This is a genomic window from Streptomyces sp. NPDC005393, assembly GCF_040606675.1.
GTDB lineage: Bacteria > Actinomycetota > Actinomycetes > Streptomycetales > Streptomycetaceae > Streptomyces.
The window spans coordinates 227410-283425 of sequence record NZ_JBEXFG010000003.1; the positions used below are offsets into that span (position 1 = coordinate 227410).

Genomic DNA, 56016 nt, shown 5'->3' on the forward strand with positions numbered 1-56016 from the left:
CGACCACAGGGTGTCCACCGCATAGCGATGCCCTGCGGGCCATACCGCGTCGGAGGCGTCGTACATTGCCTCGAAGGACGTCGGCTCGTCCTCCTTCCGGGCCAGGGCGCGTTCGGCGAAGGGGCAGGCCCGGAGCGGGGCGAGCGAGCGGACCGCCTCCTGCCGTGAGTCAGCGAAGGCGGTGGCGGTCACGGACACCACCGTGGGCCTCGGCGATGCCGTGGAGGTGGCCGGACCGGCGGTGGCCAGGGTCAGACCCGGCTCGACACTCGCGGGCAACTCGCCCTCGATATCGGCGATCCAGCGCGCCACCGGCTCGACGTCCGCCCGGGGAAAGGTGTACGCGGTCGTCGTGATCGCCGACGGAAGCGGGTACAGCCGCAGCCGGAACCGGGTGACGACCGCGAAGAAGCCGGGGCCCGCGCCGCGCGCCGCCCAGAACAGATCCGGGTTCTCCTCGGCGTCGCAGCTGACCACTTCGCCGTCCGCGGTCACGGCCTCGATCCCGAGAACGCCGGCGCACGCCGGCCCCAGGGCGCGGGGGTTCCAGCCCAGACCGCCGCCGAGCAGATATCCGCCGAGGGCGACGGACGGGCAGTGCCCCAAGGGAAAGGCGAGGCCGTACCGGGCGAGTTCCGAGACGAGTGCACGCCCCGTGACACCGGGCTGCACCTCCGCGGTGCGGGCGTCCGGATCGACCGTGCGGCCGCGGAGCCGGGACAGGTCGATGAGCATGGCACCCTCGCGCAGGGGCGAGCCGCACCAACTGTGCCCGCCCGCCCGTACGCTGACGCGCAAGGACCGGGACCGGGCCAGCCGGACGGCTTCCGGGACGTCCCGCTCCGACGCGGCCAGCACGATCACATCGGGAAACCGCGCCGGTTTGAGCCCGTTCCACAGCATGCTCGCCCAGAGGCTCTCGTACCCGGCGTCGCCCCGCTCGACGAGCGTTCCCTCGATGTGTGAGGCCTGCGCGTGTCCGCTCATCATGACCTCCCTGCCTGCCGGTTTGCGGTGGCGACCGCCCGGGATGACGCTGGAGATCCGGTACGCGGCGATCGCGCGATGACGGGAGGAGACGTCTCCAGAGTACCGGCCGGGCGTCGCGGGCTGCGGAGCCCGCGGTGTACGGTCCGGGGTGCGCGAAGGAAGGCAAGGGGTGGCGTTTCGACGGCTCCTCGCCGGGTTCACCAGCGGACGGCGGTGAAGTCGACCGGACGGGGCCGCAACTCCGCCACGCGCGGTCAGTTCCCTCATGCGGTGGGCCATCTCGGCGGCGGCCAGGCGGCGTCGGTCACCGTGGCCCGGCAGCAGCCACTCGCACAGCAGCACGGTGTCGTCCAGCTCCAGCGGGAACGGGTCAAGGGCGGGGTCGAGGCGCCCTCCGGGGTGGCGGATCGACCGGGTGGGGCAGGCGAACGCGGCGGAGTGCAGCCGCCCGGTCTCCGCCGCGTCACGCGGCTGGCGCAGCATCCGCGAGCGGCCGTCGATCTCGCCGATGAGCTCCGGGGCGAGCTGCCGGGCCACATCGCAGTTCGTGCAGCGGTCGTCCACGAACCAGCCGTCCCGCCCCTCGGCCTTCTCCGCCGTGTCGCTCATGGTGTGAGGTCCGCCTGCCGTCGTCGTGCGGCGGCTCCCCGGCCGCTTTCTCATGGATATCCCGCCGGGTGCGGCGAAAAGAAGAGGGTGCCCTTCTTGTACTTTTCGGGGCAGACGTCTCTCTCGATGGGGTCGGTGGGCGGCCCGAAAATCCCGGATCGAGCGGATATGGGGTGACGACGCCACCCTGCGTACTGCCTCGCCCGTCCCCCTGTGCCGGGGGCCGGATCGCGATGGGTACACCCGCTCCCGGTCCCGTCCGAGGCCTTGCGGTGCCGGGTGCGTTCGATAGTGTTGAATGTCCCGGTTTGGGAAGATGGGGAGTGGGTTGGCGCGGGAGGAGGCCGTGATGGGGCGGCGTGAGAGATATGAGCTGGTCTTCGTGGACGAGGGTGCCCTGGCCCCGGCAGCCGAGGACGTGGTGGTGGTGCACCGTACGGACAGCAGCGGTCCGGGCGGGCACCCTGTGTACGCGGATGACACCGGCATCGTGCGGGCGGAGATCAGCGACCGTGCCGAGGTGCGGATGATCGCCAGCGGTGGGCACCAGGAGCACGCCCCGACGGTCACCGCCCGCCCGGTCGCCTGAGAAGGCCCCGGCGCCGGGCCCGGACACCGTCCTGTCCCGCGATGTGGCGCGTTTCCGCACGTCGAGCGGATTGTCGGACCCGCCCGCTACTTTGCCCTCATGGGAAACCGGAGAACGATGGTAGGTGTGGCGATCGGGTGCGTCGCCGCGCGGCAGGGAGCCTTCCATGAGTGATGTCGCGGCAGTGGACGGCAAGGCCGGTGTCGAGCTGCAGCTGGAGCCGTACCGGGTGCAGCTGACCGGTTACTGCTATCGGATGCTGGGATCCGCCTTCGAGGCCGAGGACGCCGTCCAGGAGACGATGGTGCGCGCCTGGCGGGGCCTCGACCGCTTCGAGGGCCGGTCGGCGCTGCGGTCATGGCTGTACCGCATCGCCACGAACGTCTGTCTGGACATGCTGAGCGGCACCAAGCGCCGGGCCCGCCCCATGGACCTGACCTCCGCGGCCACCCCCTTCCCGGCCTCGCTCACCGCGCAGCCGGAGGCCACCTGGGTCGGACCGGTGCCCGACGGCCAGGTGCTGGCGGACGGGGGAGACCCCGCCGAGGTGGCCGCCCAGCGGGATTCGGTGCGGCTCGCGTTCATCGCCGCCCTGCAGCACCTGGCGCCCCGTCAGCGGGCGGTGCTGATCCTGCGCGAGGTGCTGGGCTGGAAGGCGAGTGAGGTCGCCGAGCTGCTGGGCAGCACGGTCGCGTCGGTCAACAGCGCCCTTCAGCGCGCCCGCGCCACCCTCGCCGCGAGCGAGGTCAGCGACGCCGACCCGGTCAAGCCGCTGGACGAGGAGCAGCGCGAGCTGCTGGCCCGCTATGTGGATGCCTTCGAGCGCTATGACCTGGACTCGCTCACCGCCCTGCTCCACGAGGACGCCACGCTGTCCATGCCGCCGTACGAGCTGTGGCTGCGCGGCCACGAGGACATCCGCCAGTGGCTGCTGGGCCACGGCATAGGCTGCCGCGGCTCGCGGCTGGTCCCGACCGTGGCGAACGGCATGCCCGCCTTCGGCCAGTACCGGCCGAGCGGCTCCGGCGGCGGTCATGAACCGTGGGCACTCCAGGTCATCGAGACATCAGCGGGCCGGATCACCGGGCTCAACTCCTTCCTGGACACCGAGCGGCTGTTCCCGCTGTTCGGCCTTCCCACCGTGCTCGAGCACTGATCGGGCGGGATCCGCCGGTGCCGCCAGGGCGTCTGCCGCCAGGGCGTCGTCGAGCCCGGCCCGGACGAGGAGCTCCCCCAGCGCGCCGCTCACGTTCCGCAGCCGCATCCCGCGCCCGTGCCGCCGGGCGGTGAGCCGCAGCCGGGCCGGGCTCGGCTCGGGGCTCGGCAGCGCCGCCCGGGAGGATCGGCAGCGCGCTCGGCGTCGCCGTCATGGGCACCGTGCTGACGGGCCGGTTCGCCGACCGCTTGCCCGCGCCCTCGCCCGGGCGGGCCCATTCGGCGGGCGAGGCGCTGTCGGCCGCGCGGGGCCTGGGACCCGCCGAGCACGCGCGAGTCGTCACGGCCTTCACGGACGCGATGCCGGTGGGCTTCCGGGTCATCGCGGCGGTCGTGGCCGTCATCGCCGTCATGGTCGTCGTCTGGTTCCGGGAGGAGAGGCGATGAGTCTCACCGCCCCGCCACCTGGTGTTCATTTGTGCACGTAGACTGCCCGTTCCGAACAGCTTCCGCCAACATGTCAGGACGCGGTGGCCCGTACCAGCTTCAGCAGACGGGCCACCTCCCGCGCCACCGCGTCGCGCGCGGCCGCGACATAGCGACGCGGGTCGACGACCTCGGGGTGGCTGGCGAGATGGTCGCGGATCGCCCGGGTGTAGGCCACATTCAGGTGGGTGGCGATGTTCACCTTCGTCAGCCCCGCCTCCACCACCCGGGTCAGATCCGCCTCGGGCACCCCGGAGGAGCCGTGCAGCACCAGCGGTACGGGCACGGCCGCGCGCAGGGCCGCGATCAGCCGCAGATCCACTACCGCCTCCTTGACGACCATGGCGTGCGAGGTGCCCACCGCCACCGCGAGCGCGTCCACGCCCGTGGCCGCCACATAGGCGGCGGCCTCGGCGGGGTCGGTTCTGGCGCCGGGCGCGTGGACGCCGTCCTTGCCGCCCACCTCGCCCAACTCCGCCTCGACCCACACCCCGTGGGCATGGCAGTCGGCCACCACCGCGGCGGTCGCCGCCACATTGCCGTCGTACGGCAGCCCCGAGGCGTCGAACATCACCGAGCCGAAGCCGAGGCCGACCGCCTCCCGCACCAGCGCGGGCTCGGTCGCGTGGTCCAGATGCACGGCGACCGGCACCCGCGCCGCGCGTGCGACCTCGACCACCGCCCGGCCGATCGCGGCCAGGGCGCCGTGATACCGCACCGCGTTCTCGCTGAGCTGCAAAATCACCGGCGCGTCGGCCGTCTGTGCCCCGGCCACGATCGCCTGGGCGTGCTCGATCTGGATCACATTGAACGCGCCCGCGCCGAGCCCCGCCCGCGCGGCCGGTCCGACGATCTCATCCGTGGCCACCAGCGGCACGGCCCGGCTCCCTTCGTCCGCCCGCCCATGAACGTCCCGGGTATCCGGCGTATCCGGCGCTCATGTGAGGATCACCGAGCGGGTGAGATTGCGGGGACGGTCGGGGTCGAGGCCACGCGCCACCGCGATGGCGACCGCGAGCCGCTGCACCACCACCAGCTCGGCCAGCGGATCGCGGCCGTATCCGGCGAGCCGGCCGCCGGGCCCGGTGACCTCCTCGTCCGCCAGCCCCGACGCGCCCTCGCCGAGCCACCACACCACGCTCCGCGGGCCGGTGACGCTGATCGGCCCGTGCCGGTACTCCATCACCGGATACGCCTCGGTCCACGCCCCCGCGGCCTCCCGCATCTTCAACGCGGCCTCCTGGGCGACCCCGTAGGTCCAGCCGCGCCCCAGGAAGGTGAACTGCCCCGCGCCGACAAGGCCGTCGGGCAGCGGCTCGGCGAGCGCCGCCTTGCCGTCCGCTTCGAGACCGTCCAGCGGATCCCCCACGTGGGCGCGGAGCAGGGCGAGTTCGCTGGTGGCCCAGCGCGTCTGCACCACCGACCGCTCGTCCGCGAAGTCGAGCACGACCGCGGCGTCCGCGGCGCTGACGACGGGGGAGTCGGGGACCGCGGTGATGACGCTGGTGGGGATACGGCCGCGCACGGCGCCGAGCAGCTCCAGCACCTCGGTCGTGGTGCCGGACCGGGACAGCGCGAGCATCCGGTCGTAGCGGCGGCCGGAGGGCATCTCGGACGCCGGGAACGCGTCCGTCTCACCCTGGCCCGCGGCCTCGCGCAGCGCCGCGTAGGACTGGGCGATGAACCACGAGGTGCCGCATCCGACGACGGCGACCCGCTCACCGGCCCGGGGCAGTGCCTTCCGTACGGGCCCCTCCGGGTCCCTGGCCAGGGCGATGGCACGGCGCCAGCAGTCCGGCTGGCTTGCGATCTCGTCCTCGGTGCAGCTCATGGGACTCCCCTCGTCACAAGGAAACGCGACACTGAAGGTGCGCGGAGTTGCATCTTTGAGCTTGATAATGCGCAGGATCTTGCAGAGAAGTCCAGTGTCCCTGCGCGCGGGGTAGGGTGAGCCGCGAGATGCGCGGGGCACCGTGGAAACGGGAACGACGGGCGATGACAGGGTCTGAGGAGACGGCGTGAAACGGCCCGAGCGCTGGAACGCCCTGCTGGAGCTGTTGGCCAGGGACGGCACGGTCGATGTCGAAGAGGCGGCCGTCGAACTGGCGGTGTCCGCCGCGACGATCCGCCGGGATCTCGACGAACTCGAGCAGCAGCAGATGCTCACCCGCACCCGGGGCGGCGCGGTCGCGCGGAATCTGTCGTACGACCTTCCGCTGCGCTACAAGACCGCCCGGCACGCGTCGGAGAAGCAGCGGATCGCCGCCGCCGTCGCCCGGATGGTCGATCCGGGCGCGATCGTCGGCCTCAACGGCGGGACCACCACGACCGAGGTGGCCCGGGCCATCTCCACCCGCGCCGAGCTGTCCGGCTCCGGCGGCGGTCCGGCCGTCACCATCGTGACGAACGCCCTCAACATCGCCCATGAGCTGGCCGTGCGCCCTCAGGTCAAGATCGTGCTCACCGGCGGGGTCGCCCGCCCCCAGTCCTTCGAGCTGATGGGCCCGCTGGCCACCGGAGTGCTGGCCGAGGTCTCCCTGGATCTGGCGATCCTCGGCGTGGACGCGCTGGACGCCGCCCAGGGCGCCACCGCCCACCATGAGGGCGAGGCCAGCATCAACCACCTGATGGCCGGTCGCGCCGCCCGGGTGGTGGTCGCGGCCGACAGCTCCAAGCTGGGCCGCCGGGCGTTCGCCCGGATCTGCCCGCTCGACGCGGTCGATGTACTGGTCACGGACACCGGCGCCGCCGATGAGCTGGTCGCCCCGTACACCGAGGCCGGTGTCCGCGTCATCAGGGCCTGAGGCCTACGCCGTGGCGTCGTCCTGTGCCTTGGCGGCCGCGAGCAGCGCCACCGCCCGCTCGACGGCGAAGGCGTACCCCTGAATGCCACATCCGGCGATCACACCGCTGGCGAGCGCGGAGACATAGGAGTGGTGCCGGAACGCCTCCCGCTGGTGGATGTTGGAGATGTGCACCTCCAGAATCGGCATGCCGTCGCAGGTCGCCAGGGCGTCGCGCAGGGCCACGGAGGTGTGTGAGTAGCCCGCGGGATTGATGATGACGGCCGCATGCCGCTCGCGGGCCTCGTGGATCCAGTCGATCAGCTGGCCCTCGTGGTTGCTCTGCCGGCAGTCGGTCGTCAGCCCGTGCGGGGCGGCGGTCTCGGCGACGAGCTTCTCGATGTCGGCCAGGGTGTCGGTGCCATAGATCTCGGGCTGACGGCGGCCGAGGAGGTTCAGATTCGGTCCATTCAGGACCATGATCGTGGAGCGGTCGCGCACGGGGATGATGGCCATGGCGTAAAAGTCCTTCCTGGGGCGGTCAGCTCTCAGGAATCGTAGATCGCCGCGACGGGATCCAGCGCCTTGCCCAGGCCGAGGCCGCGGGGGAGACGGGGGACGAGCGGTGACGCGATCACGGCGGCGAACCGGCGCACCTTACTCATACGGATCACCTCGGCGCAGCCATTCATCACACTGTGAGTGGTGGTGAGAACGGAGTAAACGCGCCCCCGTACGACGTGGTGGCCCCGCGCGGGGCGTACAGAAACGGCACGAGCGCTTCTCACTCGCTTCCCGCGCATCCCCGACTGGAGGTCAGTGAGTTGAGCCACCGACGTGTGAACAAGCGGACCCTCGCCATCGCCGGAGCTGCCGTCGCCGCGCTCGGGGCAGCGGCTGTTCTGCTGCCCAACGCCAATGCGAGCCCGGACAAGACGTCGGCCTCCAAGACCTTCTCGTCCCCGGCGGCCGTGAAGCTCGCGAGGTCGCTCGCCGCGGACCTCGGTGACAACGGCGCGGGCTGGTACTACAAGAACGACACGCGCCAGTTGGTCATGAATGTGATGGACGAGGACGCGGCGAAGAGCGTCGAGGCCAAGGGCGCCGTAGCCAAGATCGTCAAGAACAGCATGGCGGATCTGAAGGCCGCCACCAAGACTCTGGGCAGCGATGCCTCGGTGCCCGGCACCGCCTGGTCGATCGACCCGGTGACCAACCAGGTCCGGGTGACGGCGGACCGTACGGTGACCGGCACCAAGTGGGCCACCCTGACCAAGGCCACCGACCAGATGAGCGGCCTGGTCAGCGTCAAGCGGTCCCAGGGTGAGTTCAAGAGGTTCGACGGCGGCGAGGCGGCCCAGCCCGGCGACAACGGCGGTACGGGCGCCGGTGACGCCGCGGGCGACGCGGGCAACGCCGCCGGAGACGCCGGGGCCGGAGACGCCGGAGCGGGCGATGCCGGAAACGCGGGTGCCGGTGACGCGGGTGCTGGAAACGCGGGTGCCGGTGACGCTGGGGCCGGAGACGCCGGAGCGGGCGATGCCGGAAACGCGGGTGCTGGAAACGCGGGTGCCGGTGACGCGGGTGCCGGTGGTGCCGGTGACGCGGGTGCGGGCGGCGCGGGTGCGGGCGGCGCGGGTGACGCCGGAGGCGGTGACGCGGCCGCCGGAGGTCTCGACGGCGGCGATGCCATCTTCGGCGGTGGCGCCCGTTGCTCCCTCGGCTTCAACGTCACCGTCGACGGAGCGCCGGGCTTCCTGACCGCGGGCCACTGTGGCAACGAGTCGCAGACCTGGACCGCGGACGAGGCCGGTGCCCAGCAGGTGGGCACCGTGCAGGACTCCAAGTTCCCCGAGAACGACTTCGCGCTGGTCATGTACGACGACGCCACCACCCAGGCGTCCAGCACGGTCGACCTCCAGGACGGCAGTACGCAGGCGATCGGCCGTGCCGTCGAGGCGAGCGTGGGCCTGAAGGTGCAGCGCTCCGGATCCACGACCGGGGTCACCGACGGAACGGTCACCGGCCTCAACGCCACGGTGAACTACGGCAACGGCGACATCGTCAACGGCCTCATCCAGACCGATGTGTGCGCCGAGCCCGGCGACAGCGGCGGTTCGATGTTCGCCGAGGACGCGGCGGTCGGGCTGACGTCCGGGGGCAGCGGTGACTGCACCCAGGGCGGCGAGACGTTCTTCCAGCCGGTGACTGCCGCGCTGGAGGCCACCGGTGCGGTCATCGGCGCGGGCGATGCCGGTGCCGCCGGTGACGCGGGTGCCGGTAATGCCGGTGCGGGTGACGCCGGTAACGCGGGTGCCGGCGACGCGGGCGCGGGTGACGCGGGCGCGGGTGACGCGGGTGCCGGTAATGCCGGTGCGGGTGACGCCGGTAACGCGGGCGCGGGTAACGCGGGTGCGGGTGACGCCGGAAGCGTCGGCGCCGGTGACACCGGTGCCGCCGCCGGAGCCGGTGACACCGGCACCGGCACCGGCTCTGGCACCGGCCTCAACTGATGCGGCCCACCCCCTGAACGAGGCCCCGGGCGCCCTCCTGCCCCAGTGCCCGGGGCCTCCCTCCCCCGCGGCCTCACACCACCGCGATCAGGAGTGACCGGAAGCCGGAAGCCCGGCCGTCTCCGCCGCCGCGACGAGCACCTCCCGCAGCATGTCCGGGGTGAGCCGTCCGGTGAAGGTGTTCTGCTGGCTCACGTGATAGCAGCCGAAGAGCGTGAGCGGTGCCCCGCCGTCGGCCGCCCGCAGCGTGGTCCGCGCCCCGTGCGCGAAGGCGGGCCGTGGCCGGGGCACGGTCCATCCGGCATCGGCCAGCGCGGGCAGGACGGCCTGCCAGCCGTATCCGCCGAGTACGACGACCGAGCGCAACGTCGGCCGCAGCAGCCGCAGTTCCTGGGTGAGCCACGGCCGGCAGGTGTCCCGTTCCCGGGGCGTGGGCCGGTTGGCGGGCGGGGCGCAGCGCACCGGTGCGGTGATCCTGACCCCGTACAGCTCAAGGCCGTCGCCGATGTGCGTGGAGGTGGGCTGGCTGGCCAGCCCGACGGCGTACAGCGCCGCGTACAGGAAGTCGCCGGCCCGGTCGCCGGTGAACATCCGGCCCGTGCGGTTGGCCCCGTGGGCGGCCGGTGCCAGACCCACGATCGCGAGCCGCGCGTCGGGCGGCCCGAACCCCGGCACCGGACGCGCCCAGTAGTCCCAGTCGGCGTAGGCGCGGCGCTTGGTCCGGGCGGCCTCTTCCCGCCACCGGACCAGCCGTGGACAGGCGCGGCAGCGGCACACCCGCTCGTCCAGCTCGGCGAGGGTACGGGCGCCGGGCGCCTGGCGGGCGGGTTCGGGCGTGGTCATATTCAGGGCGAGTGCCCCGCGTCCTTGCGCAGAAAACGCCGCAGCCGGGTGAGCGGCCAGGTGTTGATGACATCGTCCGTGGTGAGCCAGCCCCGTTGTGCCATGCCCACCCCGTACCGCATATTGGCCAGATCGCGGGTCGAGTGCGCATCGCTGTTCAGGGCGAACACCACCCCGTACGACTTCGCCCGCAGGATGTTCTCGTCCGACAGATCCAGCCGCTCCGGATGCGCGTTGACCTCCAAGGCGGTGCCGGTACGGGCGCACGCGGCGAATACCTCGTCCAAGTCGGCGTCGATGCCCGGCCGTTTGCCGATGAGCCGGGTCGTCGGATGGCCGATGATGTTCACATGGGGGTTCTCGCAGGCCCGTACGAGCCGCCGGGTCATGGCGTCCCGGGCCTGGCCGAACTGCGAGTGCACCGAGGCCACGCACAGATCGAAGCCCTCGAGGAAGTCGCCCGGCCAGTCCACCTCCCCGTCGGTGTCGATGTTCAGCTCCACACCGTGCAGCAGCCGGGTGTCCCGGCGTCCGCGCCCGTGGTCGAGCTCGCGCAGCCGTTCGCGCTGGGCCAGCATCTTCTCCTCGGTCATTTGCTGCATGTACAGCTTCGGCGCATGGTCGGTGACGGCGTAGTACGCGTACCGGCGCCGCTCCGCTGTGGCGATCATGGCCTCCAGCGGTTCGAGCCCGTCGGTCAGATCGGTGTGCGTGTGCAGATCGCCGCGGAGGTCGGACTCCTCGATGAGCCGGGGCAGTTGGCCCTCGAGGGCGGCCTTGATCTCACCCCGGTCCTCGCGCAGTGTCGGCGGGATCCAGTCCATTCCGAGCCGGGCGTAGACGTCCTCCTCGCTCCGCGAGGCGATCTTCTTTCCGCTCTTGGTCTCGAAGAGGCCGTACTCGGAGAGCTTGAGGCCATGGCGCACCGCGATCGCGCGGACGCGGATGTTGTGCGCCTTCGAGCCGGTGAAGTACAGCAGCCCCGCACCCCACGAGTCCGGCGGCAGGACCCGCAGATCCACCTGGAGCCCCTTCTTCGTGCGGATCGAGGTCTTCTTCTGGCCGTGCGCGATGACCTCGGCGGTGTACGGAAGGCCTACGAACGCGTCCATGAACGGGCCGGATTCGTCCGCCGCGACCAGGATGTCCACATCGCCGACGGTCTCCTTCATCCGGCGCAGCGACCCGGCGTACGCGCACCGCTCGCAGCCGGGCACCTGGGACAGCGCGGACACGATGTCGTCGGCGACGTCCATGGCCTCGTCGAGCCGGATCCGGTCACCGACGGCCCGCATGAGCGCGATGCCGTGCAGGATGTTCTCCTCGGACTTCGGACCGAAGCCCTTGAGATCGCGCAGCTTGTGCTCCTCGATCGCCTGGGCCAGCTGGTCGATCGAGGCGATGTGCAGCTCCTCGTACAGCGTCATGGCCTTCTTCGGCCCGAGGGCGGGGATGGCGGTCAGCTCCCGCACCCCCGCCGGGATCGCGGCACGCGCCTCTTCGACGGCGGGCATGGTCCCGGTGCGCAGGAATTCGACGACCTTGTCGGCGATCGACCGGCCGACGTTGGGGATCTCCCGCAGCCCCTTCGCGTCGAGCTGGGAGATATCGGCGGGGTGGCCGCCAATGGCCCGGGCGGCCTTCTCATAGGCACGCGACTTGAACGCGTCTCCGCCCGTGATCAGGAGGAGATCGGCGTACTCGCGCAGAAGGGCTTCGACTTCCTCGTTGGAGCGAGCCATGGGAGCGATTCTAGTCGGCTGTGGCGCTCCCGGTGCGGTGGAGGGATCCTGGGGGGAGGAGCGGGACAACGATCCGGAAGGTTCCGGGTCGACCGGTTCCGGCCGTGTTTCCCCGGGTTGGGGGAGGTCATGGACGTTGGATTCCTGAAGCCGTTGTTCGACCGGCCCGGTCCGTGGGCGTGTGCGTACATCGACACCTCGCGGGCGACGGAGGACGCGCCCACGCGGCGCAGATTGCGGGAGCGGTTCGTGGCCGACCAGCTGACCGGCCAGGGCGCCGACCCCGCCACCCGCGACGCCCTGGTCGGCAGGCTGGCCGGCGAGCCGGCGGCCCGGCCGTCCGCGGGGCGGGCGCTGTTCGCGGCGGGCGGAGAGGTGGTGCTCGATGTGCCGCTGGCCGTCTCGCCGGGCGATGTGGAGACGTCCTGGTCGGCACTGCCCCGGGTGGCCCCGCTGGCCTCGCTGCGGGGCGAGTGGCCGTCGTGTCTGCTGGTCCACATCGACCGGGCGGGCGCCGATCTGGAGCTGCGGGACGCCGGCGGTGTGCGTCTGGCGGGCCGCGCCGCGGGCGGCGCGCGGCGGGGCCGGGGACACCGGTCCGTCCCCGCCGACCGCCATGAGTGGCACTACCGCAACCGGGTCGAGAACGCCTGGGACCAGACCGCGGAGCGGGTCGCCGACGAGCTCGTACGGCAGTGGTCGGACAGCGACGCGCAGCTGCTGGTCCTGACCGGCGATCCGCGCGAGCGCCGGGCGGTGCTCGACCGGCTGCCCGAGCCGCTGCGGGCGCGGGCGGTGGAGGCGCAGCACGGCACCAGGACCGCCGGCTGCGCGCGGGAGCTGTTGGAGGCGGAGATCGATAACGTCTGCGCGGAGCACGTCCGCGCCCATCTGGAGTCCGTCCTCGACGCCTTCCGTGCCGGGCGCGGCCGCCCCGGCGGGCAGGGCGGGAAAGAGCACAAGGGCGTCTCGCCCAGCGGGACGGCGGAGGGGGTGCCGGCGGTCGTGGAGGCGATGCGCAGCCATCAGGCGGCCACGCTGCTGCTGGGGCAGGCGGGGGGCGATATGCGCCATGAGGTGTGGATCGGCCCCGACGCCGACCAGCTGGCCGTGCAGCGGGCCCAGGCGCGGGCGCTGGGTGTGCGCGCGCCCGAACCGGCCCGCGCGGACGATGCGCTGATGCGCTCGGCCGCGGTGGCCGACACCGAGGTGCTGCTGGTGCCCGAGGGAGTTCCGGGCCCGGCCGGGGGGCTGGGCGCGCTGCTGCGCTGGTACGGCTGAACGGGCGGAGTCTCCGCGCGGTGGGTTGACATGGCGTGATCACATCTTTACCGTCCAGAGATTGTTAGGAAAGGTACTTAACGAACGATCGCGCCCATCCGCAGGCCCGCCTCCAGGGCAGCCCGCCCCTCAGGGAGACATCCGTGGTCCTCTGTCCGGCACCACTGGCACCACTCCGGCGGCGGGCGCGAGCCCGCGTACGACGCGCCCTGACCGCCGCGCTCACCGTCGGCGGCCTGCTTCTCACCGTCTCCCTCACCACGGGCGCCGGCGCGTCCCCGCACACCGGGGCCGCGGGCGCCACGGACCCGGCCGCGGTGACCCGGGTCGGCGCCGCCCCCGGCACCTCCGTCCCGCTGGCGGGCTTCGCCATCCAGTCCTCGGCGAAGGTGTCCGACACCCCCGCGGCCATCTCCACCCCCGGCTACCCCGCGACCGGCTGGCATCCGGTGGGCCCCCGCTCGACGGTGCTCGCCGGGCTGCTCGCGGCCGGCACCTACCCGGACCCGTTCTACTCGACGAACCTCAAGAAGATCCCGGCGGCCGACTTCCATGTGCCATGGTGGTACCGGGGCGACTTCACCGTGGCGGACACCTCCCGGCGCACTTTCCTGGACTTCAGCGGCGTCGTCTCCGCGGCCGATGTGTACGTCAACGGCCACCAGGTCGCCACCAAGGACCGGATCGCCGGCGCGTACACCCACCATGAGCCGGACATCACCGACCTGGTCAAGGCGGGCACCAACACGGTGGCCTTCCGTATCCAGCCCAACGACCCGCGCAAGAACCTCACCATGGGCTGGATCGACTGGCTGCAGCCCCCGCCCGACGAGAACATGGGGATCGTCCGCGATGTGCTGATCCGCCGCGGCGGCCCGGTCGCGCTGCGCGGCGCGCATGTGACCACCCGACTGGCCGTGCCGTCGCTCGCCTCCGCCGACCTCACCGTCAAGGCCGAGGCCCGCAACGACTCGGCCGCCCCGGTGACCGCCACCGTCTCCGGCACGGTCGGCTCCGCCGCCGTGAGCCGTACGGTGTCGCTGGCCGCGCACGAGACCAAGACCGTCACCTTCACCCCCGCCGACTTCCCGCGGCTGCACCTCGACCGGCCCAAGGTGTGGTGGCCCGCCGGAATGGGCGGCCGGCCGCTGTACGACCTCGACCTCACCGCCACCGTCTCGGGCACCGTCTCCGACACCGCTCACGAGCGCTTCGGCATCCGCGACGTCAAGGCGCCGCTGAACCGCGACGGCGCGCGCCAGTACGTCATCAACGGGCGCCCGCTGCTCATCAAGGCGGGCGGCTGGTCCCCCGATGTCTTTCTGCGCTGGGACGCCCGCTCCGTCGAGGACCGGCTGAAGTACGCGCTCGACCTGGGGCTGAACACCATCCGCCTCGAAGGCCATATCGAGCCCGACGAGTTCTTCGACCTCACCGACCGCTACGGCATTCTGACCCTCCCCGGTTGGGAGTGCTGCGACAAGTGGGAGGGCCAGGTCAACGGCGACGAGACCGGCGACACCTGGAACCCCGCCGACTACCCGGTCGCCAAGGACTCGATGGCCGCCGAGGCCGCGCGGCTGCGCGACCACCCCAGCGTCGTCTCGTTCCTCATCGGCAGCGACTTCGCGCCCGACGCGACCATCGAGAAGACCTACCTGGACGCTCTGAAGGCCGCCGACTGGCCGAACCCGGTGGTGCCCGCCGCGTCCGGCAAGTCCTCCCCGCAGCTCGGAAAGTCCGGCATGAAGATGTCCGGCCCGTACGACTGGGTGCCGCCGGACTACTGGTACGCCAAGCGGGAGGGCGGCGCGACCGGCTTCAACTCCGAGACCAGCGCCGGCCCCGACGTCCCCACCCTCGACACGCTGCGGCGCATGATGTCCCCGAGTGAGCTGGACACGCTGTGGAAGGACCCGTCCGCCCGGCAGTACCACCGCTCCCCGTCGTCCACTTTCGGCGATCTGAAGCTCTTCGGCAACGCGCTCAGCGGCCGCTACGGACCGCCGACCGGGCTGACCGACTACGTACGCAAGGCGCAGCTCGCGCAGTACGAGGCGGTGCGCGCCCAGTACGAGGCGTACGGCCGGAACTTCTCCGATGCCGACAAGCCGGCCACCGGTGTCGTCTACTGGATGCTGAACAGCGGCTGGACCTCGCTCCACTGGCAGCTCTTCGACCGCTATCTCGACCAGGGCGGAGCGTATTTCGGCGCCAAGAAGGCCAATGAGCCACTGCACATCCAGTACTCGTACGACGCGCGCTCCGTGGTCGTGGTCAACAACCGCCACGACGCCGCCACCGGACTCACCGCCCGGGTGAGCCTGTACACCCCCGACGGTGCGAAGAAGTTCGACCGGAGCGCCACCGGATGGGACGTACCGGGCGACGGCGGCAAGGCCACCGCGCTGACCGTCCCGGCGGACGTGAGCGGCCTGTCCGGCACGTATCTCGCCAAGCTCCAGCTCACCGACGGCGCGGGCAGGGAGGTCAGCCGCAATGTGTACTGGCTGTCCACCAAGAAGGACGTGCTCGACTGGGACAACACCGACTGGTACTACACCCCGACCACGTCCTACGCCGACCTCACCGGCCTCAGCGGCATGGCCCGGGTGCCCGTGTCCGCCACCGCCACCACGGCCACGGGCCCTGACGGCACCGCGACCACGACCGTCACCTTGCGCAACACCGGCAGCGGCACGACCCCGGCGCTGCTCGTCGACGCCCATCTGGTGAACGGCTCGGGCACGCCCGTCACTCCGGTCCGCTGGTCGGACAACGAGGTCAGCCTGTGGCCGGGGGAGTCGGTGACGCTCACCGCCACCTACCGCGCGGCGGACCTGGGCGGCTCGGCACCCTCGGTCCGGGTCTCGGGCTGGAACACCGGCACCCGGACCGTCCCGGCCGCGGCCATGTCCCGCTGACCGCCCGGTACTGAAATTCCGTCGGAATCAGAAATTCCCGGCGAGTCCGACACATTTCACAAGTTCACACTTTTGTATCCTTTCGTTAGCGCGTCGTTCCCCCGCGTGGAACACCCACTGTTCGCACGCTGACGAAAGGGGCTCCCTATGCACACGATGGAGGTTCGCCCACCAGTACCCAACCGCTCCAGCAGTAGATGGCGCCGATACGGCCGGCTCGCCGCCGCGAATTTCGTGCGCGGCGCCTCCTATGCGAGTGGCACCGCGGCCATCGGCCTGATGACCTGGTGGGTGCAGACCCACTGAGCCCTGCGCACCGCGTCAGCCGCCGCGGCGGCCCGACGCCAGGACGCTGACGGCGTTGCAGCCGACGACGGCGACGATCGCGGCCCAGGCGCTCCAGCTCAGGGACTCGCCCAGGACGACCAGCCCTACCACCGCGGCCAGCACGGGATTGACGCTCATGAAGATCCCGAAGAACTGGGCCGGAACGCGGCGCAGGGCCAGCATGTCGGAGAGAAAGGGGACGGCGGAGGACAGGATGCCCGCCGCGGCCGCGCAGAGCAGCGCCTGCGCGGTCGGCGGGTGCTGGCGGAGGCCGACGATCTGATCCGGGAAGCCGCGACCGGCCACAGCCGGCTGCGCATCGGCCACGCCTGGTCGGCCATGGGCCGCCACACCCTGGAGTTCCAGCGGCGCTGGCCCCAGGTGCGCCCGGATGTCGAGCTGCACCTGATCCGCACCAACTCCGCGACCGGAGGACTTGCCGAGGGCGCCTGCGACATCGCCGTCGTCCGCACCCAGCCCGAGGACCGGCGCATCGAGAGCGCCGTCGTCGGGCTCGAACGGCGCTACTGCACCATGGCGTCCGACGACCCATGGGCCCGGCGCCGCTCCATCCGGCTCGCCGAGACCGGCGACCGCACCCTGGTGATCGACCGGCGCACCGGCACCACCACCGCCGATCTCTGGCCCCCGGACAGCCGGCCCGCCATGGAGTACACCCAGGACGTGGACGACTGGCTCTCCGTCATCGCGACGGGCCGCTGCATCGGGATCACCGCCGAGAGCACCGTCACCCAGTACCGGCGCGCCGGCATCGTCTTCCGTCCGCTGCGCGACGCGGCCCCCATCCCCGTCCGGCTCATCTGGTGGCGCGACGACCCCCATCCGGCCGCCCCCGCCGCCGTCGCGCTGCTGACCGGCCTCTACCGCGCCTCCTGACGGGTACGCGAGGCGCCGCGGTTACGGAGCGTCCGGCCCGAGAAGGACACCGCGCCCCGCGAAGAAGCGGTCGAGCTCGGCCCAGGGGACACGGGCGAACCGCTGGGAGTGGTGCGGAAATCCGGAGGGGTTGTGGATGATGAGATGGCCGGGCGTGGCACCGACGGCGAGCACCAGATGGCCGCCGCGCCGAGGCGGCCGGGGCCCCAGATCGCGGATGGAGGGGTGGACGGACAGCATCGCCAGCCGGTCGGCGGCGAGCTGCCGCGGAAGCTCCTCGGCCGGCAGCGTCGGGCGGGACTCGGCGAACAGATTCCAGCGCCGCCGCGCGTAGTCGGCGAAGGGCGCGTAGATCAGCCCGTCCACCCGGTCCGCATGGCGCACATAGGCGCCGGCGTCGACACACTCCTCGGCGAGCGACACCGCGGGCGGCGCCGTGCCGCGCCAGTGGTCCAGCGCCATGCGCAGACAGGCCATGCCGCACAGCCGCCAGGACCAGAAGGCGTATTCGGCGGGACTCGCGGCCCCCGACTTCTGCCACAGCGGATCGTCGGCCGCGGACACCGTGCCCGCGATGATGTCGGGTACCAGGGCGGGCGACTCCCACTGTGCGTAGTAGGGAACCGGATGCGTGATCGTGACGGCGTCGGACATGCCCACCACTGTCGCCCGGCCCGGGGCCGTACCCCGGCTCCGTCAGCCGCCTGTAGCGAAACCGGGAAAGAGCGTCATGCCGCCGTCCACATAGAAGGTGGTGCCCACGACGTAGTCGCACAGATCGGACGCCAGGACGACCACGGCATTGGCGATGTCCTGCGGGTCACCGATCCGGCCGTAGGGGATGAGTTCCAGCAGCTTCTCCCGGGCCTCCGGGGTTTCCCACGCGCTGCGGTTGATGGGGGTCTTGATGGCACCTGGCGCGATCGCGTTCACCCTGATTCTCCGGGGCGCGAATTCCTGGGCGAGGGTCTCCATCAACATCGCCACGCCGCCCTTTGACGCCGCGTAATTCACATGGCCGGCCCACGGGATCATCTGATGGACCGAACTCATGCAGATGATTTTCCCGGCCGCCCGCGAGACCTCCGGGACGACCCCGCGCCGCAGGAACTCCTTGACCGCTTCCCTGGCGCAGAGGAACTCTCCGGTGAGATTGACGTCGATGACCTTGTTCCAGTCCTTCAGCGACATGTCCACGGTCGGGGCATCGCGCTGCAGACCCGCGTTGGCGACCATGATGTCGATCGTGCCGAGCCGGTCGATCATGGTCGCGACCATGTCGATCACCTGCTCCTCCTGCGACACATCCGCCTGGTGGGCGTAGGTCCGTACGCCGAAGCCCTCGATCTCCTTGACGACGGCCTCGGCGGCCGGCCGGTCGGAGAGGTAGTTGACGACGACATCCGCGCCGGAGCGGCCCAGGGCGATCGCCGTGGCCTTTCCGATTCCCGAGTTGCCCCCGGTCACCAGCGCTTTCTGGCCTTTGAGGAGCTCTGGCGCGTAAACGGGAGGGGGACGATCGGGAATGGTGTTCACTGGGTTTCTCCTTCGCTCGGACATCCAGGCCCGCGCAATGACCCTCGCAGCCCGTGCGGACATCGTCACCCGCCACCGTGCCCGCATCACCCACAAAGGCGAGGCACATCGTTCCAGCGGCGCAACGCGCGATGCGCAAAAAGACCGGGGCGGGTCAGGACCGCCACCGGTCCCGACCCGCCCGGCCCACCGACTGGTTATTCAGCCGGTCTCCGCCATCGCCTGGGCGCGCAGCGTCGAGCAGGTGCGGTTGATGAGACGGGAGACATGCATCTGGGAGATGCCCAGCTGCTCGGCGATGCGGCTCTGCGTCATATCGCAGAAGAAGCGCATATAGAGGATCTGCCGCTCCCGGTCGGCGAGCCGGGTGAGCGCGGGCCGTACGGCCTCGCGGTCCACCACCCGGTCGTACGCGGGCTCCTGGCCGCCGAGCGTGTCCACCAGCGAGTAGCCGTCGTCCGCGCCGGGCAGCTGGGCGTCCAGGGACAGGGGGGTGAAGCTGCCCATGGCCTCCATACCGGTGCGCACCTCCTTCTCGGTGAGGCCGGTGCGCTCGGCGATCTCCTCGGTGCGGGGCGGGCGGTCGTCGAGGGAATGGGACAGCTCGCGGTGGGCGGCCCGTACGCGGTTGCGCAGGTCCTGGACCCGGCGCGGGACGTGCAGCACCCACAGATGGTCCCGGAAGTGGCGCTTGATCTCACCGACGATCGTGGGCACCGCGAACGCCGCGAAGGCGGTGCCCTGCTCCGGGTCGTACCGCTTGACGGCCTTGACCAGGCCGAGCGCGGCCACCTGTTCCAGGTCCTCCAGGGCCTCGCCGCGGTTGCGGTACTGACGGGCCAGCCGCTCGGCCATCGGCATCCACGCCTCCACGACCCGTTGCCGCAGCGCGTCCTTCTCCGGCCCGTCGGGGAGCCGGGCTATCTCCCGGAACTCAGGGCCGGTGTCCGGTGCGTCGTCATGCGGATGCTTCGTGGTGCTGGTCTGGGGCCGTGCCATCTCCTGCGCCGCGGTCGTCACGGAAACCACCTCCTGCGATGGGTTGACGGGGTCGCCTGGGACCGTGGAGTCGCATCGCGGGAGCGTGAGCAGACCGGACCCGGGGCCGCGCCGCCCTGGGAACAGTCAGACTGCTCCCGCGGTGCGTGCCTCTGGTCCGAAGCACGAAATACCGCCTGCCCTGGGCCTCCAGGGGTAAACCCACGTTCTGCCGGGCACCGGGCCTCGGCGGGGAAGAACACTGGCCCCACCGCCCCCTCGCTGCCATGATCGCCCGGTGTTCCGCGCCCGGCCGGACGGCGGTCCGCGCCACCCGCGACCGATCGAGAGGACCCAAGGCCATGACGGCCCGGCACCCCGACACCAACGGCGGCGCGGAAGGCGGCGTCACCAAGGGCTGGGAGGAGCGGATGGCAGCCCAGGGAACCCCGGCGCCCGAGCACATGGCCGGTGCGCCGCGCCCACGGCCGGACGTCCGCCCAGCTGCCCACCGCGGTCTAGGTGATGGTCAGGGTGCGCTCGGCCTTCGCCAGGGAGCTGTTCCCCGCGTAGAACTGGATCTCGCCCTTCTGGACGAGGAGTTCACCGTCCGGGTCATGGGTCCAAAAGCCCAGGTCCTCGGCGCCCAGCCGGAAGCGGACGGTGGTGCTCTTCCCGGTGCCGAGGCCGACCCGGCGGAAGCCGCAGAGCCTGCGGACCGGTTGCACGATGCTCGCCACCGGATCGCGCAGATACAGCTGGACCACTTCATCGCCCGCGCGTCTGCCCGTGTTGCGCACCGAGACCGCCACCTCGATGGTGTCGCCCTTGCGCAGCGCCTCGGCCCGTATCCGGCTGACGCTCAGCCTCGGTGCGCCGATGTCGAAGGTGGTGTAACTGAGTCCGTGGCCGAAGGGGAACTGCGGGCCGTTGGCGAGGTCGAGATATTTTGAGGTGTAGTGGTTGGCCGGGTCGTAAGGGCGCCCGGTGTTCTCGTGGTTGTAGTAGATGGGGATCTGCCCGACCGCGCGCGGGAAGGTCACGGGGAGCTTGCCACCGGGGTTCACGGTGCCGAAGAGCACATCCGCGATGGCATTGCCGCCCTCGATGCCCGGATGCCACGCCTCCAGAACGGCGGCTGCCGAGTGCAGCCAGCCGCCCATCGTCAACGGGCGTCCGCTGAGCAGGACGACGACGAAGGGCGTACCGCTGTCCGCGATCGCGGCGATCAGCTTCTCCTGCTGTCCGGGCAGGCTGATGTCGCTGCGCACGGACGCCTCCCCGCTGAGCGTGGACCCCTCGCCGACCACGACGATCGCCACATCGGCCGCCCTGGCCACCGCGACCGCCTTCCTGATGCCGCCGGTGTCCTTGCCGGCGGCGTCCACGCCCTTGGCATGGGTGACATGTGCCCTCGGCGCCGCGTGCTTGACCCCGTCGAGGACCGTGACCGGGCGGAACGCCTTCACCCAGGGGCCGGCCCAGGAGCCGCGGAGGTCGGTGGAGTCACCGAAGGGGCCGACGACGGCGATGGCGCCGGTCGAGGTGTCGAGGGGGAGCGTCGACTTCTCGTTCGTGAGCAGCACCATCGTCCGCGCGGCTGCCTCGCGCGCCGTGGCCCGCGTCGCCTTCGTGGGCCCGGTGACCGCCGCATCCTCGTCCGCATAGGGGTGTGCGAAGAGCCCGAGCCGGAACTTCAGCCGCAGGATGCGGGCCACCGCGTCGTCCAGCCGGGCGGTGGTGATCTGTCCGTTGCGCAGCAGCCGCTTGCCGTACTCGGCGATGGTGGTGCTGGCCATCTCCATGTCGACCCCGGCGTTGAGCGCCAGCCGGCCCGCGTCGGCGCGGTCGGCGGCGTAGCCGTGGACCGTCATCTCCTGAACGCCGTTGTAGTCGCTGACGACGAAGCCGTCGTAGGACCACTCCTCCTTGAGGATGGAGGTCAGCACATGCCGGTTGCCGTGGGCGGGGACCCCGCTGACGGTGTTGAAGCTCGCCATGACGGTGGCCACCCCGGCGTCCACGGCCGCCCTGAACGGCCCGAGGTAGAGATTGCGCAGCCGGGCCTCGGAGACGTCCACCGTGTTGTAGTCGCGACCGCCCTCTGCGCCGCCGTACGCGACGAGATGCTTGGCGCACGCCGCGACCCGGTCCTTCGCCCGGAGGTCGTCGCCCTGGTAGCCGCGGGTCTTGGCCGCCGCGAACACCGCCGTCAGATACGGGTCCTCGCCGTTGCCCTCGGCGATCCGCCCCCAGCGCGGCTCATGGGTGACGTCCATCATCGGGGAGAAGGCCCAGTGCACCCCGTTGGAGCGCGCCTCCTTGGCCGAGACCTCGGCATCCCGCTCGGCCACGGCAGGGTCGAAGGAGGCCGCCTGGGCCAGCGGGATCGGGAAGGTGGTCCACAGACCATGGATGACATCGAGCCCGAAGATCAGCGGGATGCCCAGACGGGACTTCTCGACGGCCATCCGCTGCAGCGTGTTGGTGGTCTTGGCCCCGTAGATGTTGAGGACGGAGCCGAGTCTGCCGGCGCGGGCCGCCTTCTCCGCCTGGGCGGTCTGCCCGCCGCCGGGCCCGGTGTCGCCGGTCCAGGCCAGCTGCTGCAGCTGGCCCAGCTTCTCCTCGACCGTCATCCGTCCCAGCAGCGCCTGGACCCTGGCCTCGTGCGGGCCGGGGGGTGGCGGTGGCGGTGGCTTCCCCGTGCCGTCCGCGGGGCCGGGCGGGCCCTGGGCGCGGGCGATGGTCGCGGCCTTGCCCGCGATGGCCGTGCCACCGGCCGCGGCGAGCACCGTACGTCTGCGCACATCAGTCATGATCTTCGTCCCTCGACGAGCGTTGAGTGGGGTCGACGCTGGATCTTTCAAAAGTTGAAACCGAAGTGACGAAGCCATTCATGACTTTCCGCTCTATGGCGGGCGCCCTGGCCTCGTTCGCCACCTTCGCCGTGGGTCTTCTGCCAACGTACGACACAACGGCATCCGGGTCCCCGCGCTCCTCGTCGCCCGCCGGCCACCGCTTACCGGGGGTGTGACCGAGATACGCGCCAAAGGGGCAACGAGATGATCTTGAAGCACTGATCCGCTCGGATTTACCTGCGGCGACGTGCAGCGGGGTCGCGTTCGGCGACGTGCCGGGCGACCGAGTCGACGCCGGGGCGGGCGTAGCGCTCCAGGGAGCGGACGGAGGCGTGGCGGGAGCGGGCCAGCAGCATCGGGGTGGAGGTGCCGTCCTCCGCGTCGTGCGTCAGGGCACTGTGACGTAGCCGGTGAAGCGTCCAGCCGTCCAGGTCCTCGATGTCGTCGGGCGAGGCGAGGGGGTTTGCCAGCAGCCGGGTGTTCTCCTCGAAGATCTCCTCAGCGCGGCGGTAGGAGAGCCGGGCCCGGCCGGTCTCCAGGCACACGTCGAGCGTGGGTGTTCCGGCCGGGGCCTTGCGGTCGGTGAGGAACAGCGGGCCGCGGGTACGGCGGGCGATGAGGCGGGGCAGGAGCTGGGCGGTGCCGGACTGCCAGTGGATCCACTCGGTCGCCCCGCCCTTGGCGGTGATCCTGCCGCGCTTGTCCTGCGGGTAGAGGTCTTCCACGTTGAGGCACAGCACCTCGTCGGCCCGTGCGGCGGACTCGTAGAGCATCTTCCACTGCGTCTTCTCCCGCAGCGCGACGTCGAGGCGCCACAGGGCGGCGATCTGGTTCTCCGCGAGAGCCTTGGTGCGGTCCGGCGGCGCCGGCCGCCGCTCGATGCCGATCGTCGGATCGCACTCGATCCAGCCTTGGCGCTGCCACCAGCCGATCGCCTTGCGCGCGACGGACAGCTCCCGGTTGACGGTGTCGGCGTCCATCTCGTCCGCCCGCGCCGCCGCCAGCTCGGCCAAGACCTCCGGCAGCGCCGGGTCGTCGATCGCGGCGACGGGGAAGACGGGCGGTTTCGCGCCTCGGCGGGCGGGTCCGGTCGGCGGCGGTTCGCCGGCGAGCATCCATCCCCACGTCGTGAGGGAGATCCGGTAGATCCGCGCGGAGGACTTCGCGATGCCCGCGCCGGTGAGGTACCGCTCAACCGCCTTGGTGTACGACGACGGCGGGGCGGATAGAGGTACGACCCGAGCGCGCGGCAACCGAAGTGCGCCCCCGCTCCCGAGTTCGGTCACCGGTTCGATCGTCACGCCGTCCCACCCTTCCGGTACTGCCGCAGTAAATGCGTACACCTCGCCCCGGCGGCTGGATTGGTCCGCCGCAGGTCGCGGTGATCACGGTAGGGGCTCTGCCGCAGTAAATCCGGTATTTACTGCGGTAGTTGTGAATACGTCTCCGCGATCGAGTAACCGCCCGAATGCGTTTCTGCCCTGGAGCTGGAAGATCCCGGCTTCCACCACAGCGTGCTGTCCGACTTCCGCGACCGGCTCGCCGAGGGCGACCGCGCCGACCGGCTGCTGGGCCTGGCACTGACCCGGACCCGGCGGGCCGGCCTGCCCAAGGGGCGCGCCGCCCGCGCCAGTCACCATTTCCATAAACTATGAATATAAAGATGCTATGCTTCGAGCATGAGTCGTCAAGACACCGCTCCTGGCGCGTCCGCCGCCATCGGGGCAGCCCTCTACGGCCTGGCCACCAGGGCCGCGAGACGCCTGCCCCGGGACATGAGCCTGACGTCCGCCGCCACCCTGGCCACCCTGGACCGGACCGGCCCGCGGCGCATCACCGATCTGGCCGCGGTCGAGGGCGTCACCCAGCCCGCGATGACCACCCTGGTCCGGGTGATGGAGGAGTCCGGCCTGGTCGAGCGGCAGGGCGACGCGTCCGACAAGCGGGTCACGCTGGTGTGCCTGACCGAGGCCGGCGCCTCCTATGTCCGGACGCGGCGCCAGGCGGGCGTCCACGCGTTCGAGCGGTTGATCGGCGAGCTCACCGGCGACGAGGCCGAGGCGCTGGTGGCGGCCCTTCCGGCGCTGAAGCATCTGGCAGAGCTCGAAAGCCAGGACCGCGAAGGGCCGAAGCAGTGACCGGCCGGCCGGTCGGCGGGGGCGCGGTTAAGGCGTTCCCGGTGGCGCGTTCCGAGGCGCGGCTGCTGGTCCCCGCCCTGATGTACATCGCTCTGGTCGTGGCGGCGGTCGCCAGCCTCGGGACGCCGCTCATCACCAGCGTGGCGACCTCGTTCCACGTCTCGCTCGGCAGCGCGCAGTGGACGCTGACCGTCGCGCTGCTCAGCGGCGCCGTCGCCACGCCGGTCCTGGGCCGGCTCGGAGCCGGCCCGCACCGGCGGGCCACGATCCTCGCCACGCTGGCGGTCGTCGTCGCCGGCAGCGCGCTCACCGTGCTGCCGCTGCCGTTCGCGTGGCTGCTGGCCGGCAGGGCGGCCCAGGGCGTCGGGCTCGGGCTGACGGCGCTGATGATGGGCGTGGCCCGGGACCACCTCCCCGAGGAGCGCAGCGCGGCCGTGATTGCCCTGATCTCGGTGGTCTCGATCATCGGGGCCGGCGTCGGCTACCCGCTGGCCGCACTGCTCGCCGAGTTCGGCGGGGTGCGGGCCGCCTACGGCCTCGGCCTGGTCGTCACCGCCGCCGCCCTCCTGACCGCGTGGCGCTCCATTCCCGAAGCCCCCGAAGGCCGCTCCGCCCACGTGGACGTGGCAGGCGCGGTCGTCCTGGCCGCCGCGCTGCTCCTGGTGCTGTTCCTCGCCGGCGAACGGAATCTGTGGAGCCGGCACCTCGCCGTGGCGGCGGGCCTCGCCGTCGTCGCGGTGGTGCTGCTCTGCGTCTGGGCCGTCATCGAGCTGCGCAGCACGACGCCCCTGGTCGATGTGCGGGCGGTGCGGCACCCGGCGGTCGCCGGGGCGAACCTCGCCATGTTCGTCGGCGGGATCGGCATGTACCTCCTGCTCACGCTCATCACCCGGTACGCGCAGACGCCGCACGGCGCCGGCTACGGCTTCGGGCTGACGACCTTCGTCGCCGGGCTGGTCCTCATCCCGTTCTCGGTGCTGGGGTTCGTCGCCGGCAAGCTCACGCCGCGGGTCCGGACGCGGATCGCCGACCCCCTGCTCCTGGCCGGCAGCGCCGTCGTGGTCGGCGGCGGGTTCGCCCTGTTCGCGGCGGCCCGGTGGGACCTGGCCGAACTGTTCGCGGCGATGGGCGTGCTCGGCTTCGGCGTCGGCGGCTTCTCGGCCGCGATGCCCGGCGTCATCCTGGCCGTCACCCCCAAGAGCGAGACGTCGAGCGCCATGAGCTTCAACTACGTCGTCCGCAGCGTCGGGTACTCCCTGGGCAGCGCCATCGGCGGCCTGATCCTCGCCGCGGGCACCGGCCCCGGCCACCTCTTCCCCGACGACAGCGCCTACACCACCGCGGCGCTGGTCGGCATCGGCGCCATGGCGATCACGACGCTGACAAGCCTCGCTCTCGCCCGCCGACGCTCGTCCGAGACCACCCCGTAAGAGCTCGCGCACATAGGCGGTGTGGGGAGCCTCGGCAGCAAGGCGGGCACCGGTCCCGATGAACATGGAGTCGCGACACTCTGTGACCACTGGAGAGACTGAGCCCGTCCTGCCGTCACGGCCGTCAGTCCGCCGCCTTGGGCCGCCAACCGGAGGCCCAAGCATCGAGCGGGGCGAGAGATTCTTGAAGGGTCCTGCCCTGTTCAGTGAGCAGGTACCCCTCGCCGGCGTGCTCGACGAGGTCGGCCTGTCCGAGCTCGCGAAGCCTGTCTGCCAGGACGCTTGATGAGACGCCGCCACATCGTTGCTGGAGCTGGCGGAAGGTCGGAGATGAGCCGTCCCGTAGCTCCCACAGGACTCGCAGCGCCCAGCGTCGGCCCAAGAGGTCCAGGAGCGCCATGATCGGGCGCCCCGTGTGCGAGCCGCGGACCCGGCGGCCTGGGAGTGGTGTTGGTCGTGCCATCTGCTTCCCTTTCCAAAGCGTCAATGTTAACGTCCCGCTATGCCTCTGAAATCGAAGCAGCCTCGCATCGAGCCGCTCTCGCCGCCCTATGGCGAGGGAGCCAGCGAGGCCCTTGAGCTCCTCGGGCATTCCCCCATCCAGCTGTTCCGGGTGTGGGCCCGCCGGCCCGAGCTCGCCCGCTCCATCGCGGGCTGGGGAAGCTACTACTTCTCTCGGCGCTCCGCTCTCACTCTGCGCCAGCGCGAGCTGGCCATCGACCGGACCACCGCGCTGTGTGGCGCCGACTACGAGTGGGCTGTGCACGTCGCGGGCTTCGCCGAGAAGGTGGGACTCGACGCGGCGCAGCTCGCGTCCCTCGCGAAGGGAAGGCCGACGGACGACTGCTGGCACACCACCGATCGTGCCGTGCTCGAAGCGGTCGACGAGCTCCATGCGACCTTTGACCTCTCCGACGACACCTGGGCGAACCTGGTCGCTGTCGCCGATGAAGATGCCGCACTCGATCTGGCCTTGATCTGCGGTTGGTACCACGCCATCTCGTTCGCCGTCAGGGCGCTCCGCCTGCCCCTTGAACCCGGCACCGAGCCGATCTCCGCACACTGATCTACGTCACATGCACTCATCCCAACACTGGAGGTTCCATGCCCAAGGGCTACTGGGTCAGCGCCTACCGCACCATTTCCGACCCCGAGAAGCTGGCTGCCTACAACAAACTGGCCGCTGCGGCCGTCAAGGCCGGGGGCGGCCGGACCTTCGCCCGTGGCGGCCGGGTCGTGGCGCACGACGCCGGAATCGCCGAGCGCACCGTCCTGATCGAGTTCGACAGCTTCGAGCAGGCCGTCGCGGCGTACGAGAGCCCGGCCTACCAGGAGGCGCTGGTCGCCCTCTCCGACGGCGTCGAGCGCGACTTCCGCATCGTCGAAGGCATCGACTGACCGAGGTCCAGTCGGATCTTCACTGAAGCGGCAGGATTCGGGGGTATACCGGCCCGCTCCCGTGAAGGGTGTCACCAGCTAGTTTCCTCACGGCTCAGGCAGCCTGGCCGAGACCGGTGGCGGTCAGGTCCTGCTCGCGCAGCGGGGTGAAGTCGACGTCGAGTTTCGGGTCGTACGCCTCGGGCTGGATGCCGAGTTCGTGGGTGCTGTACTCGCCGAACCGGTTGATGTGTTCGGTCAGGTACGGCGAGATGTGCGACAGGTCTTCCGGGTCGATCTCCCATCCCTCTTCCAGCAGCTGGCGGACGATCTCGGCGATGTCCAGGGCGTTGTGGAAGATCACCGCGTTCGTGAGCAGGGCGTTGAACTTCATCGCCTTTTCCTGCTCGATGGGGTCGTTGTCGGCGATGACACCGCGGTTGCCGAAGCCGATCCACTGGGAGAACCGGTTGAACGACTCCACCTTGTTGGTCGCCGCGGTCACCCGCCGGCGAAGCGGCGCGTCCGAGAGGTAGCGCAGGAGCTGGACGGTGCGGATCACGCGGCCGACCTCGCGGAAGGCGGCGTAGGTGGCGTTCTTCCTCGACCCCGAGCGCAGGCGCTTGAGCAGGGTGGAGGAGGAGAGGGTGCCCTCGCGTACGGAGACGGCCACCCGCATCAGGTGCCGGAACTGGGATTCGATCAGGCCCCAGTCGATGACGTGCCTGCCCGGCTCCCCGAACAGAGCGTCGATGTGCACGTACTCCGTCTGCTTGGAGGGTCGGTAGAAGGTCAGTTCCTTCCAGTTCCTGATCCTGGGCATCAGGTCGAAGCCCAGCAGGTGGGCGAGCGCAAAGACAGGGAAGCTCTGGCCCTGCGTATCCGCATGCACGGTGGTCGGCTGCATCTCGGAGGTGTTCTTCAGCAGTCCCTCGATGATGTAGACGGCCTCCCACACCCCGCACGGGATGAAGTGCGTGAACAGGGCGATGTAGGTGTCCGAGACGTGGTGGTAGGCGATCCCGCCCGGCTTGCCGTACCGCACGCTCGTCTCGGAGAGCAGGTTGTCGAGATACGTGTCCATGTGGGTGCCGTCCGCCGCCACCGCGGTTCCGTCGCCCCACGCCTGCGAGATGTCCAGGCGGGCGTGCGCGTTCACCAGGTCGGCGACCGCCTCGTTCAGCAGCACGATCGAGAAGTGCTTGTTGGCGACGTACGACAGCTCGTGCCCGCTCACGCCGGGGATGTGCCGGGAGGCCTCGTAGGGGCCCATGTTGGTGCCCTTGACGAACGTGACGATCACGTACCGGCCCAAGGGGTCGGTGAGCTTGGGCTCGTTGCCCGACGGCGGGCCGAAACGGCGCCACCACTCCACCCAGTACGCGGTCCGGGCCACGATCCCCATCAGGGAACGCTCCGGCATCCTCGCCTTGATCTCCTGCTCCAGCCGCTTGGCCGAGGGCCGCTGACCGTCAGCCCGGAACGCCTTCAGCGAGGGGATGCCCGTCTCCGGATCGATGACCAGGCCGTCGTTCTCCGGGTACCCAGCATCCGCTGCCGCGGCAGCGTTTCGCAGCTTGTCCTCCAGCTGCCGGCGGAAGAACTTCGCGTCGAACTCTGCGCTCTCGCCCTGCTCGGCGAGGCCGACCTCCACCAGGTAGGACCCCAGCGTCTCCTGGACGACCTCCCAGTCCAGCAGCTGCTCGGACCAGTCGGCGTACTCCTCCGAGCCGACCACCGCGACGTCGCCGGTGCGCAGTTCCTCGGCGAGCGCGGTGAAGACCATCGCCTCGAAGTGCTTGCGGACGAACTGCCCGGTCCGGGTCTTGTCGACCACCGCCTTGCGCCAGTTCTGGGTGGCGAAGGAGATGTCGACCTCCTTGCCCTCCTCGTTGAAGGCGGTGATGTACTCGCCGCGGGCCGCCTGGTGCCGCTGGGCGTGTGCAAGGGCGTCCAGCACCCGGCTGTCCTCGCTGGTCGCGGTGAACTTCAGCTTGTCGTTGTCGGCCAGGTCGAACATCACCGCCCGGTCCCGGCCGATCTGCCCGTACAGCAGCACTTCCCAGAAGTTGCCGTGATGGGCGGAGACCTTCTCGATCTGCTCGTACTGCTTCGCGAACCCTCCGAAGCCGTCCACCGCGCGGGTGACCGCGCCGAACCCGCCGGCCTGCACCACCTGGGCCTTCACCAGGGCGAGGACCGCCGGGGAGACCCTGCCCTCCAGCCGCGTCGCAACCTCATCCACCGACGCCTCCGCGTCCAGACCATCCAGGGCCTGGCGGACCTCGGCGGTCATGGCCGCGGCCTTCGTGAGCGCCTCCTGGGCCGGGCCGCCCTCTCGATGTGCTTGAGCACCGTGCGGTAGTTCCCGATCAGGGCCTCGACGATCTCCCGCTCGGCGAGCCGGATCTCCTCCAGCTCCGCCTTGGCCTTCTTGATCTTCGTCGCCACACGCTTGCAGAACATCGTCGCCAGGTCGTCCCGCACCCGCATCCGCGCCTTGTGCGTCAGGGCCGCGACCAGCGCGATGCGCTTGACGGGGACGAAGTCCCGCAGCTCCGAGGCGTCCGCCGCATCCGCCTCCCCGGCGAAGTCGGTGACCTTCCCCGCGGCGACTCCGTCCATCCACACGTCGGTGTCGCCAAGCTCGTCCAGCCATTCCAGACGCTTGGTCAGGTTCTTGAAGTGCGACCAGGTCGGGCCCTTGGCGGGCTTCTTCAGCCGGTTAAACAGCGTCGTCCCGTCACTGTCGCGGTCCTCCAGCAGCCGCATGAGTCCCGCTCGCTGAGCAGCGCTCATGCGGTCGTGGATGCCCGTACGGATCGAGGCGTTCACCTCGGTACGGATTCTCGAGGCCATCTTGTCGAAGGTCGAGAACCCCGGTAGCTCCAGCCCGGCCTCCACCACCTTCTCCAGCGCGATGTTAATGAGGTCCGCCGGGCGGTTCTTCGCTGCGGCCTCCTTGCGGATCGACTGCTCGACGATCCCGCGGGCCTTGGCCTGGTCGTACGTCACACCGGCCTGCTTGCGGACCAGGCCCCGGTGGTGCTTGGCGGTCCGCTCCGCCCGGTACACCGGCAGCGTGCCCTCCGGTAGCTCCACCGCGCGCCGGACGAAGTCCACCACCATCTCCGGGACGTCCTCCAGCGCCGGGAAGCACCCCATACGCCGGTACGACTTCAGCATCAGCAGCAGCGCCAGCAGATGCTCATCACAGTCCGTGGCATCGGCCGCCCACTCCAGCTCATCGCGGCTCGGGGAGAAGAACAGATGCAGCTCATGCGCGGTGATCAGCCGCTTGAACCGCGGATACGCGGTCCGCTCAATCGATGTCACAACCCACCCCAGGCCCCAGACGACGCTCAACATCACCACCAACGACACTGAGCCGAATGGGTGACGGCCGACGGATGCTCAGTGCTTCAAGATCATCCCGTTGCCCCTTTGGCGCGTATCTCGGTCACACCCCTACCGCTTACGCCGGGACGGCGCGGGGCGCTCGGCGGGGGCGGGGTCGATACAGCGCGACTGCGCGTGCTCGTGGCGTGGCACGCGCTTGTTGCCTCCACCCCTGCGGCCACTGCTCACGGCACAGTGGGGATATGAACCCAGAGGACAGGAATGTTCTGGCCCGGGGGTGTGGTGGCGGGCCCTGCCGGGTGACGGCGAAGGTGGCCGCCGCGTTGGCACCCCGCACGGCCGTCAAGGGGTCGAAACCACTTCCGAGGAGGGCCAGAAAAGCTCCCGTATGGGCGTCGCCCCCGCTGTTTCCCTGACCCGCGGCGAGGGCACCCGGGCCGACCGGAGGGGTGCCGATGGCCGAAGAGACCGATACCGCGCCCGCGTCGGGCGGACGGCGCCACGGCCGGGCCCGTGGCCCCGGCGCACTGGTGGCCGGCATCGCGCTGACCGTGGCGACCGGTGCGATGGACGCGATCAGCTTTCTCGCGCTGGGCGGCGTCTTCACCAGCGTCATGACCGCGAACCTCTCGCTGCTCGGCCTGTCCACCGGGGCCCATGACCCGGATCTGGCCCGCGACGCCGCCGTGGCCATAGCGGGCTACACCGCGGGCGCGCTGGTGAGCGGCCGGATCGTCCGGGGAAACCGGCCGGCATGGCGGGCCCGCTGCGCGCTCGGCGTGGAACTGCTCGCGCTGGGCGGACTGTGGGCGGTATGGACGACCGCCGGAGGCCATCCCACCGGGGGCCGTCAGCTGGGGTTGCTCGCGGTGGCCGCGCTCGCCATGGGCGGCCAGAGCGGCCTGGTGCGCGCCATCGGTCCGCCCGGGATGTCCACCACCTACCTCACCGGCATCCTGACCGGTCTGCTGGTCGACCTGGCCCTCACCGGCAGGGTCCGTTGGATCAACGCGGCGCTGCTGGCGGCCCTCGTCGCGGGCGCGGCGGGCGGCGGGCTCCTCATCGCCCACGCCGCGCGGGCCGCGCCCGCCCTGCCGACCGGGCTGGTCGCCCTCGTCCTGCTGGCCTCCCTGACCTCCCTGGCCAGGGACGACCACGGCCGCCTCTGGCCGCATACGGCGTCGGACACGCCGTAGGACATGCCTAGAGAGGGAGCGGTGCCCCGGCCCGTTTGACCGTACGGATGACCGGAGCCGTCTCCATCGTGCGGATCGCGTCGAGTGAGGCGATCCGCTCCGTGAGAGAGCGCGAAAGATGGTGTGCGTCACGGCAGTTGACGGCCGCCAGCAGATTGGTCGGGCCGGTGGTCACCGCGACCAGGGACACCTCCGGGTGTTCGGCCATCGCGGACGCCAGCACCGAGATCTCGTGCTCCGCCCAGACCCGGAGCAGCGACGAAAGCGATGCGCCGGCCTCGCCGTCTTCGGCCTCGCCTCGCTCGGCTGCGGTCTGGCGCCCGCCACCGGTGCGCTGATCGTGGCGCGCGGGGCGCAGGGCGTCGGGGGCGCGGCGATGTCGGTGACCGCCTTCGCCCTCATCGGCTCCGTCTACCGGGGTCCGGACCTGGGCAAGGCGATGGGCGTCTTCGGCGCGGTGACGGGGCTCGGCGCGGCGGCCGGGCCGATGGCCGGCGGTGTGCTGACCCAGTACCTCAGCTGGCGTGCGGCGTTCTTCGCCAACATTCCGCTGGTCCTGATCACACTCGCGCTGACGCGGGCGATCCCGGCCCCGGCCGGCCGGCCGGAGCGGTCCCGTCTCGATCTGCCCGGCACGGCCGCCTTCGCCGTGTGAAGACGCTCGGGGTCGCGGTGTTCGGGGTCCTGTTCCGCCAGGACACCACCCCCGGCGCAGGGACTCAACCGGGTGCTGATCGCGGCGGCGGTGGCCGGAGCCGTGGGCGTCGCACTGGCGTACGTCTTCGTCCCGAAACCGGCCCCGAAACCGGCCCCGAAACCGGCCCCGAAACCGGCCCCGAAACCGGCCCCGAAACCGGCCCCGAAACCGGTTCCCGCGCCTGCCGGTTGAGTCCGTCGGCGGCCAGGGCGCGAAGACCTCGGGGCGCGGGCGTATCCGCCCTCGTCCCAGGCGGTGAGCCCGCCGTGGCGGGGAGCGACGTCACGACCGGTACGCCGGCCGGGCCTCGCAGCGTCACACCACGGCGGCGGCCTCCTTCACCGGGAGGCCGCCGCCCTCGGCGTAGGCCCGCTCGAACGTCTCGGCATCCAGCACCGCCCGCAGCCGGGCCTCGACCCGCTGCCGGACCTCGGCCTCCGACGGATACGGATGGAAGCCGAAGCCCTCCGGGTTCAGCTCATTGCTGTCGTACGCGCCCAGCAGCCGGGCCCCGGTCCTCCGCCGCGTCCAGATGCGCCTTGGCCCAGGCGGCGCTGAGGAACTGGGTGACGATCAGCTGCGGCGCCACCAGATGCGCCAGGCTGTCCAGCCGCCGCACGGCCTCCCGGATCCGCGTCTGTGCTCGCTCGAACTCCCCGTCGAGACAGTCCAGCCGGCCGTACAGCCCCGCCACCATGCCGGTGAACAGCGCGGGGGTGCCGACCGAGAACTCGCTCTCCATCTGCCGAAGCTGCTCCCGCGCGGGCCCGGTGCGCCCGGTCCGGGCGTAGCGCTTGACCAGCAGCAGCCGGGACACGCTGGCCGTGTCGCCGGCGAACTCCTTCGACTCGTCAACAACATGGCTACGTATCCCCTGGGCATTGCCCGGCCCTGTTGACGTTCGCGAGATTCGACATGTTCGCATCCGCACGGGGCATGTAGCGTCGCGATCATGGAAGAGCTGACTGGAACCCCCACTGACCAGGCGCCGGCCGATCCGGCCGTCACCGACGACATGCTGGCCACTCAACCCGTCGGTTACTGGAGCGGTCTGGCTCATGCGGCCGTGACCCGGCATCTGCGCGACGCTATGGCTAAGGTCGACGTCACGCAGCCGCAGTATTGGGTGCTCAACCGCGTGAACGGTGGGCCCGCGGCGCCGAGCCGTGAGGAGGTGGTCGCCCAGTTGTCGCCACTTGCGGACGGGCAGAACGAGATCACCCGGGTCGTTGACCAGTTACTCCACCGTGGCTGGCTCCAAATCGACGCCCGGCAGCGCCTGCACCTCACTGACACCGGGGAGGCTGCCAGGGTGAGGCTGCGCGAGCTGGTGACCGAGCTGCGCACCGTGGTCCACATGGGCATAAGTGACGAGGATTACGTAGCAGCGCTCAAGCTGCTACGCAGGATGATCGCCAACGTCGAGGGCGACAAGCACTCCTAGCCGGTGACTTCGCACTTGGGGGTTTAGGTCTCCAGCCAGCGGGGTCTGGTTTCGTCGATGCCGAGGAGTTCGAGCAGGTGTGCTTGGACTCCTCGGCTGACAAGGATGGCGGGTGGGTTGGTGGCGGTGCCGGGGCGGAGCGTGAGGCTGTCGAGGTGGTAGAGGATCATGCGGCCGGTGGGGCGGACCTTGCGGTTGTCGGGGTAGAGGCCGCTCATGGTCTGCTCGGGGCCCAGGGCCTGGCGGACTTGGCGTTCGATCAGGCAGAACACCAGCAGGGCCAGGCAGATCACGGTGATCAGCGCCGTGATGCGCCGGTTGTGTTCGAGGAAGATCGGTGCGACGGCCAGGGGGCCCTTGAAGTCGCTGTAGCGGCGCTCGACCACTCCTTGGCCTTTGTGGCGCTTGAGGACTTCGGCCGCGTCGGTGCGCTTTGGCGTCGTAGGTCGGTGGGCTCACTGAGCGCCTGGTCGTCCGGCTGACGCGTACGGATAAGGAACGGTTCGCTTGGCTGCCGGTTCACCAGGACTTCGGCGTACGCCTCGTGGGCTCCGAGGAGTGCGAGGTCATTCGCCACCAGGCCGCCGCCGAGGACGGTCGCCAAGCCGGATGCGTCCTCGGTGCTGGGACGTAAGACCACACGGTTCCGCGCGTTGGCGATGATTTCGGGGCGCGGAGCAGCAGGGCGAAGCCGAGGTGGGGTCTCCGCGCGCTCCCTTTCGACAGCTGCGCGCCCCTTCGGCTCACTCGCCGCGGCGCCGCCGCAGTCGCCGTGCGCCGCGTCCTCCGTCAAGTCCCGCTGGACAGGAGAGGGTTGACCGGCGGCTTGCTCTTCCGGGGCGGTGGCATCGGGTGACAGACTCATCCCGTGACCGACTTTGACATGCTTGTGATCGGATCCGGCCCGGGTGGCCAGAAAGCGGCCATCGCCGCAGCGAAGCTCGGTCGCCAGGTGGCCGTCGTCGACCGGCGGGACAGGGTGGGCGGGGTCTCGCTCCACACCGGGACCGTGCCGTCGAAGACCCTGCGCGAGGCGGTGCTCTATCTCACCGGACTGACCCAGCGGGATCTGTACGGCCAGAGCTACCGGCTCAAGGAGGAGATCACCGTCGCGGATCTGACGTCCCGCACCCGGCATGTGGTGGGCCGCGAGGTGGATGTCGTCCGCAGTCAGCTCTCCCGCAACCGGGTCACGCTGTTTGCGGGGACCGGACGGTTCATGGACGATCACACCGTGGCCGTGACGGACGCGACGGGCCAGGAACAGCTGCTGACCGCGCGGCATATCGTGATCGCCACCGGAACCCGCCCGGCCCGCCCGGCGAGCGTGGAGTTCGACGAGCGGACGATCATGGACTCCGACTCGGTCCTCAATATGGAGCGGGTGCCGCGCTCCATGGTCATCGTGGGCGCCGGGGTGATCGGCATCGAGTACGCCTCGATGTTCGCCGCCCTGGGCAGCAAGGTCACCGTGGTCGAGCAGCGCGAGGGGATGCTGGACTTCTGCGATGTCGAGATCGTCGAAGCGCTGAAGTACCGGCTGAGGGATCTGGCCGTCACCTTCCGCTTCGGGGAGACGGTCGCGGCGGTCGAGCGGCATCCGCGGGGCGCCCTGACCGTGCTGGAGAGCGGGAAGAAGATCCCCGCCGACGCGGTGATGTACTCCGCGGGACGGCAGGGGCTCACCGATGAGCTCGACCTCGGCAAGGCCGGTCTGACGGCCGACCGGCGGGGCCGGATCACGGTCGACGAGCACTACCGCACCTCCGTTCCGCATATCTACGCGGTCGGCGATGTCATCGGCTTCCCCGCGCTCGCCGCGACCTCCATGGAGCAGGGGCGGAACGCGGCGTACCACGCCTGCGACGAGCCGGTGAACCCGATTCACGATCTGCAGCCGATCGGGATCTACTCCATCCCGGAGATCAGCTTCATCGGCCGGACCGAGGACCAGCTGACGGAGGAGCGGGTGCCGTTCGAGGCCGGGGTGGCGCGCTATCGCGAGCTGGCCCGCGGCCAGATCGTCGGTGACTCGCACGGCATGCTGAAGCTGCTGGTCTCCCCGGAGAGCCGGCGGCTGCTCGGGGTGCACTGCTTCGGCACCAGCGCGACCGAGCTGATCCATATCGGCCAGGCCGTGATGGGGTGCGGCGGGACCGTCGACTATCTGGTGGACGCGGTGTTCAACTATCCGACCTTCGCCGAGTCCTACAAGGTCGCCGCCCTCGATGCGACGAACAGGATGCGCGAGATCGACCACCTGGGGGACTGACCGCGCCCGCCTCCCCTCCGCGGCTCGGCACTCCCTCTCTCGCCATCGTCTCCCGGCACTGTCTCCCGGCACTCCCTCCCAAAAAAATGCCTTTTGGGATACTTGGAGACAGACCGGGAGGAGTGCTGAGATGACGCGCGCAGTCGGTATTGACCTGGGAACGACGAACTCGGTCGTCTCCGTTCTGGAGGGTGGTGAGCCGACCGTCATCACCAACGCCGAGGGCGCCCGGACCACCCCCTCGGTGGTGGCCTTCGCCAAGAACGGCGAGGTGCTGGTGGGCGAGGTCGCCAAGCGCCAGGCCGTGACCAATGTGGAGCGCACCGCGCGGTCGGTCAAGCGCCACATGGAGGACGAGGGGTGGCGGTTCCCGGCCACTGGCGAGGTGGACGGCAGGCGCTACACCGCCCAGGAGATCTCCGCGCGGGTGCTGCAGAAGCTCAAGCGCGACGCCGAGACGTATCTCGGCGAGGACGTCACGGACGCCGTGGTCACCGTCCCGGCGTACTTCAACGACACCCAGCGCACCGCCACCAAGGAGGCGGGCGAGATCGCCGGGCTGAAGGTGCTGCGGATCATCAACGAGCCGACGGCCGCCGCCCTGGCCTACGGGCTGGACAAGGAGAACGACCAGACCATCCTGGTCTTCGACCTCGGCGGCGGCACCTTCGACGTCTCGCTGCTGGAGATCGGCGAGGGGGTCGTCGAGGTCAAGGCCACCAACGGCGACACCCACCTCGGCGGCGACGACTGGGACCAGCGGATCGTGGACCATCTGGTCACGACGTTCAAGAACGGCTACGGCGTGGACCTCGCCAAGGACAAGATGGCCGTTCAGCGGCTGCGCGAGGCCGCCGAGAAGGCCAAGATCGAGCTGTCCGCGGCGAGTGAGACCGCGATCAATCTGCCGTACATCACCGCGTCGTCCGAGGGCCCGCTGCACTTGGACGAGAAGCTCACCCGCGCCCAGTTCCAGCAGCTCACGGAGGATCTGCTGGAGCGCTGCAAGGCCCCCTTCCATCAGGCGGTCAAGGACGTCGGGGTCAAGACCTCCGATATCGACCATGTGATCCTGGTCGGCGGCTCCACCCGGATGCCCGCCGTGACCGGCCTGGTCAAGGAGCTGACCGGCAAGGAGCCGCACAAGGGCGTCAACCCGGACGAGGTCGTCGCCATCGGCGCGTCGCTCCAGGCCGGTGTCCTCAAGGGTGAGGTCAAGGACGTCCTGCTGCTGGACGTCACCCCGCTGTCCCTCGGTATCGAGACCAAGGGCGGCATCATGACCAAGCTGATCGAGCGCAACACGACCATTCCGACCAAGCGCTCGGAGGTCTTCACCACGGCCGAGGACAACCAGCCGTCCGTGCAGATCCAGGTCTTCCAGGGCGAGCGCGAGATCGCCGCGTACAACAAGAAGCTCGGGATGTTCGAGCTGACGGGGCTCCCGCCGGCTCCGCGGGGGGTGCCGCAGATCGAGGTCGCCTTCGACATCGACGCCAACGGCATCATGCACGTCTCGGCCAAGGACCTGGGCACCGGCAAGGAACAGCGGATGACCGTCACCGGTGGCTCCGCGCTGCCGAAGGACGACATCGACCGCATGATGCGCGAGGCCGAGCAGTACGCGGAGGAGGACCACAAGCGCCGTGAGGCCGCCGAGACCCGCAACCAGGCCGAGCAGCTCGTCTACCAGACCGAGAAGCTGCTGCGCGACCAGGCCGACAAGGTGCCGCAGGACGTCCGGCAGGAGGCCGAGTCGGCGGTCGCGGATCTGAAGGAGCGGCTGGGGGGCGAGGACACCACCGCGATCCGCGAGGCCACGGAGAGGACCGTGGCCGCCGGGCAGAAGATCGGCACGGCCCTCTACGCCCAGGCCCGGCCCCAGGGCGACGGCGCCGGGCCGAACCCCGGAGCCGGTGCCTCCGGCGACGGCGGGGACCAGGCCCGCGGGGGCGAGGAGGACGTGGTGGACGCGGAGATCGTCGACGAGGACAAGCCGAAGGGAGACGGCGCCTGACCGCGCGGGCCCCGTGGAACGGGGCGGTCCGGTTATAGCGCAAACCGGGAACGGGATGAAATATTGGGTATCGAGTAACCCAAGGATGTATGCGTGAGCAACGGGACCAGTGTGACCGGCTACGAGAACGTGCGGCGCGACCGCACGGGTCAGGCCGAGGCATTCGATGCCATAGGCGACCGCTACGACGAGGCATTCCCGCACAAGGACGGGCAGCTCGCCGCCGGCGAGTGGCTGACCGGCGCGCTCCCGCCCGGATCCCGGGTGCTGGATCTGGGCTGTGGCACCGGGCTGCCGACCGCACGCCAGCTGACCGAGGCCGGGATGCGGGTCGTCGGCGTCGATCTGTCCGCCGGCATGGTGCGGCTCGCCGGACAGTACGTCCCCGGCGCCGCCTTCCGCCAGCTGGACATCGCCGATCTGCGTCTCGGCGGCCCCCAGGACCTGGGCCGGTTCGACGCGGTCACCGCCTTCTTCTCCCTGCTGATGCTGGGACGGGCCGAGATCCCGCTCGCCCTCGGGACCATTTGCCACCTGCTGGTCCCCGGCGGTCTGTTTGCCCTGTCGATGGTGGAGGCCGACGTGGACGACTTCGCGATCCCCTTCCTCCACAGCACCATCCGGGTCTCCGGCTATCTGCGGGACGAACTGCACCAGGTCGTCGAGGCGGCCGGCTTCGAGATCATCGGGGAGTCCTCGTACACCTACGCACCGGCGACGTCGGATGTGCCGCCCGAGGAGCAGATCTTCCTCCACTGCAGACGCGGCGACTGAGGAGCCACCGGCCGCCCGCCGCGGACGTGGTATCCACCGGATGGAACGACACGTGTGATGGCGCAGCCCCCTCCCCCCGAAGGCCCGGACCGGCCCACCGCCCGGGCCCGGCGGCACGCCGCGCTCCGCGGCCCCGCGGAGGAGGCCGCGCCACCGGTCAGGCGGGATCCGGGGGACCGGGGCGACCCGCACACCCTCCAGCCGCCGCCCCTGCACGGGCGTACCGGCGACTTCTGCCCCGGCGGGTATGCCGAGGACGCCCTGGACCAGATCCGGGACGAGCCGGCGTACGGACCGGGGCCGCAGACCGACCGGCTGCGCTATCTCGACACCGCGACCCGGCAGATCGCCCGCGGCATGGACCTCGACGAGACGCTGCGGGAGCTGTGCCGCGCGGCCGTCCCCGCCTTCGCCGACGCCGTCGTCGTCCATCTGCGCGATCCGCTGCCCGCCGGGGACGAGGAGTCGCCCGGCCCGCTGGTGCTACGGCCGCACAGCACCGGCCCGGGGACCGGCGAGCCCGCCCCGGACGCCCCGGACGACCCGGGCACCTCGGGCACCCTGGACGACCCGGGCACCCTGGACGACCCGGGCACCCCGGACGACCCGGGCACCCCGAACGACCCGGACGACCCGGACGACCCGGATGACCCGGACGACCCGGGCGATGGGCCCCGTACCGCCGTGCCTCCCCTCCGCCCGCCCCCCGCCGACCCGGCCCCGCTGACGATCACCGGCGACCTCGCCGCTCTGCTGAGCGCGGGACGGCCCGCCTTCGGGGACACCCCCGGGATCGCCGCGGCCGTGGCCGACCTGCTGAGCCCGACGGCCGGCGGCCCCGGCCCCGTACCCCCGGGCCGACGACTGATCATCGCCCCGCTGCGCGGCCGCCGCCATGTCATGGGCGCCGCCGTCCTGGTGCGCCACCCCGACCGGCCCGCCTTCACCGGCGACGATCTGCTCGTCGCCTCCCAGCTCGCCACCCACACCGCCCTCGGCATGAACAAGGCGGTGCTCTACGGACGCGAGGCGGACGTCGCCGACGCGCTGCAGCGCACCATGCTCCCCTCATCGCTGCCCGAGCCCATGGGTATCCGGCTGGCCAGCCGGTATCTGCCCTCCTCGAAGACCGCCCGGATCGGCGGCGACTGGTACGACGCGATCCCGCTGCCCGGCAACCGCGTCGCACTCGTCATCGGCGATGTCATGGGCCACTCCATCACCTCCGCCGCGATCATGGGCCAGCTGCGCACCACCGTGCAGACCCTCGCCGGACTCGATCTCTCCCCGGACGAGGTCCTGCACCACCTCGACGAACAGGCCCAGCGCCTCGGCAGCCAGCACATGGCCACCTGTCTCTACGCGATCTACGACCCCATCGCGCAGCGGCTCCAGGTGGCCAACGCCGGCCATCCGCCCCCGGTGCTGCTGCACCCCGAGGGCCATGACGAGGTGCTGAGGGTCCCGCCCGGCGCGCCGATCGGCGTCGGCGGCGTCGACTTCGAGACCGTCGAGATGTACGCCCCCACCGGAGCGACGCTGCTGCTGTACACCGACGGCCTCGTCGAGTCGCGGGAGACGGATGTGTGGACCGGGGTGGAGCTGCTGCGCGACCGGCTGCACGCCACCGCCCATGTGCTCACCCCACCGCCCCTGGAGCTGCTGTGCGACGCGGTGGTGGGCGGCCTCGGCCCGAGCGACCGGGACGACGACATCGCGCTGCTCGCCGCCCGCTTCCACGGCATCCCGTCGTACAACGTGGCCTACTGGTTCCTGGACCCGCATCCGCAGACCCCGGGCCGGGCCCGCCGGCTGGCCCGTAGAACGCTCCACCGCTGGCGGCTCGAGTCCCTGCTGGAGACGACCGAGCTGATGGTCAGCGAGGTGGTGACCAACGCCGTGCGCTACGCCACCCGCCCGCTGTCGCTGCGGCTGCTGCACACGGATGTGCTGCGCTGCGAGGTGGGCGACGACTCGCCGCTCGTGCCCCGGATGCTGCACGCCCGGCCCGGGGACGAAGGCGGCCGGGGGCTGTTCCTGGTCAACCAGCTCGCCGCGCGCTGGGGCGCGACCCGGCTGAGCACGGGCAAGGTCGTCTGGTTCGAACAGCAGCTGCCCAAGGGCCGCCGGATGGAGGCGCCGGACGACTGAGCCCGCCCCGGGAGCCTCACTGCTTCCTGGGCGGCTCGCCGCGCGGCGCCGACACCTCCACCAGCTCCGACCGCCCCTCGGAGTTGAGATGCAGGATCGGGACCGCCTTGTTGCGTGGGTTGCCTTCGCTCTCGAACGCGATGAACCCGCTCGCCCCCGCCACCTGCTGATGGCCGTCCATCTGATGGAACATGCGCCCCACCGCGTCCCCGGTCACCTCGCCCTGCCAGCCCGCCGCCATCTGAATGCCATGGGCGGCGGTGAGCACCGCGTCATGGGCCATGATGGCCTGGCCGTCATAGCGCGGGTCGTTGGGAAACCACTTGTCCAGGGAGCCGCCCGGCTGGAAGTGGCGGGCGGAGGGGCCGGCGACATGGAGCGGATCCTTCTGCCACATATCGGGGTGCGCGAGCCCCGTATAGAGCACCCGCACCCCGCTGTCGGCGGCGTGCGCGAGCTGCTTCGCGGTCAGGTTCGAGGTGTCGTCACCGGTCATGACGGTGAACTTCCGCTCCTGGCAGGGGCGGTTGGCGATCGAGTCCAGAAACCGGGTGAGATGCTTGCCGCGCCCCGCGAAATACACGACCTGCGGCTTCTGGTCGCACAGCTGGCCGGGCATATAGCGCAGCTCGTTCTCCCAGGCGCTGCGCACCGAGGAGTCATAGGTCATCCGGTCCGCCACCAGCCGGTGGCCCTTGCTGTCCTGGAAGACCTCGGTGAAGGCGTCACCCAGTGTCTTGGCGTAGTAGTTGCTCTTCGCGTCGTCCTGGACCACGACGGCCGTACGGACCTTGTGCCTCTTGAGGTAATTGGAGGCCGCGTACGCCTCGTTCACATTGGTCGGGGACACCCGCACAAACCCCTTGATGCCCTTGATGTTGGTGGCCGTCATGGTGCTGGAGACCAGGGCGAGGCCATGGTCGGAGAGCCGGTTCAGCGCGGCCAGGGTGCGCTCGGTGCTCGGGCCGAGCCCGGCGACCGCGACCAGCTTGTCGTCCGAGTCCTTGACGTCGATCAGCTCATCGACGGTGTGCTGCCAGTGCGCCGCGTTGCTCCCCACATTGGCGATCAGCAGCTTGATCTTGGGGGAGGAGGAGAGGTCGCCGCGGTTGTGCCGGTACTGCGCGAGATACGCGCCCTCCAGCTCATGGCGGACGGACTCCTCGGAGTTGCTGTCGTCGTCGGTCAGCGTGAAGGACGTCATATAGGCGACGCTGACGTACGGCTCCTTGTCCGCGTTTCCCACGACCCGGTCGTTCTCCGCTTTGATCTTCTTCTCCACGGCCTCCAGATGCCCCGCGAACGGGTACGAGCCGTCGGTGACGCCCACGCACTCGTCGTCGCCGCCCGACTTCACGACCCCGTCGCCGCAGCGCGCCCGCATCTCGCCGATCCAGTGCACGGTGAGGGGGATCGCCACCGCCAGCACGGCGACGAGGACCACCCCGATCGCCACACGGCGCACGATGTGCAGCGGCCATTCGAGTCTCGGCACCCGGCTCACCCCTCGCTTGTGAACGTCAGCGGATGGCGCCAGTGGCGGTACCGCTCCGCCTCGTTGAACAGCGCCACGATGTCGTTCCTCCGCAGTCGTGACAGCTGGTTGAACCCGTCGGCGATCATGTCGTTCAACCGCATCCCGGGGTCGGCCAGCGGATCGCTCCACACCCAGCGCGCGGTGATCAGCTCCCGGATCACCGAGGCGGTGGTGACGGCCTCCTGAGGCTCGTCCGGCGCGAGCCCCGCGAGCAGTTCGAGCGGGCCGCCCACCGGCCCCAGCCGGTTGGGCGCCGCCGTGATCAGGTTGAACTCGCTGATCCACTGCGCCGCGGGCACCGCCGGGAACCGCGCCACCAGATACCCGGTCACCACGTCGATCCGCTCCGACGCCAGCCGGTGGTACATCTCCTGAACCGTGCGGCCCTCGGCCCGGAAGTGCTCGGCCAGCAGCTCGTGCACCGTGTCCCAGTCGCCCGGGCGCGCGGCGAGCCGCCACAGCAACAGCCGCCGCAGCCACGGGTGGAGCGCCGGGGTCACGGCCCCCGGGCTGAGCAGCAGCCAGCGGCTGCGGATCTCGCCGAACAGCGAGTCGCCGGAGCTCAGCAGCCGGGTGCCGACGGCCAGATCGCGCGCCGCGGCGCACTCCGCGAGCGTGGCCCGCTGCGCCTCGTCGAAGCCGCGCAGCAGATGGTCGAGGGCCGCGTCCGCGAGCGACCGGGTGTCCTCGCCGTCCCGCGGCGTACGGTCGGGGAGCGTCCGCAGCCACCGGTCCTGCTCCGCGCCGTCCTCGGCGGGCACGGCCGAGTGCCGGACCAGCTCCAGCACCTGATGGACCGCCCGGGGCAGACCCGAGGTCAGCCGGTGGATGAAGGGCGCGAGCCGGGTGAACGGCGCGAGGTCGGGGTGGTGGCGCAGCTCCAGCTCGATCCGGATGCGCACCTCGTCCAGATTGAGGTCCCGCAGCCGCAGCGGATACCACCAGGTGTCATCGCTGTCCCGGCCCGGCCGGTGCTCGTTCCAGTCGGCCAGTGACGCCCGGTCCGGACCGCGCAGCCGCCACGGCCACTGGTCACCGGTCGCCGGGCCCCAGCGCGGCAGCCACCGGTTGGAGCTCGCGACGACGGTGAGCGGATCGCAGACGGTGCTCGCCACCACGGTGTCGTCGTGGCGCGCGCGGATCAGCAGATCGAGAAAGCGACGCCCGTACTCCGTATGGGAGTTGTCGAGCAGCAGAAGATAGGAGCGCGGCATGAACGAGCGGTCCACATTGCTGCGCACGTCCTCCAGGAAGGCCGAGAACAACACCCGGTCCAGCCGCTCCTGGTCGTCCTCGTCGCCTTCGTGGCGCCAGAGGTTGAGCTCCACCAGCGCTTCCCACGGATCCCGGCTGTGCAAGAGGGGATGGCCGCCGTACCAGGTGGCGCTGCCGGTGAACTTGCGCCCCGGCAACCGTCTTCGCCCGCGCCGCAGGGCGTCCCGCAGCAGCGCGAGCGCCGCGGTGGAGGCGCCGTCGGGCGCGCCCACCGCGCCCCCGGCCACTTCGAAGAACGCGGCCAGATAGTCGCCGTAGCGCGCCTCGGTCCGCTCCTGGAACGCGTCCAGCTCCCGCCGGATATTGCGCCGCCCCTCCGCCAGGCTGGTCATCCGCAACTGATGGTCGGAGGCGAGCAGCCCAAGGGTGAGCCGGGGGAAGTAGGAGCGGCGGTAGCGCGGCAGCTTGCGCTCGAGCTGGCGGGCGAGCAGCGCCAGCGCGTAACGCGGCAGCAGCGACTGCTCACCGCCGAGATTGACATAGGCGAACGGTGTCTCGGGGCCGAACTGCTCCATCAGCGCGCTGTGCGCCTCGCTGGCGCCGCTGCCGCGCGGCCCGAGCAGCGTGATCACGGGCCGCTCCGCGGCAGGGGGCAGCCTCAGGCACTCGTCGACCAGACTGATGATTCCGCTGCGGCCTCTCAGGCCGACACCCATTCCGGATTCCGCCACGCGTCCCCGTCCCCCCGTCGGCAACTACGGTGAGTTTACCCGCGTTCACTGCCTTTGATCCGTCCCTCAGGCGCTGACGACCGCGATGAATTCCTCCCGTCCATGGTGTGGAGGTCTTCCGGAAGAGCGAGGGTCAGCCCGTACCACGGCGCGAGCACGGACAGCGGCTGGTCGCCGCGCGCGGCCTGGACGATCACGGGCCACATCGTCGCAGCCCGGCACCGGCCGGGCGTTCACGACAGCCACTGGCCGATGTACGACGACGGCACGCCGACCAGCGTGGCGCCGGCCCCGCAGCGGGTGCCCGGCTGCTGCCGGGCAGCGAGGGAGACCTGGAAGGAGAGCGCGGCGGCCAGGTGGTCCGGATCGCCGCAGGGCCGTGGCGGACGCAGCCGCCGCAGCCAGTTCCGCGCCTCCCGGGTGACGCCTGTGACCTGGTGGTCGGATCAGCGCCGGAAGATCTCCAGCCGGGTGGGCGCCGGCTGCCCCGGTGCGGGCAGCGCGAGTCCGCCCCGCCCCGGGGTGATCGACCCCAGGACGCTGGGGTGACGGGCGCCGGTGCAGGACGGAGCCGTACCGGCCAGCCCGTGGACGGTCAGAAAGCCGAGGACGGCGAAGGCGTAGGCCTCCTTCGCCGCCGCCGGAAGGCCGAGTTCATCGGAGGTCCGCGGCACGACGGCGCCGAGCGCCCGGCGGAGCGCGGCCATCAGGGTGGGGTTGCGGGTGCCGCCGCCCGACGCGATCACCTCCGTGGCATGAACCGACCGCACCGCGTCCGCGACGGTGCGGGCCGTCAGCTCGGTGACGGTGGCGATGACATCGTCGTCCGGCACCGGACCCGCCGCCGCCAGGGCCGCCCGCAGATAGGGCGGATGGAACAGCTCCTTGCCCGTCGTCTTGGGCGCGGGCAGCCCGTAGTACGGCTCGGCCAGGAGCCGTTCCAGCAGGGCGTGGTGGACGGTGCCGCGGGCGGCCAGGGCGCCGTCCACGTCATGGTCCAGCCGGCCCCCCGTCAGATCCCGTACCGCCGCGTCGATGAGGGCGTTCGCCGGGCCGGTGTCGAAGGCCAGCGGATCACCGGTCCCGGACACCACCGTGAGGTTGGCGATGCCACCGAGGTTCAGGGCGGCACAGACCCCCGGCCGGCCGCGCAGCCACAGGGTGTCGACCAGGCTGACCAGGGGAGCGCCCTGGCCGCCCGCCGCGACGTCCCGGGTGCGCAGGTCGGAGACGACCGGCCGGCCGGTGGCCTCGGCGATCCAGGCGGGCTGCCCGAGCTGCAGCGTCCCGTGCACCTGCCCGTCCTCGGCCCAGTGGTACACGGTCTGGCCGTGCGAGACGACGAGGTCGGCACGGTCGTCGCACAGTTCCCGGCCGGCCCGTACGGCGAGCGACGCGAACGCCCGGCCGATCCGGGTGTCGAGCGCGCAGACGTCCTTCATGGTGGTCGCCGACGGCGGCAGCGCGGCGCCGAGCGCCGCCCGCAGATCGTCCGGATACGCCTCGCTGACCAGCCCCAGGGGGGCCAGGACCAGGGTGTCCCCGTCGAGGACCAGATCGGCCGCCGCGGCGTCCACGGCGTCATGGGACGTGCCCGACATCAGCCCGATCACCCGCATGGAGTCCCTCCTTCTCGTTCTCCTCCGGCGTCCGGGTGTCCTCGCGCAGCGCGCCGCGGTGCTCGCCGCCGCGCAGGGTCAGCAGCGCGAGCAGACTGACGGCGCAGGTCACCGTCACGTAGTACGCGGGGGCGTCGACATCGCCGGTGCGCTTGATGACTTCGGTGATGATGAGCCCGGCGCACCCCGAGAACACGGTGTTCGACAGCGCGTACGCGAGGCCGAGTCCCGTGTAGCGCACCCGGGTCGGGAACATCTCCGCGAGCATCGCCGGGCCGGGCCCGGCCATCAGCCCCACGACCGCGCCCGCGAGGAACACCGCCACCCCCTGGACCAGCGCCGAACTGTCCGGATCCTGGACCACATTGAGCAGCGGGAAGGCGAGCACGGCCACCAGCGCCGCGCCAGTCAGCATCACCGGGCGCCGCCCGATCCGGTCGCTGAGCAGCCCCGCCGGGAGGATCGAGAGCGCGAAGCCCAGATTGGCGACCACGGTGGCGATCAGCGCCTGCTGGAAGGTGGCGTTCACAGTGGCCTGCAGATACGACGGCATGACCACCAGGAAGGTGTAACCGGCCGCGGCCCAGCCCATGATGCGCGCGGCCCCCAGGACGATCGCGCGGGCCACCTCACGCGCCGGGGCGCTGTTCTCGTAGGCCGTGTTCGCGCCGCCTGTGGCCGGGTGCCCGGTGGTCGCGTGCGCCGTGCTCCCGCGTGCCGCCGCGCGGAAGGACGGGGTCTCCTCCAGCCTCAGCCGCAGCCACAGGGCGACCAGCCCGATCGGCAGCGTCAGCAGGAACGGTATCCGCCATCCCCAGTCGCTCAGGGCGTCCTCGCTCATCACCGTGGCCAGCACCGCCGCCATCCCGGCCCCGGCCAGCAGCCCCAGCGCCACGGTGAACGACTGCCACGCCCCGTACAGCCCGCGCCGGCCCGGGGGAGCGAACTCCGTCATGATCGACACCGCGCCGCCGAACTCCCCGCCCGCGGAGAGCCCTTGCAGGATCCGCACGAGGGTGAGCAGCCACGGGGCGGCCGCACCCAGCGTGGCGTAGGTGGGCAGCACACCGATCAGCGTCGTGGCCCCGGTCATCAGCAGCAGCACCAGGATCAGCGTGGGGCGGCGGCCGATCCGGTCGCCGACCCGGCCGAAGACGGCGGCGCCGATGGGGCGGAAGAAGAAGGCGAGCCCGAACGAGGCGTAGGTCTTGACCAGGCCCTCGATCTCGCTGCCGCCCTCGGGGGTGAAGAAGTTCGCGGCGATGATCGTCGCGAAGAAACCGTAGACGCCGAACTCGTACCACTCGATGAAGTTGCCGACCGAGCCGGCCACCAGCGCGCGGCGCGGAGCCCGCTCGGCCGTCTGTCCGGACCGTCCGGCCGGATCCGGTGGGGAAATGGTCACATCTGGCCCTTTCAGTCGGCACCGCCCCAGGGGGGAACGTGGTGTCCGTACCCCTCATCGCGGGCGGTTACCGGTCGGGCCCTTGAGCGGCTGCTCGGCCCAGACGGTTTTGCGGTCCCCGGCATACCGGGTGCCCCAGCGCCGGCTGAGCTGGGCGACCAGAAACAGGCCGCGCCCGCCCTCGTCCAGCGGCCCGGCATGGCGCAGATGCGGGGCGGCCACGCTGCTGTCCGAGACCTCGCAGATCAGCGACTGGTTTCTGACCAGCCGCAGCCGGATCGGGCCGCGGGCGTGCAGAATCGCGTTGGCCAGCAGCTCGCTGACCACCTGCTGGGTGGTGGCGATCAGATGGGTCCAGCCTCCACCCGGCGAGCCGGCGCGTCACCGCGGCGCGGGCCCGGGGGACGGCCGAGGGCTCGGCGGGCAGCTCCCAGTCGGCCCACCGGTCCTCGCCCAGCGCCCGGGTACGGGCCACCGGCAGCGCCACATCGTCGGTCGGATGCCCGGGGATCAGCTTCGTCACGACGGTGTCGCAGACCGCGTCGAGCGAGAGCGCGTCGCAGCCGTCGTTCAGGGCGCAGCACCGCCGGTCCGCCTCCGGCCGCCGTGTACGCGGCGATGCCGTGCCGCTGCCGGGCGCCTTCCGCGAGCAGCTCGGCCGCGGGCCGTCCCACGGCCTCTTCCGCGGGGAGGCCGAGCAACTGGTGCGCCCCCTGGCTCCACCCGGTCAGGACGCCCCGCTCGTCGGCCACGGCGACCGCCTCGGAGACCAGGTCGGGAAGGTGGTGGGGCCACCCGCGGAAGGTGCCGTCGCCCATGACATCCGCTTTCGCTTCGCCTGCAGCATGTGAAGCGCAATTTTACCCCCGCATATGCATGCAAAGTCGATATAGCGGGATATCTATGTGTCGGCGAAGAGCTCTCGGACCGGGCCCTTGGCAGCACCTATTAATTCATATGTAATGCGCTCCGTGAGGTTGAGGTCTTCTTCCGTCATCGTCACCGGAGCCTCCGGCGGCATCGGCGCGGCCACCGCCCGGCGTCTGGCCGCCGACGGCGCCGGGGTGCTGATCGCCGATGTGCGGCCCGAGGCGGGGGAAGGGGTCGCCCAGGAGATCCGCGCGGCGGGCGGCGCCGCCGTCTTCCAGTACTGCGATGTGGCCGACGAGGGCGAGTGGGAAGCGGCGGTCCGTACCGCCACCGACGCCCACGGCCCGGTGAGCGGCCTGGTCAGCAACGCCGCCGTGGCGCGGGTCGCGCCCGCCGACGAGATCGGCCTCCCCGAGTGGAACCGTCAGCTGACCGTCGGGCTCACCGCCGCCTTCCTCGGCTTCCGCGTCTGCCTCCCGGGCCTTCGGCGGACCGGGGGCAGCGCCGTCCTGGTCTCCTCCGTGCACGCGCTCATCGGCCTCCCCGGCCGCCCCGCCTACGCGGCGAGCAAGGCGGGGCTGACCGGACTGACCCGGCAGCTCGCGGTGGAGTACGGCCCCGAGGTACGGGTCAACGCCGTACTGCCCGGCCCCGTGCTCACCCGTGCGTGGGACGGCATCAGCGAGCGAGACCGCCGCGCCAGCGCCGAACAGACCGCCGCCCGCCGCCTCGGACGCCCGGAGGAGGTGGCCGGGGCCATCGCCTTCCTCCTCGGCGACGACGCCTCGTTCATCACCGGCGCCTCCCTCGTCGTCGACGGCGGCTGGAGCGTGCTGAAGACCGGCTCCTAGTCCGACGACGGGTGACGGGGAGACAACTCGGCCATGGCGTTCCATCCCTGTCCCGGCACCTCCGCGTTGACGATCTGCGGGGTTGCGGCGACCGCGTCGGCCATCGTCTCCATGGCCGCCTTGAAGCGCTCATCGTGGCCGAGGTGCGCGCGGTGGCCGAGGAGCGCCACGTCTCGATGGCCCAGGTCGCCCTGGCCTGGCTTCTCGACCGTCCGGCCGTGACCTCGGTGATCCTCGGCGCGCGCACCCTCGAGCAGCTCGAGGACAACCTTGCCGCGGCCGAACCGCGCCTGTCCGGGGAGGAGTTGGCGCGGCTGGACAAGGTCAGCGACCCGGGCGCGGCGGACTGTCCGTACGGCGCCCCGGGCGAGGCCCAGCGCAGCCGCACCATCGCGGGCGGCCGCCGACCGCCTCAACGCAGCGAGCAGGTATTGACCACATCACCGGTGGCGGGCCTGCGGACGAGGTGGCTGGGGGCGGGGGCGGTCCCGGTCTCGACCCACGCGGTCAAGGCGTCGAACGCGGCGCGGTAGCAGGGCAGGATCGGCCGTAGCCGCTGAGGGTAGCGGTCCTGGAGACCGTCGATGTGGGTGCCGTCCTCAACGGTGTAGTAGCGGTGCAGCCGACCGCGGTGCTCTCGCGTGATCATGCGGGCATACACATCGGAGTCGGTGCCGATCGGCAGCAGCGCGTCCAGGGTGCCGTGCAGGGTGATCAGCGGTTTACGGATGTTCCCGGTGAGCGAGATCCGTGCCACCGCCCGGTGAACCGCCGCCGGGCGGCCGGCGTAGTCGTAGTCGGCGTCGGAGGCGCACGGGGCGAGGATCCGCGCACCGCTGCCGCCCGCGCTCGCACCGGGGCAGGCGGGGTCGTAGCCCGGGTCGAACTCCGCCCGGTACGTCTTCTGGGTGAAGCCCCAGTAGGCGTCCTGGTGGTACGGCCACAGGAACTCCGTGCCGGGGGCGAACCCCGCGGCGAACATGTCGTCGTCTCCGGCCCGGCCCAGCTGGCGGGCCACCGCGGTCGGCAGATAGGAGAACAGGTTTGGGCCGTCGGCACGCCACAGAGTGCCCTCCCAGTCGACGCCGCCGTCGTAGAGCCCGGGACGGTTCTCCAGCTGCCAGCGGGTGAGATAGCCGCCGTTGGACATGCCAGTCATGTAGGTGCGGTGCGGGGCCCGGCCGTAGTGCTGGGCCACCACCGCCTTGGCGGCCACGGTGAGCTGGGTGGTGCGCCGGTTCCACTCGGCGATGGCGTCGCCGGGCAGCGTGCCGTCGGTGAAGAAATCGGCCCCGCTGTTGCCCTTGTCGGTCGCCGCGTAGGCGAAGCCGCGCGCCAGCGCCCAGTCCGAGATCACGGGGTCCAGGGAGTACTGCTTGCGGACGCCGGGCGCACCGGTGACGACGAGTCCGCCGTTCCAGTGGTCGGGCAGCCGGATCACGAACTGGGCGTCATGGTTCCAGCCGTGGGTGGTGTTGAAGTGGGAGGTGTCCGGGAAGTAGCCGTCGACCTGGACGCCGGGCACCCCGGAGGGGTTCTCCGTTCCCCGCGCGATCAGTGACGACCAGTCAGCGGCGTCGGTGTACGCGGTGCCGGTGAGCGCGCCACTCGTCAGATCCGGCAGGCAGGCCGTGCTCTGGTGCTCCGCGCCGGGCGTGGCGACGCGGTGCTCCCGGGCGCAGTGGCCAGTGGTGCTGTCGGCGGCGGACGCCGCGGTGACCGTGGTGCCGGGGCCCGTCCAGACGACGGTCACCAACACCATCAGACCTGTGAGCAGACGCAACGCAAACCTCCGGGCGGGCGCGAGGACACATGAGGCGATGAGCGAGAACATGGTCGCCGCGCCACGGTGGAAGGTCGATGGAGGCCGCGGACACTCGGCCGGGCCGAGTTGTGGAGTGGCGTGCCATATCCCGCCGCGCCGCTCGGGGCCCGGAGCGCCCGGACAGGGCTTCAAGCGTGACCAGGCCGCCCCCAGACGGGCCCGGTCACGTCCATGGGGGTCAGCCGCGCAGAATGGCGTTGCACTCCCGCTGGAGCGCGATGTCCTGCCACATCGGGTGCTGGGGCGCGGCGTTGGAGCACACCACCGCGCCCCAGGCGCCGACACGGGCGGATTCGGCGCAGGCGCGACGGCAGAAGGCGGCTCCGACCGGGCCCTCCTCGAAGGTGCCGTGCAGCGGGGTGTAGCCGATCCAGCCCTCGCCGAAGACCAGGGGGACCCCGGTCTCCGCCGCCCAGTCGGCGGCGGCCCCGATCCAGGTGACCAGCCGCTGCTCCATCGCGAGCCGGTGGGTGGCGTAGCGGTCGTACAGCCAGGCGTCCCACCGGGCCGGGTCGCACCAGTCGTGGACGTAGATCTCGCGGGCGCCGACCGTGGTGGCGTCCAGCCGCCACAGATCGCCGGCCGGGGGAGCCCAGCCGGCCAGGTCGGGGGCGCCGGGGCGCAGCAGCTCCCGGCGGGCCAGGTCCTGGGGGAAGGGGCGGGACCGGTCGCGGACGGCGAAGGTGGTGAGGAGTTCGTCGAGCACCCCGTAGACATAGGGGTGGAAGACCGCGACATCGACCTCGCGGGGGACGCCGCGCAGCGAACCCACCGGCACCTTGGCGTAGTTGACGGTGACGGGCCGGTGCGGGTGGCGCTCCTTGAAGCGGGCCAGACCGCGCTCCAGCCGCGGCCGCAGGGCGACGATCGTGTCCTCACCCTTCAGCCGGTCGGTGAGCCGGCTGCCCTGGACCTCGTTGTGCAGCTCGGTGAAGGCGATCCGGTCGTCGAGACCGTGGACCACCAGGAAGTCGATCAGATCGGCCAGCGCGTCCGCGAGGACCTCGGCACGACGCTCGGGGGCGACGGCCATCAGGGCGTCGAACCAGGAGCGGTCCTCGGCGAACGACGGGCTCTGCTGGTACTCCCAGCTGGAGAGGATGACGAAGCAGTCATGGCGGCGGGCCGCCTCGAACAGCGCCCGCAGCCGCGCCCGCCCGTCGATCCCGGCCCCGCCGCCCACGTCGTACCAGCGCATCCGCTGCCCGTACGCGCCGCCCAGCGGACACAGCCGCAGCCTGGTCGTGTCGAGCCGGGAGCCGAAGAGCAGAAACGGCATGGCGCAGATACGCACCGTGTTGTAGCCGCGCGCCACGGCATCCTCGAAGGCGCGGTCGAGATCGGCGAAGGGCTCGCCCGGCCCGGTGCGCGTGTACCAGCTGAAGTCCCACAGCGAGATGGTCAGTGTGCCCGGCAGATGCGGCGACAGCGTCACAGGGGGCTCCCCGCGGTCGGCGGCTCGGCGATGAGTCGGTTCATCGTTCGGGGCGCGCCACAGCACTGTCAAGATGTAATCATAAATAATGAGCAGGGGTCGGCGAGCGCGTCCCCCGCGAACCCACCGCATCCGCCCCCGAGGAGAACCCCATGGCGCCCTATGCCGGCCGAGGCGTCCACGGCCAGGTGGTCCAGGAACTGGGCGCCCGCATCGTCGGCGGAGACTTCGCCGAGAGCGACACCCTGGACGTCCGCGCCCTCGGCGAGGAGCTGGACGTCAGCCTCACCGTGATGCGCGAATCCCTGAAGGTCCTCGCCGGAAAGGGCCTCATCGACGCCCGGCAGAAGCGCGGCACCTTCATCCGCCCCCGCTCCGCCTGGAACCTCCTGGACGCCGACGTCATCCGCTGGCGCATGGACGGCGAAGACGGCCGGCGGCTGATGCGCGACCTCACCGACATCCGCTCCGTCGTCGAGCCCGCCGCCGCCCACCGCGCCGCGCTGCGCCGCACCGACGCCGACCTCGCCGCGCTGGACGCGGCGCTCGCCGCCATGCACGGCGCCCGCGGCGACCTCGCCGCCGAGGCCGAGGCGGACGCCTCCTTCCACCGCGCACTGCTCGCCGCCACCGGCAACGAACTCCTCGCCCGCCTCGACCTGATCCTGGAGCCCGGGCTGCGCGAACGCGACCGCCTGGTGCACACCCACGGCGCCGCGGACGACCCCGTGCCCAGCCACCGCCGGGTCCTGGACGCCGTACGGGACCAGGACCCGGCCCGCGCGGAGCTCGCGATGCTCGATCTGCTCGCCAAGGCGGCCGAGGACCTCGATCAGGCGTCGGCCTGCCCGGCCCGGCGCTGATCCACCGGCGCCGGTACTCACAGAACGGTCAGGCGATCCATCCGTAGCCGGGCCGCGGCCGCGGCGAGGCCGGTGGCGCGCCCACGCTCTCGATGTCCTGCTCGGCGGCGCGCAGCAGCTGCTGTCCCAGGTCGTTCAGCGCCCGGCCGGCCGCGAGCTCGTCCCCGATCACCGGTACGTCCTCGTCCTCGGGGTTGCATCGTGCGGCCCCTCGGCCGGTCAGCGCCGTGGGCCCGGTGTCCAGCTCCACGCGCGCCTTGGTCTTCCCCTCGTCCTCGAAGAGATAGAGATGGACCGTCCACTCCACTGTGTGCGACATCGTCTGCTCCTCTCCTGCTCCCGACCCGCGGGCGCCGGACGGGCTCCGGCTCTGCGACGGTTCCTGCGGCTCAGCGACGGTTCCTGCCGGACCACGCGGGTTCCACCACCTTCCACTCTGCCTCCCATTGCGCGAACCGCCGACGGTCCAGCACCTGCCGGACCCGCGCCCGCGCCGCGATCAGCAGCGTGGCCATGGCCCCCGCGGTCATGCATCCGGTGAACCAGCCCATCGTCCGCGCGGTCGACACGGGCGTCGGCGCGGGCGCCAGGGCCCCCTCACGGTCCACCCAGACCCGTACCGGATCCCCCGCCCGGGTGCCGCCCGACACCATGGCGGTGCCCGTGTGGCGCGTATCCTCCTCGCCGGTCCAGTGGACCCGCGCGTGCCGCGGCTCCTGGGCGTCGGCGCGGTGCGGCCCGCCCGGGGCGTCCTCGGCCAGCCGCGCGGTGATCTGGTGGCGCTCCGCGGACTCGGCGTGCACGACGCGCAGCTCCGCCGCATACGCCGCGTACCCGGCGCTGACCGAGGCGGCCGGCAGGCCGAACACGAGCAGCAGCACGAACAGGGTGGTGAACCAGGACTGGGCCCGGTCCGACGGGCGGCGCAGCGGGTTGGGTCCCCTGGCCGGCCCCAAGAGCCGGGGCGGATGGAGCCCGGGAGCGCGTCGCGGTCCGTGGGTGTTCATGTCTGGCCTCCAGCAGGTGCTGACACCGGCGCGATCCCGCGCCGCGCGTCGGGGGTCAGGTGCGCGGGGCGGGCCGGGCGGGGGCCCGCGCGGTCGTCGTCATCGGTGCACTCCGTTCGTCGGCATGATCGGGTCGGAACTGCTGTCGAGCCAGGTCTGCCAGGAGGCGGCGCGCAGCGCCGGGCCCGCGCGCAGCGGGCGGCCCAGCCACGCGGTCACGGGACGGATCCCGTGCAGGGCGTTGACCAGCCACACCTCACGGCCGTCCAGCCCCTGCACGGTGCATCGGCGGTGCTCCATCCGTACGCCCAGCTCCGCCGCCCGGTCCTGGATCAGGGCCGAGGTCACCCCCGCCAGCAGCGGCAGCTCCGGGGGCGGCAGACACAGGACGTCGTCCTCCCACCACAGGACGTTCGCCGTCGTGCCCTCCAGCACCAGCCCCGACGGCGTCGTGAGCATCAGCTCCTGCGCGCCGCGCGCCGCGGCCCGCTCGCGCAGACGCGCCAGCAGGGACAGATCCGGCCCCTTGCGGCGCGGATACGACCGCGGATCGAACTCCTCGCTCAGGCATACGGTCACATTGACCGTCCGGGGCGGCACCGGCCGGATCCGCAGAAACAGCCGGGCCGGCTCCGGCCCCGCCAGCTCGACCCGCGGAAACCAGCGGCCCATACGGGGCAGGGCCGCTGTCGCGTCGCGCCAGAAGCTCTCGATCCGCGCGGGGGAGTCGCCCGTCGCCTCGGCGCACGCGGCGGTGAACCGGCGCCGGTGGCGGTCCAGCGCCCGCACCCGGCCGTCGTCCACCAGCCAGGAGTCGGCGGCCAGCAGCGCGCTGTCGGGCACCGCGCGGGAGGGCATCAGCCCGCCGTCCTCCCGCCACATCAACGTCCATTGCCTCTGGTCCGCCGGATCGGCGTGACCGAAGTTCTGCACAGCGACCATGTCCGTTTCCACTTCTGCGTCCCCAACCGTGGTCAGTACGTCCGCGTTCAGTACGTCCGCGCCGCATCGGCCGCCGGGCCGCCCCGGCGGCGTCAGCCACGGACCGGTGCGGTCGACAGGGTGGGCAGCTCGCCCGCGGCCAGCAGCCGGGCGATCTCCAGCCGCTTGACCTTCCAGGTACCGGTGGGCGGCAGATCCTCGAAGCGGCACTGCACGGGCTCCGACAGGGCCGGCAGATCCCCGGTGGCCCGGCGCCAGCGGTCGGCGTCCAGCGGCCGGTCACCCCGGGTGCACACCACCGGTACGGGCTCCCGCCGCGGACCGTGGACGATGATCACCTCGCGGAGCT

52 protein-coding genes and 3 pseudogenes (2 of these 55 cut by a window edge) are annotated in these 56016 nt (G+C 71.3%); 24 read left to right on the forward strand and 31 right to left on the reverse strand.

The annotated features are described in order from the left end of the window. Window positions 1-1599, reverse strand: partial view of an FAD-binding protein gene (locus ABZS71_RS05535; RefSeq protein ID WP_356207779.1) — the 5' portion only. It extends 393 nt beyond the left edge of the window; only the first 1599 of its 1992 coding nucleotides appear in the window; its start codon is at window positions 1597-1599; the stop codon falls past the left edge of the window. Between the two features lie 349 nt (window positions 1600-1948). On the opposite strand from ABZS71_RS05535, the gene ABZS71_RS05540 reads away from it, so the two are divergent. The 3 genes from ABZS71_RS05540 (at window position 1949) to ABZS71_RS05550 (ending at window position 3790) form a co-directional block, all read left to right on the forward strand. Further along, the gene (locus ABZS71_RS05540; protein WP_355845722.1) at window positions 1949-2188 is read left to right on the forward strand and encodes a DUF6296 family protein; all 240 of its coding nucleotides are present in this window, start codon (window positions 1949-1951) and stop codon (window positions 2186-2188) included. Between the two features lie 166 nt (window positions 2189-2354). Then, window positions 2355-3344 carry a sigma-70 family RNA polymerase sigma factor gene (locus tag ABZS71_RS05545; RefSeq protein WP_355845719.1) on the forward strand — a complete coding sequence of 330 codons (990 nt, stop codon included), beginning with the start codon at window positions 2355-2357 and terminating at the stop codon, window positions 3342-3344. A gap of 212 nt (window positions 3345-3556) precedes the next feature. Beyond that, on the forward strand, window positions 3557-3790 hold the full coding sequence (locus ABZS71_RS05550; protein WP_356207780.1) for a hypothetical protein: 234 nt from the start codon (window positions 3557-3559) through the stop codon (window positions 3788-3790). Window positions 3791-3863: 73 nt separating this feature from the next. On the opposite strand, the gene ABZS71_RS05555 is transcribed toward ABZS71_RS05550, so the two are convergent. Together ABZS71_RS05555 and ABZS71_RS05560 are read right to left on the reverse strand one after the other, a co-directional pair. Beyond that, on the reverse strand, window positions 3864-4706 hold the full coding sequence (locus ABZS71_RS05555; protein ID WP_356207782.1) for a class II fructose-bisphosphate aldolase: 843 nt from the start codon (window positions 4704-4706) through the stop codon (window positions 3864-3866). Window positions 4707-4766: 60 nt separating this feature from the next. Then, window positions 4767-5660 (reverse strand): SIS domain-containing protein, encoded by an 894-nt coding sequence (locus tag ABZS71_RS05560; protein WP_355845713.1) that lies wholly within the window; start codon window positions 5658-5660, stop codon window positions 4767-4769. Window positions 5661-5847: 187 nt separating this feature from the next. Here ABZS71_RS05560 and ABZS71_RS05565 point away from each other — a divergent pair, with 187 nt between their 5' ends. Continuing rightward, complete coding sequence (locus tag ABZS71_RS05565; RefSeq protein ID WP_356207784.1) at window positions 5848-6633, forward strand: DeoR/GlpR family DNA-binding transcription regulator; 786 nt, start codon at window positions 5848-5850, stop codon at window positions 6631-6633. A 3-nt stretch (window positions 6634-6636) separates the two neighbouring features. Here ABZS71_RS05565 and aroQ read toward each other — a convergent pair whose 3' ends face one another. Next, window positions 6637-7128, reverse strand: coding sequence for a type II 3-dehydroquinate dehydratase (aroQ, locus tag ABZS71_RS05570; protein ID WP_355845707.1), 492 nt, complete (start codon window positions 7126-7128; stop codon window positions 6637-6639). Between the two features lie 323 nt (window positions 7129-7451). On the opposite strand from aroQ, the gene ABZS71_RS05575 reads away from it, so the two are divergent. Then, window positions 7452-9125 (forward strand): S1 family peptidase, encoded by a 1674-nt coding sequence (locus tag ABZS71_RS05575; protein WP_356207785.1) that lies wholly within the window; start codon window positions 7452-7454, stop codon window positions 9123-9125. Window positions 9126-9212: 87 nt separating this feature from the next. On the opposite strand, the gene ABZS71_RS05580 is transcribed toward ABZS71_RS05575, so the two are convergent. Both ABZS71_RS05580 and polX read right to left on the reverse strand, forming a co-directional pair. Then, the gene (locus ABZS71_RS05580; protein ID WP_356207786.1) at window positions 9213-9968 is read right to left on the reverse strand and encodes a uracil-DNA glycosylase; all 756 of its coding nucleotides are present in this window, start codon (window positions 9966-9968) and stop codon (window positions 9213-9215) included. 2 nt (window positions 9969-9970) lie between these two features. Then, window positions 9971-11710, reverse strand: a complete 1740-nt coding sequence (polX, locus tag ABZS71_RS05585; RefSeq protein ID WP_356207787.1) for a DNA polymerase/3'-5' exonuclease PolX — start codon at window positions 11708-11710, stop codon at window positions 9971-9973. A 129-nt stretch (window positions 11711-11839) separates the two neighbouring features. Here polX and ABZS71_RS05590 point away from each other — a divergent pair, with 129 nt between their 5' ends. From ABZS71_RS05590 to ABZS71_RS05600, 3 genes are all read left to right on the forward strand, one after another. Continuing rightward, window positions 11840-12991, forward strand: coding sequence for a Vms1/Ankzf1 family peptidyl-tRNA hydrolase (locus ABZS71_RS05590; protein ID WP_356207788.1), 1152 nt, complete (start codon window positions 11840-11842; stop codon window positions 12989-12991). 143 nt (window positions 12992-13134) lie between these two features. Further along, window positions 13135-15915, forward strand: coding sequence for an exo-beta-D-glucosaminidase (locus tag ABZS71_RS05595; protein ID WP_356207790.1), 2781 nt, complete (start codon window positions 13135-13137; stop codon window positions 15913-15915). 147 nt (window positions 15916-16062) lie between these two features. Continuing rightward, entirely contained in the window at window positions 16063-16221 is a 159-nt protein-coding gene (locus ABZS71_RS05600; protein WP_355845689.1) for a hypothetical protein, read from the forward strand. 15 nt (window positions 16222-16236) lie between these two features. Here ABZS71_RS05600 and ABZS71_RS05605 read toward each other — a convergent pair. Next, window positions 16237-16512: pseudogene (locus tag ABZS71_RS05605) on the reverse strand (EamA family transporter); the annotation flags it as partial. Here ABZS71_RS05605 and ABZS71_RS05610 point away from each other — a divergent pair. Beyond that, window positions 16495-17139, forward strand: a pseudogene (locus ABZS71_RS05610) (LysR substrate-binding domain-containing protein); the annotation flags it as partial. The pseudogenes ABZS71_RS05605 and ABZS71_RS05610 sit on opposite strands and share 18 nt — an antisense overlap. Before the next feature lie 21 nt (window positions 17140-17160). Here ABZS71_RS05610 and ABZS71_RS05615 read toward each other — a convergent pair. The 5 genes from ABZS71_RS05615 to ABZS71_RS05635 form a co-directional block, all read right to left on the reverse strand. Further along, window positions 17161-17793: a C39 family peptidase gene (locus ABZS71_RS05615; protein WP_356207792.1), complete on the reverse strand. Its 633-nt coding sequence runs from the start codon at window positions 17791-17793 to the stop codon at window positions 17161-17163. 42 nt (window positions 17794-17835) lie between these two features. Next, on the reverse strand, window positions 17836-18699 hold the full coding sequence (locus ABZS71_RS05620) for an SDR family oxidoreductase (protein WP_355845683.1): 864 nt from the start codon (window positions 18697-18699) through the stop codon (window positions 17836-17838). Between the two features lie 177 nt (window positions 18700-18876). Next, window positions 18877-19695 (reverse strand): SigB/SigF/SigG family RNA polymerase sigma factor, encoded by an 819-nt coding sequence (locus tag ABZS71_RS05625; RefSeq protein ID WP_356207793.1) that lies wholly within the window; start codon window positions 19693-19695, stop codon window positions 18877-18879. Between the two features lie 476 nt (window positions 19696-20171). Further along, entirely contained in the window at window positions 20172-22469 is a 2298-nt protein-coding gene (bglX, locus tag ABZS71_RS05630) for a beta-glucosidase BglX (RefSeq protein ID WP_356207795.1), read from the reverse strand. Window positions 22470-22744: 275 nt separating this feature from the next. Continuing rightward, window positions 22745-23812, reverse strand: a complete 1068-nt coding sequence (locus tag ABZS71_RS05635; protein ID WP_356207796.1) for a tyrosine-type recombinase/integrase — start codon at window positions 23810-23812, stop codon at window positions 22745-22747. Window positions 23813-24025: 213 nt separating this feature from the next. Here ABZS71_RS05635 and ABZS71_RS05640 point away from each other — a divergent pair, with 213 nt between their 5' ends. The 3 genes from ABZS71_RS05640 (at window position 24026) to ABZS71_RS05650 (ending at window position 26079) form a co-directional block, all read left to right on the forward strand. Beyond that, window positions 24026-24166 carry a hypothetical protein gene (locus tag ABZS71_RS05640; RefSeq protein WP_356207798.1) on the forward strand — a complete coding sequence of 47 codons (141 nt, stop codon included), beginning with the start codon at window positions 24026-24028 and terminating at the stop codon, window positions 24164-24166. Between the two features lie 120 nt (window positions 24167-24286). Next, complete coding sequence (locus ABZS71_RS05645; RefSeq protein ID WP_356207872.1) at window positions 24287-24649, forward strand: MarR family transcriptional regulator; 363 nt, start codon at window positions 24287-24289, stop codon at window positions 24647-24649. Next, window positions 24646-26079 carry an MFS transporter gene (locus tag ABZS71_RS05650; RefSeq protein WP_356207800.1) on the forward strand — a complete coding sequence of 478 codons (1434 nt, stop codon included), beginning with the start codon at window positions 24646-24648 and terminating at the stop codon, window positions 26077-26079. Before ABZS71_RS05645 ends, ABZS71_RS05650 begins: the two co-directional genes overlap by 4 nt. 124 nt (window positions 26080-26203) lie before the next feature. Here ABZS71_RS05650 and ABZS71_RS05655 read toward each other — a convergent pair whose 3' ends face one another. Beyond that, the gene (locus ABZS71_RS05655; protein WP_356207802.1) at window positions 26204-26671 is read right to left on the reverse strand and encodes a helix-turn-helix domain-containing protein; all 468 of its coding nucleotides are present in this window, start codon (window positions 26669-26671) and stop codon (window positions 26204-26206) included. Here ABZS71_RS05655 and ABZS71_RS05660 point away from each other — a divergent pair. Together ABZS71_RS05660 and ABZS71_RS05665 are read left to right on the forward strand one after the other, a co-directional pair. Beyond that, window positions 26582-27145, forward strand: a complete 564-nt coding sequence (locus ABZS71_RS05660; protein WP_356207804.1) for a carboxymuconolactone decarboxylase family protein — start codon at window positions 26582-26584, stop codon at window positions 27143-27145. The genes ABZS71_RS05655 and ABZS71_RS05660 overlap by 90 nt on opposite strands. A 38-nt stretch (window positions 27146-27183) precedes the next feature. Continuing rightward, a complete protein-coding gene (locus ABZS71_RS05665) occupies window positions 27184-27477 on the forward strand; it encodes a DUF1330 domain-containing protein (protein WP_356207806.1) in 294 nt (97 codons plus the stop codon). Between the two features lie 94 nt (window positions 27478-27571). Here ABZS71_RS05665 and ABZS71_RS05670 read toward each other — a convergent pair whose 3' ends face one another. Further along, window positions 27572-29752 (reverse strand): transposase, encoded by a 2181-nt coding sequence (locus ABZS71_RS05670; protein WP_356207808.1) that lies wholly within the window; start codon window positions 29750-29752, stop codon window positions 27572-27574. Next, window positions 29749-30792 carry a DUF4158 domain-containing protein gene (locus ABZS71_RS05675; protein ID WP_356207810.1) on the reverse strand — a complete coding sequence of 348 codons (1044 nt, stop codon included), beginning with the start codon at window positions 30790-30792 and terminating at the stop codon, window positions 29749-29751. Before ABZS71_RS05675 ends, ABZS71_RS05670 begins: the two co-directional genes overlap by 4 nt. Window positions 30793-31271: 479 nt before the next feature. Between ABZS71_RS05675 and ABZS71_RS05680 the strand changes: the two genes are divergently transcribed. After that, entirely contained in the window at window positions 31272-32012 is a 741-nt protein-coding gene (locus ABZS71_RS05680) for a YoaK family protein (RefSeq protein ID WP_355845674.1), read from the forward strand. Between the two features lie 7 nt (window positions 32013-32019). Here ABZS71_RS05680 and ABZS71_RS05685 read toward each other — a convergent pair whose 3' ends face one another. Continuing rightward, window positions 32020-32235, reverse strand: coding sequence for an Lrp/AsnC ligand binding domain-containing protein (locus ABZS71_RS05685; RefSeq protein WP_356207812.1), 216 nt, complete (start codon window positions 32233-32235; stop codon window positions 32020-32022). A gap of 9 nt (window positions 32236-32244) precedes the next feature. Here ABZS71_RS05685 and ABZS71_RS05690 point away from each other — a divergent pair, with 9 nt between their 5' ends. Next, complete coding sequence (locus ABZS71_RS05690; RefSeq protein ID WP_356207814.1) at window positions 32245-32667, forward strand: MFS transporter; 423 nt, start codon at window positions 32245-32247, stop codon at window positions 32665-32667. A gap of 520 nt (window positions 32668-33187) precedes the next feature. Here the strand turns inward: ABZS71_RS05690 and ABZS71_RS05695 are convergent. After that, window positions 33188-33526 (reverse strand): hypothetical protein, encoded by a 339-nt coding sequence (locus ABZS71_RS05695; RefSeq protein ID WP_356207816.1) that lies wholly within the window; start codon window positions 33524-33526, stop codon window positions 33188-33190. Window positions 33527-33661: 135 nt separating this feature from the next. Here ABZS71_RS05695 and ABZS71_RS05700 point away from each other — a divergent pair, with 135 nt between their 5' ends. Further along, complete coding sequence (locus tag ABZS71_RS05700; protein ID WP_356207818.1) at window positions 33662-34153, forward strand: MarR family winged helix-turn-helix transcriptional regulator; 492 nt, start codon at window positions 33662-33664, stop codon at window positions 34151-34153. Between the two features lie 23 nt (window positions 34154-34176). On the opposite strand, the gene ABZS71_RS05705 is transcribed toward ABZS71_RS05700, so the two are convergent. Beyond that, a complete protein-coding gene (locus ABZS71_RS05705) occupies window positions 34177-34539 on the reverse strand; it encodes a hypothetical protein (RefSeq protein WP_356207819.1) in 363 nt (120 codons plus the stop codon). A gap of 482 nt (window positions 34540-35021) precedes the next feature. Here ABZS71_RS05705 and sthA point away from each other — a divergent pair, with 482 nt between their 5' ends. The 4 genes from sthA to ABZS71_RS05725 all read left to right on the forward strand — a co-directional run bounded on the left by sthA (window position 35022) and on the right by ABZS71_RS05725 (window position 41367). Continuing rightward, on the forward strand, window positions 35022-36425 hold the full coding sequence (gene sthA / locus ABZS71_RS05710) for a Si-specific NAD(P)(+) transhydrogenase (protein WP_356207821.1): 1404 nt from the start codon (window positions 35022-35024) through the stop codon (window positions 36423-36425). A 130-nt stretch (window positions 36426-36555) separates the two neighbouring features. Next, the gene (gene dnaK, locus ABZS71_RS05715) at window positions 36556-38442 is read left to right on the forward strand and encodes a molecular chaperone DnaK (RefSeq protein ID WP_356207823.1); all 1887 of its coding nucleotides are present in this window, start codon (window positions 36556-36558) and stop codon (window positions 38440-38442) included. Window positions 38443-38535: 93 nt separating this feature from the next. Continuing rightward, a complete protein-coding gene (locus ABZS71_RS05720; protein ID WP_356207824.1) occupies window positions 38536-39216 on the forward strand; it encodes a class I SAM-dependent methyltransferase in 681 nt (226 codons plus the stop codon). A 57-nt stretch (window positions 39217-39273) separates the two neighbouring features. Then, a complete protein-coding gene (locus ABZS71_RS05725) occupies window positions 39274-41367 on the forward strand; it encodes an ATP-binding SpoIIE family protein phosphatase (protein ID WP_356207826.1) in 2094 nt (697 codons plus the stop codon). A gap of 16 nt (window positions 41368-41383) precedes the next feature. On the opposite strand, the gene ABZS71_RS05730 is transcribed toward ABZS71_RS05725, so the two are convergent. The 6 genes from ABZS71_RS05730 to ABZS71_RS05755 form a co-directional block, all read right to left on the reverse strand. Further along, on the reverse strand, window positions 41384-42862 hold the full coding sequence (locus ABZS71_RS05730; protein ID WP_355845649.1) for a branched-chain amino acid ABC transporter substrate-binding protein: 1479 nt from the start codon (window positions 42860-42862) through the stop codon (window positions 41384-41386). A 5-nt stretch (window positions 42863-42867) separates the two neighbouring features. Continuing rightward, window positions 42868-44850 (reverse strand): hypothetical protein, encoded by a 1983-nt coding sequence (locus ABZS71_RS05735; RefSeq protein ID WP_356207827.1) that lies wholly within the window; start codon window positions 44848-44850, stop codon window positions 42868-42870. Between the two features lie 446 nt (window positions 44851-45296). Beyond that, window positions 45297-46469 carry an anhydro-N-acetylmuramic acid kinase gene (locus tag ABZS71_RS05740; protein ID WP_356207829.1) on the reverse strand — a complete coding sequence of 391 codons (1173 nt, stop codon included), beginning with the start codon at window positions 46467-46469 and terminating at the stop codon, window positions 45297-45299. Continuing rightward, complete coding sequence (locus ABZS71_RS05745; RefSeq protein WP_356207874.1) at window positions 46432-47868, reverse strand: MFS transporter; 1437 nt, start codon at window positions 47866-47868, stop codon at window positions 46432-46434. The genes ABZS71_RS05740 and ABZS71_RS05745 overlap by 38 nt, the downstream gene beginning before the upstream one ends. Window positions 47869-47928: 60 nt before the next feature. After that, on the reverse strand, window positions 47929-48201 hold the full coding sequence (locus ABZS71_RS05750) for an ATP-binding protein (RefSeq protein ID WP_356207830.1): 273 nt from the start codon (window positions 48199-48201) through the stop codon (window positions 47929-47931). Window positions 48202-48218: 17 nt separating this feature from the next. Continuing rightward, a complete protein-coding gene (locus ABZS71_RS05755) occupies window positions 48219-48692 on the reverse strand; it encodes a PAS domain-containing protein (RefSeq protein WP_356207832.1) in 474 nt (157 codons plus the stop codon). 153 nt (window positions 48693-48845) lie between these two features. Between ABZS71_RS05755 and ABZS71_RS05760 the strand changes: the two genes are divergently transcribed. Further along, on the forward strand, window positions 48846-49595 hold the full coding sequence (locus ABZS71_RS05760) for an SDR family NAD(P)-dependent oxidoreductase (RefSeq protein ID WP_356207833.1): 750 nt from the start codon (window positions 48846-48848) through the stop codon (window positions 49593-49595). Here ABZS71_RS05760 and ABZS71_RS05765 read toward each other — a convergent pair. Continuing rightward, entirely contained in the window at window positions 49592-49765 is a 174-nt protein-coding gene (locus tag ABZS71_RS05765; protein WP_356207835.1) for a hypothetical protein, read from the reverse strand. The two genes, ABZS71_RS05760 and ABZS71_RS05765, sit on opposite strands and share 4 nt — an antisense overlap. A gap of 6 nt (window positions 49766-49771) precedes the next feature. Here ABZS71_RS05765 and ABZS71_RS05770 point away from each other — a divergent pair. Continuing rightward, a pseudogene (locus ABZS71_RS05770) lies at window positions 49772-49864 on the forward strand (aldo/keto reductase); the annotation flags it as partial. 143 nt (window positions 49865-50007) lie between these two features. Here the strand turns inward: ABZS71_RS05770 and ABZS71_RS05775 are convergent. Next, window positions 50008-51357 carry a tannase/feruloyl esterase family alpha/beta hydrolase gene (locus ABZS71_RS05775; RefSeq protein WP_356207876.1) on the reverse strand — a complete coding sequence of 450 codons (1350 nt, stop codon included), beginning with the start codon at window positions 51355-51357 and terminating at the stop codon, window positions 50008-50010. Window positions 51358-51598: 241 nt separating this feature from the next. Beyond that, window positions 51599-52855 (reverse strand): cellulase-like family protein, encoded by a 1257-nt coding sequence (locus ABZS71_RS05780; RefSeq protein WP_356207836.1) that lies wholly within the window; start codon window positions 52853-52855, stop codon window positions 51599-51601. A 152-nt stretch (window positions 52856-53007) separates the two neighbouring features. Between ABZS71_RS05780 and ABZS71_RS05785 the strand changes: the two genes are divergently transcribed. Then, window positions 53008-53718 carry an FCD domain-containing protein gene (locus ABZS71_RS05785; protein WP_356207838.1) on the forward strand — a complete coding sequence of 237 codons (711 nt, stop codon included), beginning with the start codon at window positions 53008-53010 and terminating at the stop codon, window positions 53716-53718. Between the two features lie 28 nt (window positions 53719-53746). Here ABZS71_RS05785 and ABZS71_RS05790 read toward each other — a convergent pair whose 3' ends face one another. From ABZS71_RS05790 to ABZS71_RS05805, 4 genes are all read right to left on the reverse strand, one after another. Further along, on the reverse strand, window positions 53747-54037 hold the full coding sequence (locus ABZS71_RS05790) for a DUF1876 domain-containing protein (protein WP_356207840.1): 291 nt from the start codon (window positions 54035-54037) through the stop codon (window positions 53747-53749). A 70-nt stretch (window positions 54038-54107) separates the two neighbouring features. Further along, entirely contained in the window at window positions 54108-54725 is a 618-nt protein-coding gene (locus tag ABZS71_RS05795; protein ID WP_356207841.1) for a hypothetical protein, read from the reverse strand. A gap of 99 nt (window positions 54726-54824) precedes the next feature. Continuing rightward, window positions 54825-55667 (reverse strand): aminotransferase class IV, encoded by an 843-nt coding sequence (locus tag ABZS71_RS05800; protein ID WP_356207843.1) that lies wholly within the window; start codon window positions 55665-55667, stop codon window positions 54825-54827. Window positions 55668-55759: 92 nt separating this feature from the next. Then, a protein-coding gene (locus ABZS71_RS05805; RefSeq protein WP_356207845.1) for a class I adenylate-forming enzyme family protein crosses the window boundary here: on the reverse strand, window positions 55760-56016 show its end. Its footprint extends 1333 nt past the window's final position; the window shows 257 of its 1590 coding nt (coding positions 1334-1590); its start codon lies off the right edge, out of view; it ends in the stop codon at window positions 55760-55762.

Bases quoted from the DNA above. Each gene is read 5' to 3' on its own strand.
- ABZS71_RS05645 (WP_356207872.1), top strand. From the start codon at position 24,287: ATGAGCCTGACGTCCGCCGCCACCCTGGCCACCCTGGACCGGACCGGC.
- ABZS71_RS05615 (WP_356207792.1), bottom strand. From the start codon at position 17,793: ATGTCCGACGCCGTCACGATCACGCATCCGGTTCCCTACTACGCACAG.
- ABZS71_RS05670 (WP_356207808.1), bottom strand. From the start codon at position 29,752: ATGACCGCCGAGGTCCGCCAGGCCCTGGATGGTCTGGACGCGGAGGCG.
- ABZS71_RS05700 (WP_356207818.1), top strand. From the start codon at position 33,662: ATGGAAGAGCTGACTGGAACCCCCACTGACCAGGCGCCGGCCGATCCG.
- ABZS71_RS05600 (WP_355845689.1), top strand. From the start codon at position 16,063: ATGCACACGATGGAGGTTCGCCCACCAGTACCCAACCGCTCCAGCAGT.
- ABZS71_RS05795 (WP_356207841.1), bottom strand. From the start codon at position 54,725: ATGAACACCCACGGACCGCGACGCGCTCCCGGGCTCCATCCGCCCCGG.
- ABZS71_RS05590 (WP_356207788.1), top strand. From the start codon at position 11,840: ATGGACGTTGGATTCCTGAAGCCGTTGTTCGACCGGCCCGGTCCGTGG.
- ABZS71_RS05740 (WP_356207829.1), bottom strand. From the start codon at position 46,469: ATGCGGGTGATCGGGCTGATGTCGGGCACGTCCCATGACGCCGTGGAC.
- ABZS71_RS05775 (WP_356207876.1), bottom strand. From the start codon at position 51,357: ATGGTGTTGGTGACCGTCGTCTGGACGGGCCCCGGCACCACGGTCACC.
- ABZS71_RS05560 (WP_355845713.1), bottom strand. From the start codon at position 5,660: ATGAGCTGCACCGAGGACGAGATCGCAAGCCAGCCGGACTGCTGGCGC.
- ABZS71_RS05680 (WP_355845674.1), top strand. From the start codon at position 31,272: ATGGCCGAAGAGACCGATACCGCGCCCGCGTCGGGCGGACGGCGCCAC.
- ABZS71_RS05790 (WP_356207840.1), bottom strand. From the start codon at position 54,037: ATGTCGCACACAGTGGAGTGGACGGTCCATCTCTATCTCTTCGAGGAC.
- ABZS71_RS05785 (WP_356207838.1), top strand. From the start codon at position 53,008: ATGGCGCCCTATGCCGGCCGAGGCGTCCACGGCCAGGTGGTCCAGGAA.
- ABZS71_RS05580 (WP_356207786.1), bottom strand. From the start codon at position 9,968: ATGACCACGCCCGAACCCGCCCGCCAGGCGCCCGGCGCCCGTACCCTC.
- bglX (WP_356207795.1), bottom strand. From the start codon at position 22,469: ATGACTGATGTGCGCAGACGTACGGTGCTCGCCGCGGCCGGTGGCACG.
- ABZS71_RS05665 (WP_356207806.1), top strand. From the start codon at position 27,184: ATGCCCAAGGGCTACTGGGTCAGCGCCTACCGCACCATTTCCGACCCC.
- ABZS71_RS05545 (WP_355845719.1), top strand. From the start codon at position 2,355: ATGAGTGATGTCGCGGCAGTGGACGGCAAGGCCGGTGTCGAGCTGCAG.
- dnaK (WP_356207823.1), top strand. From the start codon at position 36,556: ATGACGCGCGCAGTCGGTATTGACCTGGGAACGACGAACTCGGTCGTC.
- ABZS71_RS05755 (WP_356207832.1), bottom strand. From the start codon at position 48,692: ATGGGCGACGGCACCTTCCGCGGGTGGCCCCACCACCTTCCCGACCTG.
- aroQ (WP_355845707.1), bottom strand. From the start codon at position 7,128: ATGGCCATCATCCCCGTGCGCGACCGCTCCACGATCATGGTCCTGAAT.
- ABZS71_RS05540 (WP_355845722.1), top strand. From the start codon at position 1,949: ATGGGGCGGCGTGAGAGATATGAGCTGGTCTTCGTGGACGAGGGTGCC.
- ABZS71_RS05620 (WP_355845683.1), bottom strand. From the start codon at position 18,699: ATGTCCGAGCGAAGGAGAAACCCAGTGAACACCATTCCCGATCGTCCC.
- polX (WP_356207787.1), bottom strand. From the start codon at position 11,710: ATGGCTCGCTCCAACGAGGAAGTCGAAGCCCTTCTGCGCGAGTACGCC.
- ABZS71_RS05550 (WP_356207780.1), top strand. From the start codon at position 3,557: ATGGGCACCGTGCTGACGGGCCGGTTCGCCGACCGCTTGCCCGCGCCC.
- ABZS71_RS05655 (WP_356207802.1), bottom strand. From the start codon at position 26,671: ATGCCCGAGGAGCTCAAGGGCCTCGCTGGCTCCCTCGCCATAGGGCGG.
- ABZS71_RS05660 (WP_356207804.1), top strand. From the start codon at position 26,582: ATGCCTCTGAAATCGAAGCAGCCTCGCATCGAGCCGCTCTCGCCGCCC.
- ABZS71_RS05725 (WP_356207826.1), top strand. From the start codon at position 39,274: ATGGCGCAGCCCCCTCCCCCCGAAGGCCCGGACCGGCCCACCGCCCGG.
- ABZS71_RS05800 (WP_356207843.1), bottom strand. From the start codon at position 55,667: ATGGTCGCTGTGCAGAACTTCGGTCACGCCGATCCGGCGGACCAGAGG.